Origin of the sequence: Streptococcus sp. CL5.50, from assembly GCF_049738015.1 — a bacterium.
In the GTDB taxonomy this organism is placed as follows: Bacteria; Bacillota; Bacilli; order Lactobacillales; family Streptococcaceae; genus Streptococcus; species Streptococcus mitis_CA.
The window spans coordinates 1-51148 of record NZ_JBKOTR010000012.1 but is presented as its reverse complement, the minus strand read 5'-3'; the positions used below and the strand labels follow the sequence as shown (position 1 = coordinate 51148).

The 51148-nt window shown below is 39.3% G+C and carries 54 protein-coding genes, 5 tRNA genes and 2 pseudogenes; 53 read left to right on the top strand and 8 right to left on the bottom strand.

All coding sequences use genetic code 11. The features are described 5' to 3' along the window. The first annotated feature begins 9 nt into the window (after positions 1-9). From ACLNCV_RS08145 to ACLNCV_RS08125, 5 genes are all read left to right on the top strand, one after another. Positions 10-90, top strand: a tRNA-Tyr gene (locus ACLNCV_RS08145). A 4-nt stretch (positions 91-94) separates the two neighbouring features. Then, positions 95-165, top strand: a tRNA-Trp gene (locus ACLNCV_RS08140). Between the two features lie 14 nt (positions 166-179). After that, positions 180-252 (top strand) — tRNA-His (locus tag ACLNCV_RS08135). Positions 253-265: 13 nt separating this feature from the next. After that, positions 266-337: transfer RNA gene (locus ACLNCV_RS08130), tRNA-Gln, on the top strand. Positions 338-346: 9 nt separating this feature from the next. Then, positions 347-430: transfer RNA gene (locus ACLNCV_RS08125), tRNA-Leu, on the top strand. Between the two features lie 85 nt (positions 431-515). Here the strand turns inward: ACLNCV_RS08125 and ACLNCV_RS08120 are convergent. The 5 genes and pseudogenes from ACLNCV_RS08120 to ACLNCV_RS08100 all read right to left on the bottom strand — a co-directional run bounded on the left by ACLNCV_RS08120 (position 516) and on the right by ACLNCV_RS08100 (position 4005). Then, positions 516-1648: pseudogene (locus ACLNCV_RS08120) on the bottom strand (tyrosine-type recombinase/integrase). Positions 1649-1651: 3 nt separating this feature from the next. Then, entirely contained in the window at positions 1652-1846 is a 195-nt protein-coding gene (locus tag ACLNCV_RS08115; RefSeq protein WP_000598356.1) for a DUF3173 domain-containing protein, read from the bottom strand. A 59-nt stretch (positions 1847-1905) separates the two neighbouring features. After that, the gene (locus ACLNCV_RS08110) at positions 1906-2292 is read right to left on the bottom strand and encodes a hypothetical protein (RefSeq protein ID WP_001096843.1); all 387 of its coding nucleotides are present in this window, start codon (positions 2290-2292) and stop codon (positions 1906-1908) included. 2 nt (positions 2293-2294) lie between these two features. After that, complete coding sequence (locus ACLNCV_RS08105; RefSeq protein WP_045616578.1) at positions 2295-3491, bottom strand: replication initiation factor domain-containing protein; 1197 nt, start codon at positions 3489-3491, stop codon at positions 2295-2297. A 40-nt stretch (positions 3492-3531) separates the two neighbouring features. Then, positions 3532-4005 carry a hypothetical protein gene (locus ACLNCV_RS08100; RefSeq protein ID WP_049502267.1) on the bottom strand — a complete coding sequence of 158 codons (474 nt, stop codon included), beginning with the start codon at positions 4003-4005 and terminating at the stop codon, positions 3532-3534. A gap of 319 nt (positions 4006-4324) precedes the next feature. Between ACLNCV_RS08100 and ACLNCV_RS08095 the strand changes: the two genes are divergently transcribed. Beyond that, complete coding sequence (locus ACLNCV_RS08095) at positions 4325-4771, top strand: helix-turn-helix transcriptional regulator (RefSeq protein WP_000287814.1); 447 nt, start codon at positions 4325-4327, stop codon at positions 4769-4771. A 163-nt stretch (positions 4772-4934) separates the two neighbouring features. Here ACLNCV_RS08095 and ACLNCV_RS08090 read toward each other — a convergent pair whose 3' ends face one another. After that, complete coding sequence (locus tag ACLNCV_RS08090; RefSeq protein WP_049518302.1) at positions 4935-5261, bottom strand: DMT family transporter; 327 nt, start codon at positions 5259-5261, stop codon at positions 4935-4937. Positions 5262-5556: 295 nt separating this feature from the next. Between ACLNCV_RS08090 and ACLNCV_RS08085 the strand changes: the two genes are divergently transcribed. The 9 genes from ACLNCV_RS08085 (at position 5557) to pcp (ending at position 14072) form a co-directional block, all read left to right on the top strand. Beyond that, positions 5557-5832 carry a hypothetical protein gene (locus ACLNCV_RS08085; RefSeq protein WP_219724175.1) on the top strand — a complete coding sequence of 92 codons (276 nt, stop codon included), beginning with the start codon at positions 5557-5559 and terminating at the stop codon, positions 5830-5832. 313 nt (positions 5833-6145) lie between these two features. Continuing rightward, positions 6146-7423, top strand: coding sequence for a gamma-glutamylcysteine synthetase (locus tag ACLNCV_RS08080; RefSeq protein WP_424845076.1), 1278 nt, complete (start codon positions 6146-6148; stop codon positions 7421-7423). Positions 7424-7498: 75 nt separating this feature from the next. Continuing rightward, positions 7499-8983 carry a threonine synthase gene (gene thrC / locus ACLNCV_RS08075; protein WP_424845075.1) on the top strand — a complete coding sequence of 495 codons (1485 nt, stop codon included), beginning with the start codon at positions 7499-7501 and terminating at the stop codon, positions 8981-8983. A 60-nt stretch (positions 8984-9043) separates the two neighbouring features. Continuing rightward, positions 9044-10324 carry an MATE family efflux transporter gene (locus ACLNCV_RS08070; RefSeq protein ID WP_000473976.1) on the top strand — a complete coding sequence of 427 codons (1281 nt, stop codon included), beginning with the start codon at positions 9044-9046 and terminating at the stop codon, positions 10322-10324. Positions 10325-10327: 3 nt separating this feature from the next. Beyond that, complete coding sequence (locus ACLNCV_RS08065) at positions 10328-10951, top strand: HAD family hydrolase (RefSeq protein WP_424845074.1); 624 nt, start codon at positions 10328-10330, stop codon at positions 10949-10951. A 162-nt stretch (positions 10952-11113) separates the two neighbouring features. After that, the gene (locus ACLNCV_RS08060) at positions 11114-12319 is read left to right on the top strand and encodes a LysM peptidoglycan-binding domain-containing protein (protein ID WP_424845073.1); all 1206 of its coding nucleotides are present in this window, start codon (positions 11114-11116) and stop codon (positions 12317-12319) included. 198 nt (positions 12320-12517) lie between these two features. Beyond that, positions 12518-12943, top strand: a complete 426-nt coding sequence (locus ACLNCV_RS08055; RefSeq protein WP_179211344.1) for a MarR family winged helix-turn-helix transcriptional regulator — start codon at positions 12518-12520, stop codon at positions 12941-12943. Positions 12944-12953: 10 nt separating this feature from the next. Then, the gene (locus ACLNCV_RS08050; protein ID WP_061864477.1) at positions 12954-13316 is read left to right on the top strand and encodes a DUF1304 domain-containing protein; all 363 of its coding nucleotides are present in this window, start codon (positions 12954-12956) and stop codon (positions 13314-13316) included. Between the two features lie 111 nt (positions 13317-13427). Then, positions 13428-14072 carry a pyroglutamyl-peptidase I gene (gene pcp, locus ACLNCV_RS08045; protein ID WP_153199942.1) on the top strand — a complete coding sequence of 215 codons (645 nt, stop codon included), beginning with the start codon at positions 13428-13430 and terminating at the stop codon, positions 14070-14072. A 25-nt stretch (positions 14073-14097) separates the two neighbouring features. Here pcp and ACLNCV_RS08040 read toward each other — a convergent pair whose 3' ends face one another. Next, positions 14098-14955 (bottom strand): DUF975 family protein, encoded by an 858-nt coding sequence (locus tag ACLNCV_RS08040; RefSeq protein WP_424845072.1) that lies wholly within the window; start codon positions 14953-14955, stop codon positions 14098-14100. Between the two features lie 116 nt (positions 14956-15071). Between ACLNCV_RS08040 and tgt the strand changes: the two genes are divergently transcribed. The 33 genes and pseudogenes from tgt (at position 15072) to gap (ending at position 46258) form a co-directional block, all read left to right on the top strand. Next, complete coding sequence (tgt, locus tag ACLNCV_RS08035) at positions 15072-16214, top strand: tRNA guanosine(34) transglycosylase Tgt (protein WP_001285237.1); 1143 nt, start codon at positions 15072-15074, stop codon at positions 16212-16214. 100 nt (positions 16215-16314) lie between these two features. Next, positions 16315-18132 carry an acyltransferase family protein gene (locus ACLNCV_RS08030; RefSeq protein ID WP_261266240.1) on the top strand — a complete coding sequence of 606 codons (1818 nt, stop codon included), beginning with the start codon at positions 16315-16317 and terminating at the stop codon, positions 18130-18132. Between the two features lie 151 nt (positions 18133-18283). Then, the gene (gene nagA, locus ACLNCV_RS08025; RefSeq protein ID WP_001134549.1) at positions 18284-19435 is read left to right on the top strand and encodes an N-acetylglucosamine-6-phosphate deacetylase; all 1152 of its coding nucleotides are present in this window, start codon (positions 18284-18286) and stop codon (positions 19433-19435) included. 162 nt (positions 19436-19597) lie between these two features. After that, positions 19598-20656, top strand: a complete 1059-nt coding sequence (locus tag ACLNCV_RS08020) for a zinc-dependent alcohol dehydrogenase family protein (protein WP_000649461.1) — start codon at positions 19598-19600, stop codon at positions 20654-20656. Positions 20657-20806: 150 nt separating this feature from the next. After that, positions 20807-21172, top strand: a complete 366-nt coding sequence (locus ACLNCV_RS08015) for a DUF1033 family protein (RefSeq protein WP_000286405.1) — start codon at positions 20807-20809, stop codon at positions 21170-21172. Positions 21173-21248: 76 nt separating this feature from the next. Further along, positions 21249-22190, top strand: a complete 942-nt coding sequence (comGA, locus tag ACLNCV_RS08010; RefSeq protein WP_084925458.1) for a competence type IV pilus ATPase ComGA — start codon at positions 21249-21251, stop codon at positions 22188-22190. Further along, positions 22111-23154, top strand: coding sequence for a competence type IV pilus assembly protein ComGB (comGB, locus tag ACLNCV_RS08005; protein WP_080890699.1), 1044 nt, complete (start codon positions 22111-22113; stop codon positions 23152-23154). Before comGA ends, comGB begins: the two co-directional genes overlap by 80 nt. Position 23155: 1 nt before the next feature. Next, positions 23156-23479 carry a competence type IV pilus major pilin ComGC gene (gene comGC, locus ACLNCV_RS08000; RefSeq protein ID WP_050223437.1) on the top strand — a complete coding sequence of 108 codons (324 nt, stop codon included), beginning with the start codon at positions 23156-23158 and terminating at the stop codon, positions 23477-23479. Beyond that, positions 23442-23876, top strand: coding sequence for a competence type IV pilus minor pilin ComGD (gene comGD / locus ACLNCV_RS07995; RefSeq protein ID WP_153210732.1), 435 nt, complete (start codon positions 23442-23444; stop codon positions 23874-23876). The genes comGC and comGD overlap by 38 nt, the downstream gene beginning before the upstream one ends. Next, positions 23839-24141, top strand: a complete 303-nt coding sequence (gene comGE, locus ACLNCV_RS07990; protein WP_071478895.1) for a competence type IV pilus minor pilin ComGE — start codon at positions 23839-23841, stop codon at positions 24139-24141. Before comGD ends, comGE begins: the two co-directional genes overlap by 38 nt. Then, the gene (comGF, locus tag ACLNCV_RS07985) at positions 24104-24565 is read left to right on the top strand and encodes a competence type IV pilus minor pilin ComGF (RefSeq protein WP_424845071.1); all 462 of its coding nucleotides are present in this window, start codon (positions 24104-24106) and stop codon (positions 24563-24565) included. The genes comGE and comGF overlap by 38 nt, the downstream gene beginning before the upstream one ends. Next, positions 24543-24957 (top strand): annotated as a pseudogene (gene comGG / locus ACLNCV_RS07980) (competence type IV pilus minor pilin ComGG). Before comGF ends, comGG begins: the two are co-directional and overlap by 23 nt. A gap of 32 nt (positions 24958-24989) precedes the next feature. Beyond that, a complete protein-coding gene (locus tag ACLNCV_RS07975; protein WP_424845070.1) occupies positions 24990-25577 on the top strand; it encodes a class I SAM-dependent methyltransferase in 588 nt (195 codons plus the stop codon). Positions 25578-25637: 60 nt separating this feature from the next. Continuing rightward, positions 25638-26591, top strand: a complete 954-nt coding sequence (locus ACLNCV_RS07970; protein ID WP_424845069.1) for a class I SAM-dependent methyltransferase — start codon at positions 25638-25640, stop codon at positions 26589-26591. A gap of 49 nt (positions 26592-26640) precedes the next feature. Further along, positions 26641-27831, top strand: coding sequence for an acetate kinase (locus ACLNCV_RS07965; protein ID WP_424845068.1), 1191 nt, complete (start codon positions 26641-26643; stop codon positions 27829-27831). 149 nt (positions 27832-27980) lie between these two features. After that, the gene (gene rnpA, locus ACLNCV_RS07960; RefSeq protein ID WP_000739245.1) at positions 27981-28352 is read left to right on the top strand and encodes a ribonuclease P protein component; all 372 of its coding nucleotides are present in this window, start codon (positions 27981-27983) and stop codon (positions 28350-28352) included. Beyond that, a complete protein-coding gene (locus tag ACLNCV_RS07955) occupies positions 28327-29151 on the top strand; it encodes a membrane protein insertase YidC (RefSeq protein ID WP_204372603.1) in 825 nt (274 codons plus the stop codon). The genes rnpA and ACLNCV_RS07955 overlap by 26 nt, the downstream gene beginning before the upstream one ends. Before the next feature lie 17 nt (positions 29152-29168). Further along, a complete protein-coding gene (gene jag / locus ACLNCV_RS07950) occupies positions 29169-30158 on the top strand; it encodes an RNA-binding cell elongation regulator Jag/EloR (RefSeq protein WP_049515763.1) in 990 nt (329 codons plus the stop codon). Between the two features lie 50 nt (positions 30159-30208). Beyond that, a complete protein-coding gene (locus tag ACLNCV_RS07945; protein ID WP_000932629.1) occupies positions 30209-30832 on the top strand; it encodes a hypothetical protein in 624 nt (207 codons plus the stop codon). 130 nt (positions 30833-30962) lie between these two features. Continuing rightward, the gene (locus ACLNCV_RS07940; protein WP_000452074.1) at positions 30963-32420 is read left to right on the top strand and encodes a PTS ascorbate transporter subunit IIC; all 1458 of its coding nucleotides are present in this window, start codon (positions 30963-30965) and stop codon (positions 32418-32420) included. A gap of 22 nt (positions 32421-32442) precedes the next feature. Then, complete coding sequence (locus tag ACLNCV_RS07935; RefSeq protein ID WP_000241466.1) at positions 32443-32724, top strand: PTS sugar transporter subunit IIB; 282 nt, start codon at positions 32443-32445, stop codon at positions 32722-32724. A 76-nt stretch (positions 32725-32800) separates the two neighbouring features. After that, positions 32801-33286 carry a PTS sugar transporter subunit IIA gene (locus ACLNCV_RS07930; protein ID WP_033679597.1) on the top strand — a complete coding sequence of 162 codons (486 nt, stop codon included), beginning with the start codon at positions 32801-32803 and terminating at the stop codon, positions 33284-33286. Positions 33287-33302: 16 nt separating this feature from the next. Continuing rightward, on the top strand, positions 33303-33968 hold the full coding sequence (locus ACLNCV_RS07925) for a 3-keto-L-gulonate-6-phosphate decarboxylase UlaD (protein ID WP_218764761.1): 666 nt from the start codon (positions 33303-33305) through the stop codon (positions 33966-33968). 3 nt (positions 33969-33971) lie between these two features. Next, positions 33972-34835 carry an L-ribulose-5-phosphate 3-epimerase gene (locus tag ACLNCV_RS07920; protein ID WP_218764760.1) on the top strand — a complete coding sequence of 288 codons (864 nt, stop codon included), beginning with the start codon at positions 33972-33974 and terminating at the stop codon, positions 34833-34835. A 1-nt stretch (position 34836) separates the two neighbouring features. Further along, positions 34837-35544 (top strand): L-ribulose-5-phosphate 4-epimerase, encoded by a 708-nt coding sequence (locus ACLNCV_RS07915; RefSeq protein WP_060806181.1) that lies wholly within the window; start codon positions 34837-34839, stop codon positions 35542-35544. A gap of 166 nt (positions 35545-35710) precedes the next feature. Then, on the top strand, positions 35711-37384 hold the full coding sequence (locus ACLNCV_RS07910) for a BglG family transcription antiterminator (RefSeq protein WP_424845067.1): 1674 nt from the start codon (positions 35711-35713) through the stop codon (positions 37382-37384). Between the two features lie 111 nt (positions 37385-37495). Continuing rightward, positions 37496-38587, top strand: coding sequence for an L-ascorbate 6-phosphate lactonase (gene ulaG / locus ACLNCV_RS07905; RefSeq protein WP_049544464.1), 1092 nt, complete (start codon positions 37496-37498; stop codon positions 38585-38587). 113 nt (positions 38588-38700) lie between these two features. Then, complete coding sequence (gene tkt / locus ACLNCV_RS07900; protein WP_424845066.1) at positions 38701-40677, top strand: transketolase; 1977 nt, start codon at positions 38701-38703, stop codon at positions 40675-40677. Positions 40678-40794: 117 nt separating this feature from the next. Next, complete coding sequence (yajC, locus tag ACLNCV_RS07895) at positions 40795-41094, top strand: preprotein translocase subunit YajC (protein WP_000445810.1); 300 nt, start codon at positions 40795-40797, stop codon at positions 41092-41094. 45 nt (positions 41095-41139) lie between these two features. After that, a complete protein-coding gene (locus ACLNCV_RS07890) occupies positions 41140-41583 on the top strand; it encodes a low molecular weight protein-tyrosine-phosphatase (protein ID WP_049499237.1) in 444 nt (147 codons plus the stop codon). Further along, positions 41570-41980 carry a hypothetical protein gene (locus tag ACLNCV_RS07885; protein WP_261011636.1) on the top strand — a complete coding sequence of 137 codons (411 nt, stop codon included), beginning with the start codon at positions 41570-41572 and terminating at the stop codon, positions 41978-41980. The genes ACLNCV_RS07890 and ACLNCV_RS07885 overlap by 14 nt, the downstream gene beginning before the upstream one ends. A gap of 297 nt (positions 41981-42277) precedes the next feature. Next, the gene (gene adhE, locus ACLNCV_RS07880; RefSeq protein ID WP_261016393.1) at positions 42278-44929 is read left to right on the top strand and encodes a bifunctional acetaldehyde-CoA/alcohol dehydrogenase; all 2652 of its coding nucleotides are present in this window, start codon (positions 42278-42280) and stop codon (positions 44927-44929) included. 318 nt (positions 44930-45247) lie between these two features. Next, positions 45248-46258 carry a type I glyceraldehyde-3-phosphate dehydrogenase gene (gene gap, locus ACLNCV_RS07875; protein ID WP_049492462.1) on the top strand — a complete coding sequence of 337 codons (1011 nt, stop codon included), beginning with the start codon at positions 45248-45250 and terminating at the stop codon, positions 46256-46258. Between the two features lie 68 nt (positions 46259-46326). Here the strand turns inward: gap and ACLNCV_RS07870 are convergent, their stop codons facing one another. Beyond that, the gene (locus ACLNCV_RS07870) at positions 46327-47202 is read right to left on the bottom strand and encodes an RluA family pseudouridine synthase (protein WP_084886523.1); all 876 of its coding nucleotides are present in this window, start codon (positions 47200-47202) and stop codon (positions 46327-46329) included. A gap of 86 nt (positions 47203-47288) precedes the next feature. On the opposite strand from ACLNCV_RS07870, the gene pbp2a reads away from it, so the two are divergent. The 5 genes from pbp2a (at position 47289) to ACLNCV_RS07845 (ending at position 51065) form a co-directional block, all read left to right on the top strand. Next, complete coding sequence (gene pbp2a / locus ACLNCV_RS07865) at positions 47289-49484, top strand: penicillin-binding protein PBP2A (RefSeq protein WP_227326152.1); 2196 nt, start codon at positions 47289-47291, stop codon at positions 49482-49484. 52 nt (positions 49485-49536) lie between these two features. Continuing rightward, the gene (gene rpmG / locus ACLNCV_RS07860; RefSeq protein ID WP_001809375.1) at positions 49537-49689 is read left to right on the top strand and encodes a 50S ribosomal protein L33; all 153 of its coding nucleotides are present in this window, start codon (positions 49537-49539) and stop codon (positions 49687-49689) included. Positions 49690-49698: 9 nt separating this feature from the next. Further along, positions 49699-49875, top strand: coding sequence for a preprotein translocase subunit SecE (gene secE, locus ACLNCV_RS07855; RefSeq protein ID WP_042900249.1), 177 nt, complete (start codon positions 49699-49701; stop codon positions 49873-49875). A gap of 53 nt (positions 49876-49928) precedes the next feature. Beyond that, on the top strand, positions 49929-50465 hold the full coding sequence (nusG, locus tag ACLNCV_RS07850; RefSeq protein WP_049499248.1) for a transcription termination/antitermination protein NusG: 537 nt from the start codon (positions 49929-49931) through the stop codon (positions 50463-50465). Between the two features lie 120 nt (positions 50466-50585). Next, a complete protein-coding gene (locus tag ACLNCV_RS07845) occupies positions 50586-51065 on the top strand; it encodes a transcriptional regulator (RefSeq protein ID WP_084925430.1) in 480 nt (159 codons plus the stop codon). Positions 51066-51148: the final 83 nt, after the last annotated feature.

Below are 51148 nucleotides of genomic sequence, written 5' to 3'. Positions count from 1 at the left end.
ATATATTTTGGAAGGGTAGCGAAGAGGCTAAACGCGGCGGACTGTAAATCCGCTCCTTCGGGTTCGGGGGTTCGAATCCCTCCCCTTCCATTTTACGGGCATAGTTTAAAGGTAGAACTAAGGTCTCCAAAACCTTCAGTGTGGGTTCAATTCCTACTGCCCGTGTTAATAGAATTATGGCGGGTGTGGTGAAGTGGTTAACACACCAGATTGTGGCTCTGGCATGCGTGGGTTCGATCCCCATCACTCGCCTATTTTATATTATTGGGGTATAGCCAAGCGGTAAGGCAAGGGACTTTGACTCCCTCATGCGTTGGTTCGAATCCAGCTACCCCAGTTACTATTTGCCGGCGTGGCGGAATTGGCAGACGCGCTGGACTCAAAATCCAGTGTCCGCAAGGACGTGCCGGTTCGACCCCGGCCGCCGGTATAGTATTAAAGACAAGGTTTTCGGACCTTGTCTTTTTCTTTTATTTGTTGAATTTGTAACGCTGAGTTACTTAAAATTACTAGTTTTATAACAAATCATCTAATTTATCCGCTAATTTTTGTTGCTTGCTTGGATACAAATGAGAGTATGTATCTATTGTTGTAGTTATAGAAGCATGTCCTAATCTTTCTTTTACGACAAGATAATCTTCTCCTTGGTTTATTAGTAGGGAAGCATGTGAATGCCTGAAGTCATGAATTCTTATTTTTTTAAAGAACTATCTCTTTGTAATATTTTTTTATATTGTTTTTCGATTGAATCCTTAGTTATCGTAATCGGGCTATTTTGAAATATCTGTAGATCATCTAGGTTGGTTGTAAATTCTTTTAATCTTTCATGCTGTGTTTGCCTCCATTCTTCTAGTGTCTCCACTAGTTTGGTGTTCATGATGATTCTTCGGGTTCCAGCTTTTGTCTTTGTACTACTAATGTGTTCTTCACCTTTTTTAACGTATATTGATTTACTTACATGGATTGTATTTGTAGAAAACTCTATGTCCTTCCACGTTAGAGCAAGAGCTTCTCCGAGTCTTAGACCAGTAAAAAATAGAACTGTGAATAGTAATTTTATATTGTATTCATCGTTGCTAAATAGTGTTAAGAAATGCTTAAATTCTTTTACTGTCCAGAAATTTAATTTTACTTTTTCTATGGGTAATTTTTTCAGTAATCCTACGGGATGTTCCTTGTAAAATCCCTTTCTTAATCCAACATCCAGAATTTTCTTTAGTAAAATTATAATTTTATTAATAGTGTTTGGACTTAGCTTCTTTTCTGAGTTTTGAGTATTTTTATCTCTTAGATGTTCTCTGAATTGATAGATATCTTCATAAGTTAATTTAGCTACATCATCAACTTTTTCAAAATAGTTTTTTATATGCCTGTTATAGTTGTTTTCTTGTGTATCTATATAGCTTTGTTTTCTGTTGTTTATTCTATCCTCTTCTTTTAAGAGATCATAAAGGATATCAATTGATATTTTTGAGTTGAAACTTTTTTCTTTAAGTTCGACACTTCGTAAGTATTGTTCGGCCTCCAATGCTTCTTTTTTAGTTTTGAATCCTTTTCTTACAATTCTACGTTGTTTTAGAGATATTGGATTTATACCATTGGAAACATCAACAATCCAAGTTCCGTCTCTACTTTTACGTAAAGCCATAAGCTACGCTTCTTTCTGGAGTTCAATTCCTAATAGTTCTTCTGCGACACTGGCTGGAATTGTACCAATCCTTTTGTTATCGTAGATGTTAAAACCACGATTCACTAATAGTAATTTGCCGGTATGGATAATCTTTCTTGCAGTTCCTGGAGCAAATCCAAGTTCGATAAGGTCATCTTTTGTTACAGTTTTAATCATGTGATCTCCTTTTCTAATTAGATTAACTAAGGGGAGGATTAACTCCCCTTGTATTTTACTTATTTTTGTTTTACATCTACTAAATGGATAGCATCAGCCTTGTAATACATTGTCGTGCTAATCATAGTAGCTTGTAAATTGTCAAATGTAACTGGTACTTCATCCATTGCTTGGATATAGTCATTATCAACCAAGGCATCTGGATTGTCTACTGAGACTTGGGTTGATTTCTTTTTGAATTGTCCATCCTTGATTGTTACATTGTATTTCCAACCAATGATTTTATCGGTATTAAAACGTCTTTCGCTACCATCTCGGTTTTTGATAATTTCTCCGTTTGCATCTGCTCGGACTTCCGTTTCAAATTTTGGAATGACTTCATCCAATTCAAATTTTGTTCCAATGTTATTAAAATTCCAGTCATTTTGTGAAAGCATTTTTGCCATAGTTAATTTCTCCTTTTAATATTTTCTTTGATTGTAGGGATCAAATCCTCTCGTTTAAAGAGTATTGCTCTTTCTATTAATCCACTTGCTAAATCTGGTGGATATTCCATATTGTTGAGTGCGAGATAGTTAGCTTTCTCATACTCATGCAGTAAGTTATTGTCGTATAGAAATTTATACGCTTTTAGAATAGCTCCTGAACCTTTATAGGTAAACCATTCTAATTTTTGTTCTAGTTCTGTTTTTGATTTTGAAATAATGATAGAGACGGGTTTTGAATGGCCTAAAAACTTTTCCCAAGATCTCAAAGGTTTTGAGAAATAGCTATCACTATAGAACCTCACTTTTTCTTTGAGATATCCCTTGGTAAAGTTGAGAAGATCTATTTCTGAATGCAACCATTCTTGAATGAAGTAGTGAGCTTTTTCTTTCCTAAGTTCTAACTCAGTTCTTATCCAATTTTCTATATACCGCTTGCTGATACCGAGCTTCTCAGCTCGTTCTAAGCGTTTATCGTAAATTCTAAGTCTTTCGTCATCATTGGGTTTTCTCAAATATAAGGTCTGGCCGATTGTTTCATCTCCGTAGGTATTGTAGTAGGTGCTTTTTCCATATATAAAGCGTTTCTTCTGACAAATCTTTAGAAGCTGATTAGGAGTGAAATAGGGTGTTTCATTAAAATCATCTATTGCAATATCAATTCGTCTTACTGAAAAATGATTGTAATTGTAGTAGAGGTTGTTCAAAAACTGTCTTTCGGACAGACTATTTGGATCTAATACCATATCTCTATAGAACTCGAGTGCCTGTCCTGACATGACAAGCATGTAGGACGACTCTTTCGCTCCATAGTAGATACGGATATTCCCATAATGAAGCTGGCTATCATAGTTATAGTATTTAAGGCTCCCTTTATTCTCAATAAATAGGTCATAGTCAAGAAATAGAATGTCTTCGATTATTTCTCTTGGCGAAAATTCAGTCTTATCAAACTGAATTTGAATCCAGTCAAATACAGAACGTAAATGTTCATTTTTTGCCATAGATTTTGATTCAACTTTTTGCTTAATTTTGCCACCCTTAAAATCTCCGAAACCCTTGGAAATACTGAATTCTTTCGATGGTACACCTAACTTGCAGAGGGTGGTGTTACTACACACCCTATCGGTCAAAAATGGTCCGTCCGCATCTACGCTCATTTTCGGCTTTCTGCCTCATGGCTCAGCCGAAAACTCGCTATTAGCCGAACCTATTTTTTGACCTCTTGTTAACAAACCCTAGTAGGCCGGTTTGCATCGACTCTTCAATATCTTGGATTTTCTTTTTTAGGTTGGAATTCTCAATTTTTATCAGTCGTATTTCTCGTTTAAATTCCTGTTTCAAGGCGCTCAGTTCATCGTAGAGCTCATCTATTACTTGGTTTAGGGATTCTTGCTCATTATCTGCTAGACTCCCAAATACGGCTTGTATAGCCTCTTTGAGACCTATTTCAAGTTTTAGGTTAGCTAACTTTTGAAATTGTCTAAGGTCTTCGTCTGTAAAGTCATAGGCAACTGTATAACTTAATTGATGAGTTCTTGGATTTCTACTGATAGGAATTTTAATTTTCTTAAATTCCTTGCCACTTATCTCTCTAATCAGTTGAATCCAATTTTTAAGAGTAGAGGTAGAGTTTAGGCCAGAAATTTGATTGACTAACTCTTTATTGGTCATCTTTTTGTGAAACCTCCGAAATTTTCTTGTGCAACTGAAGAGTTTTCTGTGGTATAATTGTTACATAATATGTTTTGATCTTGGAACGAACGGCACATTTGTTTCAAGATTTTTTATTTTGTCGAATCCTACCTCCTTTATTAAAATTTTTTAAATCGACTACTAGTTACATACGCTTTTACCTCCTTTTATGCTATAATATTCTCAATGGAATATTCAATCTCAAAATAAATATTCCTTATGGAATAATTCTATTTTATACCGTTTAGAATATTTTGTCAAGCTAAAATATACGAATAAGAATATCTATAGGAGAATTATGTATACAGAGGATTATAAATTTTCAGAGAGGTTAAAAACTCTCAGAAAATCAAAAAAGTTAACTCAAGTACAAATATCGGAATTAATTGGAGTTCAACAAGGGACATATTCTCGGTGGGAGAATGGAACGTTAGAACCAGGATTAGAATTCGTTGTGAAATTAGCAAATATCTTTGGGACTACTACAGATTATTTGCTGGGACAAAAACCTTATTCAATTATCAGTAGTTTACCTCTAGAACAATTAGATCTTACCAATATTGCAAACTTTTCAAAGGATGAGTTTGATATTTTGAAACATTCAATAGCAGTTTCGGTGGCAAGAAATAAAATAAAGGCAACAGAACTAAAAGATAGAGTTATAGAAAAAAATCAGTTGTCAGAAAAAGATGCAGAACTTTTGAATAAGATTTTTGAAGAAGTTAAAACTTATTGGGAAAATTAGGAGGACGCTAGTCTTCAAAATTCCCTCCCAAAATGTGTCCAAAATATTGACAGAATTCTAGCTTTTCATTATAGTTCTTATGGAACTTTTTTTCTACAACAAAATAGGCTCCATAATATCCATAGGGGATTTACCCACTACAAATAGTATAGAGCCGGTTTTATTAATGTCCTGCATTTCCTAATAAGTTAACCATGACAACACCAATGATAATCAAAATTAAACCGATAATGCTATAAACATTTAGTGTTTCTTTGAAAATCATTACTGCGATAGAGGCTATCAAAACTAAACCGACAGCTGACCATGTTGCATAAGCTATTCCTACAGGAATTTTTTGCATTGCTAGTGATAAGAAATAGAAACAAACGCCATAGCTAAGTAGAGCAGAAACGGTTGGAATAGGCTTTGTAAAACCGTCTGATAATTTCAAAAGGTTAGTTCCCAATATCTCTCCTACAATGGCGATAAAAAGATAAAAGTATGACATGTCTTTAACCTCCTATATGTCATGTTTTTGCTCTAAGAGCTATTATAGCTATCCGTTTTTTATAAATCTTGGCACAAGTCATGAGAATTTGTAGTAAAACTGTGGCAGACACTTTTTCAGAACCAATAGCTGATAAGTTTAGTATATCATAAGATAAATTTTAAAACAAGTCTTGATTTATTTCAATGTCTTGCGTGGTCTCGATTTTACTGGTAAAATTACTTTTAAGAACTTTAAAAAAGAGGTTTCTATATTTGACAAAACAATGACTTGTTGTCCCGAATGTGGGCATCCTTTGGAGAAAAAATTTTTAAAAGATGAGGGAGATATTCCTTATTGTTCACAATGTGCGAGTTTTCGTTTTCCAGTCTTTAATACAGCAATTAGTGCGATTTTATTTAATGAAAAACATGATAAGATTCTCTTGATTAAGCAATATGACATGGCTGAGCATATTTTGCTAGCTGGTTATGTGTCTAATGATATTCACAACCAATTTCTACAATCATTAAAGGCAATTAATTTAGCCTCTCTTATTACGGATATGGGTAATAAAATTGCACAAAACTAGTCCAAAACTCTTTTTAATAAGGAGTATACTTTCTAGCATTTTATAGTTACTAAAAAGTATCTAAACTTTGGAAGTGATACTAAGTTTTAAAAAATATTATGGAAAAAAAGCTTATAAAATCAATATTTCTGAGATTTAAAACTAATAATATTAGACTCAAAATCCAGTGTCCGCAAGGACGTGCCGGTTCGACCCCGGCCGCCGGTATAGTATAGCGATAAGGAACGTTGTAGATCTTCGTTCCTTTTTATATTATTTTTGGTATAATAATACTTATTCAAATTTTATTTAGATTATGAAAGTGTAGGGAAGTATGTCTCGTTCTATCGATTTATTAAAACATCGGTATTTGAAAAATATTAAAGAAAATCCTGAATTGTTTGTCGGGATTGAGCTGGAATATCCTGTTGTAAACTTGGAAGGGGATGCTACAGATATTGAAGTTATCAAGTACTTATTCCGATATTTAGTTTCATATTTTGATTTAACTGTAGAAAAGGTTGATGATTTTGGGACTCCTATTCAGTTAGTGGACCCAGTAAGTCAGGATACTATTTTATTTGAAGTTTCCTATACTACGATTGAGTTTGCATTTGGTAAGGCTGAAACGATACAAGAGGTTGAAGAACGTTTTAGTATTTATATGGCAGCAATCCAGAAGAAGTTAGCTGAATTAAATCATGCTATTGTTGGCTGTGGTATTCATCCCAACTGGGATAAAAATGATAATTGTCCAGTGGCTTCCCCACGCTATCAGATGTTGATGGACTATTTGAATTTGAATAGAAATGTGACTAAATCAGACTTACATCAATTCCCTGAATACGGAGCGTTTATCTGTGGGAGTCAGGTACAGTTGGATGTTTCAAAGTCTAACTACTTACGGGTGATTAATGCTTTTACTCAAATTGAAGCGGCTAAGGCTTATTTATTTCCAAACTCTGAGTTTTCGGGAGCAGATTGGGATACGAAAATTTCAAGGGACATTTTCTGGGAAGACTCGATGCATGGTATCTATCCAGAGAACGTCGGTGTCAATGCTAGGCTATTTAAAGATGAGGATGATTTTTTTGATTATCTAGATCATTCTTCAATTTTTACTGCGGAACGTGATGGACAAACCTATTATTTTTATCCCATTCAGGCTAGGGACTATTTAGCTACACCTGAAATCCAAGCATATGCACTTAATGGGGATGAGATTATTATTTATCCTCAAGAGAAAGATTTTGAAACTCATCGTAGTTATCAGTATCAAGACTTAACGACTCGAGGAACAGTTGAGTTTCGTAGTGTGTGTACTCAACCTCTAGATAGAACCTTCGCTTCAGCAGCTTTTCACTTAGGATTGTTGGTTAATTTAGATAAGTTAGAAGCTTACTTAAGTACAGCACCTTTTTTTACAGCATTTGGCCGAAATTATAAGTTTTTAAGACGACAATTTTCTAAGAAAAAGCTTACAGATGAGGAGAAAACTGCGATTATAGAGTTTTCAAAAGACTTACTCCTGCTAGCTGAGGAAGGACTAGAGATGAGAAATAAGCAAGAAATGACCTATTTACAGCCTTTGAGAGAAGAATTGAGCCTATAATTTCTCTTATAAAAGGAGAATTTTCTGAAAAATCATGATATAATGGATGAGACTATAGATAAAGGATAGAGAGTAATGACATTAGTTTATCAATCAACGCGTGATGCCAACAATACAGTAACTGCCAGCCAAGCTATTTTGCAAGGTTTAGCGACGGACGGTGGTTTGTTTACACCGCTTACTTATCCAAAGGTAGATTTAGACTTTGACAAATTGAAATATGCTTCTTATCAGGAAGTTGCTAAGATTGTTTTGTCAGCATTTTTAGATGACTTTACAGCTGAAGAGTTGGACTACTGTATCAACAATGCCTATGATAGCAAGTTTGATACTCCAGCTATCGCACCATTAGTGAAATTAGACGGGCAATATAACTTGGAACTTTTCCATGGTTCAACAATTGCTTTTAAGGATATGGCCTTGTCTATTTTGCCATACTTTATGACAACAGCTGCTAAGAAACATGATTTGGAGAATAAGATTGTCATCTTGACAGCGACATCTGGTGATACTGGGAAAGCTGCTATGGCAGGGTTTGCGGGTGTTCCTGGTACTGAGATTATCGTCTTTTATCCAAAGGATGGTGTCAGCAAAGTACAAGAGTTGCAAATGACCACTCAGACTGGCGACAATACTCATGTTATCGCTATTGATGGTAACTTTGACGATGCGCAAACCAACGTGAAGCATATGTTTAATGATGTGGCTCTCCGTGAAAAATTGGCTGCTAACAAGTTGCAATTTTCATCAGCTAACTCTATGAACATTGGTCGTTTGGTACCACAGATTGTTTATTATGTTTATGCCTACGCTCAATTGGTTAAGACTGGTGAAATTGTGGCTGGTGATAAGGTCAACTTCACAGTACCAACAGGAAACTTTGGAAATATCTTGGCTGCCTTTTATGCAAAACAAATTGGTCTTCCAGTTGGTAAATTAATTTGTGCTTCAAATGACAACAATGTTTTAACTGACTTCTTTAAAACACGTGTTTACGACAAGAAACGTGAGTTTAAAGTAACAACTAGTCCATCTATGGATATTTTGGTATCTTCAAACTTGGAGCGCTTGATTTTCCATCTTTTGGGTAATGATGCGGTTAAGACAGCTGAACTCATGAATGCCTTGAACACGCAAGGACAATATGAGTTGACAGATTTTGATGCAGAGATTCTTGATCTCTTTGCGGCTGAATATGCGACTGAGGAAGAAACGGCAGCAGAAATCAAACGTGTTTATGAGTCAGATTCTTATATCGAGGATCCACATACGGCGGTTGCCTCAGCAGTTTATAAAAAATACCAAGCTGCTACTGGGGATGCGACTAAGACAGTGATTGCTTCAACAGCTAGTCCATACAAGTTCCCAGTGGTTGCAGTAGAAGCTGTAACAGGTAAAGTAGGCTTGACTGACTTTGAAGCCTTGGCTCAATTACATGATATTTCAGGAGTGGCAGTGCCGCCAGCAGTTGATGGGCTTGAAACAGCTCCTGTTCGTCACAAGACAACAGTGGCAGCTACTGACATGCAAGCAGCGGTTGAGGCTTATCTAGGACTTTAAGACAGAGGGAGTAAACTCGGTTGGGAAACCAACTGAGTTTCTTTTCATCAGGAGGAAGGATTGTTTAAGAAAAATAAAGATATTCTTAATATTGCATTGCCAGCTATGGGTGAAAACTTTTTGCAGATGCTCATGGGGATGGTGGATAGTTACTTGGTAGCCCACTTGGGCTTGATAGCTATTTCGGGTGTATCAGTAGCTGGCAATATTATCACGATTTATCAGGCGATTTTCATAGCTCTGGGAGCTGCTATTTCCAGTGTTATTTCAAAGAGTTTAGGGGAGAAGAATCAGTCTAAGCTAGCCTACAATGTGACTGAGGCGTTGAAGATTACCTTACTATTAAGTTTCCTTTTAGGATTTTTGTCCATTTTCGCTGGGAAAGAGATGATAGGACTTTTGGGGACGGAGAGAGATGTAGCTGAGAGTGGTGGACTCTACCTATCCTTGGTGGGCGGATCGATTGTTCTTTTGGGCTTGATGACCAGTCTGGGTGCCTTGATTCGTGCAACGCATAATCCACGTTTGCCCCTCTATGTGAGTCTTTTATCCAATGCCTTGAATATTCTTTTTTCAAGTCTAGCTATTTTTGTTCTGGATATGGGGATAGCTGGTGTTGCTTGGGGGACAATTCTGTCTCGTTTGGTAGGTCTTGTGATTTTATGGTCGCAATTAAAGTTGCCTTTTGAGAAACCGACTTTTGGTTTAGATAAGGAACTATTGATCTTAGCTTTGCCAGCAGCTGGAGAGCGGCTTATGATGCGAGCTGGTGATGTTGTTATCATTGCCTTGGTCGTTTCTTTTGGAACGGAAGCAGTAGCTGGAAATGCAATCGGAGAAGTCTTGACCCAGTTTAACTATATGCCTGCTTTTGGAGTTGCTACAGCAACGGTCATGCTGGTAGCTCGAGCAGTTGGAGAGGATAATTGGAAAAGAGTAGCTAGTTTGAGCAAGCAAACCTTTTGGCTTTCTCTGGTCCTCATGTTACCCTTGACCTTCAGTATCTATGCTTTGGGTATACCACTGACTCATCTCTATACGACTGATTCTCTAGCGGTGGAGGCTAGTGTTCTAGTGACACTTTTTTCACTACTTGGTACTCCTATGACGATAGGAACAGTCATCTATACAGCAGTCTGGCAGGGTTTGGGCAATGCTCGGCTTCCCTTTTATGCGACAAGTATAGGAATGTGGTGTATCCGCATTGGAACAGGATATCTGATGGGGATTGTGCTTGGTTGGGGCTTGCCTGGTATTTGGGCCGGAACCCTTTTGGATAATGGTTTTCGTTGGTTATTTCTACGTTACCGTTACCAGCGTTATATGAGCTTGAAAGGATAGGAAATGCAAAAAACAGCTTTTATTTGGGATTTAGACGGGACTTTATTGGACTCTTATGAAGCGATTTTATCAGGGATTGAGGAAACTTTTGGTCAGTTTGCTATTCCTTATGATAAAGGGAAGGTGAGGGAGTTTATTCTCAAGTATTCTGTTCAGGATTTGCTTGTGCAGGTGGCGGAAGAGAGAAAGCTGGATGTGGAAATGCTAAATCAGGTGCGTGCACAGAGTCTGGCTGAGAAGAATGCTCAGGTAGTTTTGATGCCAGGTGCGCGTGATGTACTAGCTTGGGCAGAGGAATCAGGAATTCAGCAGTTTGTTTACACTCATAAGGGAGACAATGCTCTTACCATTCTCAGAGACTTGGGTCTGGAATCTTATTTTACAGAGATTTTAACCAGTCAGAGTGGCTTTGCGCGTAAACCTAGTTCAGAAGCGGCTACCTATCTGTTAGACAAGTATCAGTTGGATTCTGAGAAGACCTATTATATAGGGGATCGGGCTTTGGATGTGGAATTTGCCCAGAATAGTGGGATTCAAAGTATCAACTTTTTAGAGTCGACTTATGAAGGTAATCACAGAATTCAAGCGTTAGCAGACATTTCCCGTTTTTTTAAGGCTGAGCGATAAAAAGATTGTGTCAGTTTTGTGACAGAGACCTAACAAACTATTTCAAGTAACCGAGTTTGTTACAAGGAATGGACAGTTCTGTTAAATAGGCCCGAGAGGGCTTTTTTTCTGCATTTTTTGTGTTATCATAGACAGGTACTCATTTGAAAGGAATTTGAAAGAATGAAGAAAAGAATATTATTAGCCTCAACAGTAGCTCTGTCATTTGCCCCAGTATTGGCAACTCAAGCAGAAGAAGTTCTTTGGACTGCACGTAGTGTTGAGCAAATTCAAAATGATTTGACTAAAACGGACAACAAAACAAGTTATACCGTTCAGTATGGTGATACCTTGAGCACCATTGCAGAGGCCTTGGGTGTAGATGTCACAGTTCTTGCGAATTTGAATAAAATCACTAATATGGACTTGATTTTCCCAGAAACTGTTTTGACAACGACCGTCAATGAAGCAGAAGAAGTAACGGAAGTTGAAATCCAAACACCTCAAGCAGATTCTAGTGAAGAAGTGACAACTGCGACAGCAGATTTGACAACCAATCAAGTAACCGTAGATGATCAAACTGTTCAAGTTGCAGATCTTTCTCAACCGATTGCAGAAGCTCCAAAAGCGGTAGAAACTACAAGTACAAAAGAAGTAGCAACAAGTTCAGAAGTTACAGAGACAGTTGCTACTGCAGAAGAAGTGGCACCATCTACAAATACTTCAACGTCAGCGGAGCAAACAGCCGAAACAAGCAATGCAGTTGCAGAAGCAGCTCCTCAGGCAACAATTCCAGCTGAGAAAGATGAAACACAAGCAAGCACTCAAGCTGAATCAGCAGTGGAAGCAACTACAACGCCAGTAGAAGAAAAAGCACCTGAAACAACTGCAACAAGTTCAGAAGAAGCAAAAGAAGTAGCATCATCAAGTGAAGCTACAGCAGCAGTTTCTACTTATCAACCAGAAGAGGCGAAAACAGTTTCAACAACTTACGCGGCTCCAGCTGCGCCCGATTATGCTGGACTGGCAGTAGCGAAATCTGAAAATACTGGCCTTCAACCACAAACAGCTGCCTTTAAAGAAGAAATTGCTAACTTGTTTGGCATCACATCCTTTAGTGGTTACCGTCCAGGAGACAGTGGAGATCACGGAAAAGGTTTGGCTATCGACTTTATGGTACCAGAAAGCTCAGAATTAGGGGATAAGATTGCGGAATATGCAATCAAAAATATGGCTAGTCGTGGAATTAGTTACATTATTTGGAAACAACGTTTCTATGCTCCATTCGATAGCAAATATGGACCAGCTAATACTTGGAACCCAATGCCAGACCGTGGTAGCGTGACAGAAAACCACTATGACCACGTTCACGTTTCAATGAATGGATAAACCAGACTCTGTCACATAATTTTTACGAATGAGAACTAGCTTTCATGATAGGAAGCGAGTCTCGTTCGTTTTTTCTTTGTCAATTTGAATGGAAAATTACAATCTTACAATGCCTTAAGCAACATTCTTGCAATCTATTTTACTTTGTATTATAATTGATTAGTCAATTATTGATAAATCAATAAAAGGAAAGAAAAAATGATAGAGATTCAAGATTTACTTTATCAACTCCGCTTGTCTGAGCAAGCGAGCACGCAATTGTTTGAAAAAAAGCTTGGGATTAGTTTGACACGGTATCAGATTTTATTATTTTTGCTGAAGCATTCCCCTTGTAATCAAATAGCAGTTCAGGAGCGTTTGAAAATTGATCAAGCTGCTTTAACCCGGCATTTTAAGATTTTAGAAAAGGAAGGTTTGGTCGAGCGTCATCGCAATTCTGAAAATCAGCGGGAAGTGTTGGTAGAGGCTACGAAGTATGCCAAGGAGCAGTTAGTGGTGAATCCCCCTCTGACGCATATCAAGGTTAAGGAGGCGATGGAAAGTATCTTAACAGATTCTGAGAGAACAGAACTCAGCCGTTTATTAAATAAATTGGTTTTGGGTATTGAGAATATAGAGATTTAAGGAGAAAAATATGTCAATTATGACAATCATTCTAGCAACGATCGTTGCTTTGGAGCATTTTTACATTTTTTATTTGGAAAGTATTGCAACGCAATCAGATGCAACCAGTCGAGTCTTTAACATGGAAAAGGAAGAACTAGCTCGTCCGTCTGTAAGTTCACTGTTTAAAAATCAAGGGATTTATAATGCTCTACTAGGAGTCTTTCTCTTGTATGGAATTTATTTCTCACAGAATTTAGAAATTGTGACTATTTTTGTTTTATTTGTGATTGGGGCTGCGGCTTATGGCTCTCTGACAGCAGATAAGAAAATTATTTTGAAGCAAGGTGGACCAGCTATTTTGGCCTTGATTAGTATTTTCCTCTTTAAATAAGCTCAAAGGTCTATCAAAGTCTCGCTAGTCCTTTTCACTCCAGAATAAGGGAAATATGTTATACTTGTTTTTAAGAAAAAGTCTCATTGAATTGGTTTTGAGGAGTTAGAAATGAAAGTATTAGTGACAGGTTTTGAGCCCTTTGGAGGGGAAAAGGTCAATCCAGCTTTGGAGGCCATTAAAGGTTTACCAGCTGAAATCCATGGTGCTGAGGTCCGTTGGTTAGAAGTGCCAACAGTCTTTCACAAATCGGCTCAAGTATTGGAAGAAGAGATGAACCACTATCAACCGGACTTTGTCCTTTGTATCGGTCAAGCTGGTGGAAGAACTAGCTTGACGCCTGAACGAGTGGCCATTAACCAAGATGATGCACGCATTCCTGATAATGAGGGTAATCAACCGATTGACCTTCCCATTCGCCCAGACGGTGCTCCGGCCTACTTTAGTAGTCTGCCGATTAAAGCGATGGTTCAAGCTATAAAAAAAGAGGGATTGCCGGCCTCTGTTTCCAATACTGCAGGGACTTTTGTCTGCAATCATTTGATGTATCAAGTCCTCTATTTGGTAGAAAAGAAATTTCCACATGTTAGGGCAGGGTTTATGCATATTCCTTATATGATGGAACAGGTGGTGAATCGACCGACCGCTCCAGCTATGAGTTTAGTGGACATTATGCGAGGGATAGAAGCAGCAATCGGGGCTATTATAGAACATGGAGATCAGGATCTCAAGTTGGTAGGCGGAGAAACTCATTGATAGAAAAAAGCTTGAGGGAAAACCTTCAAGCTTTTGGACGTTTTCGAGCCAATACTGCTCGGTAAAAAATCATTTTATTGATTTGAATGTAGGGTAGGAGTGAGAAACTAGCAATCCCAAAGGTAATCCAATTGAGGAAATACCAAGGAAGGAGTTGTAAGTCTAGGACAAAGCGCTGAAATTTGTAACCTTTCATTAAGAAACGGCTGGTTTTAAGGATTTGTCCTGGTTTGGCTTGTCCTAAATCTAGGGTGTCACAGAGGAGAAATTCTACCTGAGAATAGGCATAGTATTGTGGAATATAGAGACTATTTCCGACAACCATCAAGAGGATACTTGCTAGAAAGTAAAGACCAAAGGTCATGAGGAAACGCTCGGTTTCAATTGACGTGAGATCCAGATTAGGAAATTCAGGATGGATTGCAACGAATTTCTTTGCAAGAAAGCTACTGTAAAAGAGGAAGTAAATCCCAAGCAAGCTAGGAATGCTCCATAAAAGGAGATAGAAACGTTTGAGAAGGAGAGTCAAAAAGGTTTGTGAAAAGTGCTCTTCGTTAAAGAGAGTGAGACTATTTTTGACGGATAGTTCTGTATCGGGATTCTTGATGAGTTTCAGCGTTGTATAAACTGAACTGGTCAGGAGAATCGTTCCGATAAAGGAGACTAATAGTGGAAAAATGTAGGCTTGGAATACATGACCAAGAACGCTTAAAAAGGATTGCTCTAAAATAGACTCGTTGATGCGCTCTAAGGGATTGAGAAAGCCAGACAGGATGACCAGCATGCTAGGTAAGAGATAGACGAGAAAGAGGCGGGGATTTTCAGCTTGAAATTGTCTAGCCTGCAGACGAATGGTTTTTAAATCAATTTTTGGGTATTTCATTCTCTCATTATATCATAGTTCGTGACAGTTCCAGCTTTTTTTGATAAAATCATACAGTATGCCCTTGGGTACAAAGTATGAACTGGGACTGTCTTTCCCAGCTTCGGAGGTAAAAAATGTCAGATTCACCAATCAAATATCGTTTGATTAAGAAAGAAAAACACACGGGAGCTCGTCTGGGAGAAATCATCACTCCCCACGGTACCTTCCCGACACCTATGTTTATGCCAGTTGGGACACAAGCCACTGTCAAAACTCAGTCTCCAGAAGAGTTAAAGGAGATGGGTTCAGGGATTATCCTATCAAACACTTATCATCTCTGGCTGCGTCCTGGAGATGAACTCATTGCACGCGCAGGTGGTCTCCACAAGTTCATGAATTGGGATCAGCCGATTTTGACAGATAGCGGTGGTTTCCAGGTTTATTCCCTAGCTGATAGCCGTAATATTACTGAAGAAGGGGTAACCTTTAAAAACCATCTCAATGGTTCTAAGATGTTCCTATCGCCAGAGAAGGCTATTTCTATTCAGAATAATCTGGGTTCAGACATCATGATGTCCTTTGATGAATGTCCTCAGTTTTATCAACCTTATGACTACGTTAAGAAATCCATCGAGCGTACTAGCCGTTGGGCTGAGCGTGGTTTGAAGGCTCACCGTCGTCCGCATGACCAAGGTTTGTTTGGGATTGTACAGGGGGCAGGATTTGAAGATCTTCGTCGTCAGTCAGCTCACGACCTTGTCAGCATGGATTTCCCAGGCTACTCTATCGGTGGTTTGGCAGTGGGAGAAACCCACGAAGAGATGAATGCGGTCTTGGATTTCACAACTCAACTGCTACCTGAAAATAAACCTCGCTATTTGATGGGTGTGGGAGCGCCAGATAGCTTGATTGATGGGGTGATTCGTGGTGTAGATATGTTTGACTGTGTCTTGCCGACTCGAATCGCTCGTAATGGGACTTGTATGACCAGTCAGGGACGTTTGGTTGTCAAAAATGCCCAGTTTGCTGAGGACTTTACGCCACTGGATCCTGAGTGTGATTGCTACACATGTAAGAACTATACACGCGCTTATCTTCGTCACCTGCTCAAAGCTGATGAAACCTTTGGTATCCGCTTGACTAGCTATCACAATCTTTACTTCTTGCTTAATCTGATGAAGCAAGTACGACAAGCTATTATGGATGACAATCTCTTGGAGTTCCGTGAGTACTTTGTGGAAAAATATGGCTATAATAAGTCAGGACGCAATTTCTAAAACGAAATTGATATAAGCTAAAAATCCTAAGTTTTCTCTTGGGATTTTTCTTCTTTTTTTGATAGAATAAAGTGTATGATGAAAGGGAGAATAAACTCGTATGCGTATTAAATGGTTTTCCTTGATTAGGATTACAGGTTTACTTTTGGTACTCTTGTATCATTTCTTTCAGACGATCTTTCCTGGAGGATTTTTCGGGGTAGATGTCTTTTTTACATTTTCAGGTTTCCTGATTACAGCTCTACTCATCGAAGAATTTTCTAAAAAGCATGAGATTGATTTGATAGGATTTTTTAGAAGACGCTTTTATCGGATTGTGCCACCTGTGGTTTTGATGGTCTTGGTAACCATGCCCTTTACCTTTCTAGTTCGGCAAGATTATGTGGCTGGAATTGGGGGTCAGATTGCGGGTGTCTTAGGCTTCATGACCAACTTCTATGAACTCCTAACAGGTGGGAGTTATGAATCTCAGTTCATTCCTCATTTGTTTGTTCATAATTGGAGCTTGGCTGTTGAGGTTCACTACTATATCCTCTGGGGATTGGCAGTTTGGTTCTTATCTAAACAGTCCAGATCAAATGGTCAGTTGAGAGGAATGGTCTTTCTCTTATCTGCTGTTGCCTTCTTGATCAGCTTCTTCTCCATGTTTATTGGTAGTTTTCTAGTAACCTCTTATTCCTCTGTTTACTTCTCCAGTTTAACTCATGTCTATCCATTCTTTTTGGGAAGTGTGTTAGCAACTATCGTAGGCGTTCGTCAGACGACTTCCCTAGTTAAGCAATTGGATAAAATCTGGGATTTACGCAAGACCCTTTTAGTTTTTGGGGGAGGTTTTGGCTTCTTACTCATTTTGACCTTCTTTGTCAAATTTACCTATCTCTTTGCCTATCTTATGGGCTTCTTGCTTGCCAGCCTTGCAGCCATTGCTATGATTCTGGCGGCGCGTGTCTTACATGAAAAGACTCCTCATATACAGGAACCAAAGATTATTAGCTTTTTAGCAGATACTAGCTATGCAGTTTATCTCTTCCATTGGCCTTTCTATATCATTTTTTCACAGTTGACATCAAATCTTCTTGCTGTGTTATTAACTTTGATTTTTTCTTATGGATTCGCCAGCCTATCATTTTATGTGTTGGAACCTTGGATTGCAGGAAAGAACACACCTGTTTTACAAACCCTTCGTCCTCTTCCTCATATTCACACAATCCTTGCAGCAAGTACAGGAATCTTGGCCTTCATTGTCTTCTTAGTAACTCTGTTGGCACCACAAGTGGGAGCTTTTGAGACAGACTTAACTGTCAATGGCTTGAAGCAAGCTGCAACAAATATTAACCAGACCAAGGTAATGACAGAACGAGCAGAAGCTGATAGTTTAGGAATTGCTGATGGCACTATGTTAATTGGTGATTCGGTAGCACTAAGAGCTAATACAGCGTTGCAGACAGCCCTTCCAGGGGCACAGATTAATGCACAAGTCAGCAGAACAACCAAGACCGCCAACGAAATCATGCTCAACAATAGCCAGAATAAATTTCTACCAAAGATGGTGGTTATTGCAACTGGGGTAAATAATCCTGAAAATTACAAGGAAGATTGGGATAGTATCGTGAAAAATCTTCCTAAGGGGCACCATATGGTTTTGGTGACTCCTTATGAAGGAGATAAGACAAAAGAGACCTATGCAATCGTTGAGAAGGAGGCTGCCTATATGAGAGAATTGGCAGAGAAGACTCCTTACATCACGATAGCAGATTGGAATCAAGCTGCTAAGGAACATCCAGAAATTTGGACTGGGACAGACCAAGTCCATTTTGGAAGTGACAATAGTAAAATTGAAGCAGGAGCTAAATTGTATGCAGATACCATTGCTGCAGCCTTGCAAACAGCTCAAGACAAGCCGGTCAAATCAAAATAACTTGTATTAAAAAGAGAAGAGTTGGAGAAATCCGGCTCTTTTAAAATATCTCTAGAAAATAGGTCTATACCATTTACAAATAAAAAAGAAAGGTTTATAATGTAATTGACATAATAAATTGTAGAATCAATCTTTTAAGGAGGTCATTATTATGCCTAATTACGTTAAAGCGGATCAGTTTTTCTATCCATTTGGCATTCGTCGCGGTGGGTACTTAGAACTTGTTGATGGCAAATTTGGGAAACATGTGGATCAAATTCCTGAAGGAGCAGAGGTTCTTGACTATACTGGTTATAGCATTGCACCAGGTCTTGTGGATACTCATATTCATGGATATGCAGGTGTAGATGTGATGGACAACAACATTGAAGGTACATTGCATACTATGAGTGAAGGACTTCTTAGTACCGGTGTTACCAGTTTCTTGCCCACAACTTTAACAGCCACTTATGAGCAATTGCTTGCAGTCACTGAAAATCTTGGAAACCATTATAAAGAAGCAACAGGTGCTAAGATTCGTGGGATTTATTATGAAGGTCCATATTTCACAGAAACTTTTAAAGGGGCACAAAATCCAACTTATATGAGAGACCCGGGTGTTGAGGAGTTTCATTCTTGGCAGGATGCTGCAAAAGGGATGCTAAATAAAATCGCTATTGCACCAGAACGTGATGGGGTGGAAGATTTTGTACGTACTATTACAGGTGAAGGTGTGACAGTTGCACTTGGACACTCAGATGCGACATTTGAACAAGCTAAGAAGGCAGTTGATGCTGGAGCTAGTGTATGGGTACATGCCTATAATGGGATGCGTGGTTTAACACACCGCGAACTAGGTATGGTAGGAGCTATGTATGAGCTCCCACATACTTACGCAGAATTGATTTGTGATGGTTATCACGTAGATCCAAAAGCTTGTGAGATTTTACTTAAGCAAAAGGGGACAGAAAACATCGCTCTTATTACGGACTGTATGACAGCTGGTGGGCTTGAAGACGGTGACTATATGTTGGGAGAATTCCCTGTTGTAGTAGCAAATGGAACTGCACGTCTCAAATCTACTGGTAATTTGGCAGGTTCTATCCTCAAACTTAAAGATGGTATGAGAAATGTAGTCGAGTGGGGTATTGCAAATCCACACGAAGCGGTCATGATGGCTAGCCTTAACCCAGCTAAATCTGTTCACATTGATGATGTCTGTGGTCAAATCCGTGAAGGCTACGACGCAGACTTTATCGTATTAGATAAAGATTTGGAATTGGTAGCAACCTATCTAGATGGTGTGAAACGTTATCAAGCATAAGAGAGAAAGCAGAAGTTAGAGATTAGCTTCTGCTTTTTTATCTATATTGCTTTACCAGTAAATAAAAAAGTTAAAAAAATCACAAGAAAACTTGAAGAAACGAATGAAAAGGCTTATAATTATATTGTGAATAGTACAAATAAAAAAACGGAGGAGTGCTTTATGAAAGCCTATACTTATGTTAAACCAGGACTTGCTTCTTTTGTTGATGTAGACAAACCAGTTATTCGCAAGCCAACAGACGCTATTGTGCGTATCGTAAAAACCACTATTTGTGGAACAGACCTCCATATTATCAAAGGGGATGTCCCTGCTTGCCAAAGTGGTACCATTCTTGGTCATGAAGGGATTGGGATTGTTGAAGAAGTTGGAGAAGGAGTTTCTAATTTCAAAAAAGGCGACAAGGTCTTGATTTCTTGTGTTTGTGCCTGTGGTAAATGCTACTACTGTAAAAAAGGAATTTATGCCCATTGTGAAGACGAAGGGGGCTGGATTTTCGGTCACTTGATTGACGGTATGCAGGCTGAATATTTACGTGTCCCTCATGCAGATAACACTCTTTACCACACTCCAGAAGACTTGTCAGATGAAGCCTTGGTTATGCTATCAGACATTCTACCTACTGGATATGAAATTGGTGTCTTGAAAGGGAAAGTAGAACCTGGTTGCAGCGTAGCCATTATTGGTTCAGGTCCAGTTGGTTTAGCAGCTCTTTTGACAGCTCAATTCTATTCACCAGCTAAATTGATTATGGTGGACTTAGACGATAACCGCTTGGAAACTGCTGTATCATTTGGTGCGACTCATAAGGTTAATTCTTCAGACCCTGAAAAAGCCATTAAAGAAATTTATGATTTGACAGATGGTCGTGGTGTGGATGTTGCTATCGAAGCTGTTGGTATTCCTGCAACATTTGATTTCTGTCAAAAGATTATCGGTGTAGATGGAACGGTTGCCAACTGTGGTGTGCATGGTAAACCAGTTGAATTCGATTTAGATAAACTTTGGATTCGCAACATCAATGTAACAACTGGTTTGGTATCTACAAATACCACTCCACAATTGTTGAAAGCTCTTGAAAGTCATAAGATTGAACCAGAAAAATTGGTAACCCATTATTTCAAACTCAGTGAAATTGAAAAAGCTTATGAAGTATTCAGTAAGGCAGCAGACCACCATGCAATCAAGGTCATTATTGAAAACGATATTTCTGAAGCCTAGGTAGTAACAAGATTTTGGAACATAAGCAAATAGAAATTCAGTCATCATAGTATGGCTGGATTTTTTATCAAAAAAATTAAGAAATGAGCATATTTCTTTCCTTGTTTAGCGGAATTGGTTATAATATACGGTACAAAGGAATGAATGAATATGTATCGTGTTATAGAAATGTACGGAGATTTTGAACCGTGGTGGTTCTTAGAAGGTTGGGAAGAAGATATTGTAGCAAGTAAGAAATTTGACCAGTATTATGATGCTCTCAAATACTACAAAACTTGCTGGTTTAGATTGGAACAAGAATCCCCTCTTTATAAAAGTAGAAGTGACTTGATGACTATTTTTTGGGATCCAGAAGACCAACGCTGGTGTGATGAATGTGATGAGTATTTACAACAATACCATTCTTTGGCTCTTTTGCAGGATGAGCAGGTTATCCCAGATGAAAAACTACGTCCAGGCTATGAAAAACAAACAGGAAAGGAAAGGCACCGTTCTTGCCGTATGAAATTAAAATAGAGAAAAAGTAACTTTTTTGGAGTTGCTTTTTTTATTTTTCCAAATCTTTGCGAATAGTATAGGTGAGGAGGTAAGTATGGTTCAAGAAATTGCACAAGAAATCATTCGTTCGGCCCGGAAAAAAGGGGCGCAGGATATTTATTTTGTCCCTAAGCTAGACGCCTATGAGCTTCATATGAGAATAGGAGACGAGCGCTGTAAAATTGGTAGCTATGATTTTGAAAAGTTTGCAGCCGTCATCAGTCACTTTAAGTTTGTGGCAGGTATGAATGTTGGAGAAAAGCGACGTAGTCAACTTGGTTCCTGTGATTATGTCTATGACGATAAGATGGCGTCCCTACGTCTATCTACCGTAGGCGATTATCGAGGACATGAGAGTTTAGTAATTCGCTTGTTGCATGATGAGGAACAGGATTTGCATTTTTGGTTTCAGGATATTGAAGAACTGGGCAAGCAGTACAGGCAACGGGGACTCTATCTTTTTGCTGGTCCAGTCGGCAGCGGTAAGACAACATTAATGCACGAATTGGCTAAATCTCTCTTTAAAGGACAGCAAGTTATGTCCATTGAAGATCCAGTTGAGATCAAGCAGGACGACATGCTCCAATTGCAGTTGAACGAAGCAATCGGACTGACCTATGAAAATCTGATTAAGCTTTCCCTACGGCATCGTCCTGATCTCTTGATTATCGGAGAAATTCGGGACAGCGAAACGGCGCGTGCAGTAGTTAGAGCTAGTTTGACAGGTGCGACAGTCTTTTCAACCATTCATGCCAAGAGTATTCGAGGTGTTTATGAGCGCCTGTTGGAGTTGGGTGTGAGTGAGGAGGAATTGGCAGTCGTTCTGCAGGGAGTCTGCTATCAGAGATTAATCGGGGGAGGAGGAATCGTTGACTTTGCAAACAAAGACTATCAAGAACACCAGCCAACTAGCTGGAATGAACAGATTGACCAACTTCTTAAAGACGGACATATCACAAGTCTTCAGGCTGAAACGGAAAAAATTAGCTACAGCTAAGCAAAAAAATATCATCACCTTGTTTAACAATCTCTTTTCCAGCGGTTTTCATCTGGTGGAGACCATCTCCTTTTTAGATAGGAGTGCATTATTGGACAAGCAGTGTGTGACCCAGATGCGCACGGGCTTGTCTCAGGGGAAATCATTCTCAGAAATGATGGAAAGTTTAGGTTTTTCAAGTGCCATTGTCACTCAGTTATCCCTAGCTGAAGTCCATGGGAATCTTCACCTGAGTTTGGGAAAGATAGAAGAGTATCTAGATAATCTGGCCAAGGTCAAGAAAAAACTAATTGAGGTAGCGACCTATCCCTTGATTTTGCTGGGTTTTCTTCTTTTAATCATGCTGGGGCTACGGAACTACCTACTACCACAACTGGATAGTAGCAATATTGCCACTCAAATCATTGGCAATCTACCACAAATTTTTCTAGTAATGGTAGGGTTTGTTTCAGTAGGTGTCCTTTTAGCACTAACTTTTTATAAAAGAAGTTCTAAGATGCGCGTCTTTTCTATCTTAGCACGCCTTCCCTTTCTTGGAATCTTTGTGCAGACCTATTTGACAGCCTATTATGCGCGTGAGTGGGGGAATATGATTTCGCAGGGAATGGAGCTGACGCAGATTTTTCAGATCATGCAGGAACAAGGTTCCCAACTCTTTAAAGAAATCGGTCGAGACCTAGCTCAATCCTTACAAAATGGTTGCGAATTTTCTCAAACCATAGAAACCTATCCTTTCTTTAAAAAGGAGTTGAGTCTCATTATCGAGTATGGGGAAGTCAAGTCCAAGCTGGGTAGTGAGTTGGAAATCTATGCTGAAAAAACTTGGGAAGCTTTTTTTACCCGAGTCAACCGCACCATGAATCTGGTGCAGCCACTGGTTTTTATCTTTGTGGCTCTGATTATTGTTTTACTTTATGCGGCAATGCTCATGCCCATGTATCAAAATATGGAGGTAAATTTCTAAAATGAAAAAAATGATGACATTCTTGAAAAAAGCGAAGGTTAAAGCTTTTACACTTGTGGAGATGTTGGTGGTCTTGCTCATTATCAGTGTGCTTCTCTTACTCTTTGTACCTAATTTGACCAAGCAAAAAGAAGCAGTCAATGACAAAGGAAAAGCAGCTGTTGTTAAGGTGGTGGAAAGTCAGGCAGAACTTTATAGTTTGAATAAAAATGAAGAGGCTACTCTAAGCAAATTACAAGCAGATAATCGCATCACAGAAGAGCAAGCTAAAGCTTATAAAGAATATCATGCAAAACAAAATAAGACTCAAACGGTCGCGGATTAAGGCCTTTACCATGCTGGAAAGCCTCTTGGTTTTGGGCCTTGTGAGTATCCTTGCCTTGGGCTTGTCCGGCTCTGTTCAGTCCACTTTTGCGGCGGTAGAGGAGCAGATTTTCTTTATGGAGTTTGAAGAACTCTATCGGGAAACTCAAAAACGCAGTGTAGCTAGTCAGCAAAAGACTAGTCTAAACTTAGATGGGCAGACGATCAGTAATGGCAGTCAAAAGCTGACAGTTCCTAAAGGAATTCAGGCACCATCGGGACAAAGTATCACATTTGACCGAGCTGGGGGCAATTCGTCCTTGGATAAGGTTGAATTTCAGACCAGTAAAGGAAAGATTCGCTATCAGTTATATATAGGAAATGGAAAAATTAAACGCATTAAGGAAACAAAAAATTAGGGCAGTGATTTTACTGGAAGCAGTAGTTGCTTTAGCTATCTTTGCTAGCATTGCTACCCTTCTTTTGGGTCAAATTCAGAAAAATAGGCAGGAAGAAGCAAAAATCCTGCAAAAGGAAGAAGTTGTGCGTGTAGCTAAGATGGCCCTGCAGACAGGTCAAAATCAGGTAAACATCAACGGAGTTGAGATTCAGGTGTTTTCTAGTGAAAAGGGATTGGAGGTTTATCATGGTTCAGAACAGTTGTTGGCTATCAAAGAGCCATAAGGTTAAGGCTTTTACCTTGTTAGAATCCCTGATTGCCCTTATTGTCATCAGTGGAAGCTTACTTCTCTTTCAAGCCATGAGTCAGCTCCTCATTTCAGAAGTTCGCTACCAGCAACAAAGCGAGCAAAAAGAGTGGCTCTTGTTTGTGGATCAGCTAGAGTCAGAATTAGACCGTTCGCAGTTTGAAAAAGTGGAAGGCAACCGCATTTATATGAAGCAGGATGGTAAGGAAATTGCGATAGGCAAGTCTAAATCGGACGATTTTCGGAAAACCGATGCCGGTGGACGAGGTTATCAGCCCATGGTTTATGGCCTCAAATCAGCTCAGATTACAGAGGATAAGCAATTGGTTCGTTTTCGTTTCCAGTTTCAGAAAGGCTTAGAAAGGGAGTTCATCTATCGTGTGGAAAAAGAAAAAAGTTAAGGCAGGAGTTCTCCTCTATGCAGTCACCATTGCAGCCATTTTCAGCCTTTTATTGCAGTTCTATTTGAACCGACAAGTCGCCCACTATCAAGACTATGCTGTAAATAAAGAAAAGTTAATCGCTTTTGCCATGGCCAAGCGAACCAAAGATAAGGTTGAGCAAGAAAGTGGGGAACAGGTCTTTAATATAGGTCAGGTAAGCTATCAAAACAAGAAAACTGGCTTGGTGACGACGGTTCGTACGCCTAAGAGCCAATATGAGTTCTTATTTCCTTCAGTCAAAATCAAAGAAGAGAAAACGGATAAAAAGGAAAAGGTAGTGACTGATTCAAGTAATCAAGCAGAAAAAGAAAAAATCAGAAGAGAAGGTTGAAAAGAAAGAGAATTCCTAGCTAATCAAGCTACTTTGTGCTAAACTAAAAGCATGAAACATGATTTTAACCACAAAGCAGAAACTTTCGATTCACCTAAAAATATCTTCCTTGCAAACTTGGTTTGTCAAGCAGTCGAGAAACAGATTGCTCTTCTATCAGACAAAGAAATTTTGGATTTCGGTGGAGGGACGGGTCTGTTAACCTTACCCCTAGCCAAGCAGGCTAAGTCTGTCACTCTTGTAGACATTTCTGAGAAAATGCTGGAGCAAGCTCGTTTGAAAGCGGAGCAGCAAGACATCAAGAATATCCAGTTTTTGGAGCAAGATTTACTGAAAAATCCCTTGGAGCAAGAGTTTGACCTCATTGTTGTTTGTCGGGTTCTTCATCATATGCCTGATGTGGATGTGGCTCTCTCACTGTTTCATCAACATTTGAGGAAAGATGGACAACTCCTCATTGCTGATTTTACCAAGTCGGAAGCTAACCATCACGGCTTTGAATTGACTGAACTGGAAAAACAGCTAATTGAGAACCGTTTTTCATCTGTGCATAGTCAGATCCTCTATAGCGCTGAAGACTTGTTTCAAGGAAATTACTCAGAACTCTTTTTAACAGTAGCACAAAAATCACTCGCCTAGTCAGGGAGTGATTTTTCTATAAGGATGGAAAAAAGAAGGGAAATTTGATAAGATAGGAATATGGATTTTGAAAAAATTGAACAAGCTTATACGTATTTACTAGAGAATGTCCAAGTCATCCAAAGTGATTTGGCGACCAACTTTTATGACGCCTTGGTGGAGCAAAACAGCATCTATTTGGATGGTGAAACTGAGCTAAATCAGGTCAAGGAGAACAATCAAGCTCTTAAGCGTTTAGCACTTCGCAAAGAAGAGTGGCTCAAGACCTACCAGTTTCTCTTGATGAAGGCTGGGCAAACAGAACCCTTGCAGGCTAATCACCAGTTTACACCAGATGCTATTGCTTTACTTTTGGTGTTTATCGTGGAGGAGTTGTTTAAAGAGGAGGAAATTACTATCCTCGAAATGGGGTCTGGGATGGGAATTCTGGGAGCTACTTTCTTGACTTCGCTTGATAAAAAAGTGGATTACCTGGGAATAGAAGTAGATGATTTGCTGATTGATTTGGCAGCTAGCATGGCAGATGTGATTGGTTTGCAGGCTGGCTTTGTCCAAGGAGATGCCGTTCGTCCACAAATGCTCAAAGAAAGCGATGTGGTCATCAGCGACTTGCCCGTTGGCTATTATCCTGATGATGCCGTTGCTTCGCGTCATCAAGTTGCTTCTAGCCAAGAACATACCTACGCTCATCACTTGCTCATGGAACAAGGGCTTAAGTATCTCAAGTCAGATGGATATGCTATTTTTCTAGCTCCGAGTGATTTGTTGACCAGTCCTCAAAGTGATTTGTTGAAAGGGTGGTTGAAAGAGGAGGCAAGTCTAGTTGCCATGATTAGTCTGCCTGAAAATCTCTTTGCCAGTGCTAAACAATCCAAGACGATTTTTATCTTACAAAAGAAAACTGATATTACAGTAGAACCCTTTGTTTATCCACTTTCTAGCCTGCAAGATGCAAGTGTTTTAATGAAATTTAAAGAAAATTTTCAAAAATGGACTCAAGGTACTGAAATATAAAATAGATTTTGTTATAATAGATGAAAACGCTTAAAAGAGGAGTCTTGCTATGACAAAAACAATTGCAATCAATGCCGGAAGTTCAAGTTTGAAATGGCAATTATACTTAATGCCAGAAGAAAAAGTGTTAGCCAAAGGCTTGATTGAACGTATCGGTTTGAAAGATTCAATTTCAACTGTAAAATTTGATGGCCGTTCTGAACAACAAATTTTGGATATCGAAAATCACACACAAGCTGTTAAAATTTTATTGGATGACTTGATTCGTTTCGATATTATCAAGGCTTACGATGAGATTACAGGTGTTGGCCACCGTGTTGTGGCAGGTGGAGAATATTTCAAAGAATCAACAGTTGTTGAAGGGGATGTTTTAGAAAAAGTTGAAGAGTTGAGCTTGTTGGCTCCTCTCCACAATCCAGCTAATGCAGCAGGTGTTCGCGCCTTCAAAGAATTGTTGCCAGACATTACCAGTGTAGTTGTTTTTGATACTTCATTCCATACAAGTATGCCAGAGAAAGCTTATCGCTACCCTCTACCAACAAAATATTACACAGAAAACAAGGTTCGTAAATACGGTGCCCACGGTACAAGTCACCAGTTTGTAGCAGGAGAAGCAGCAAAACTCTTGGGCCGTCCATTAGAGGACTTGAAATTGATTACTTGCCACATCGGTAATGGTGCTTCTATTACAGCTGTTAAGGGTGGTCAATCTGTTGATACTTCAATGGGATTCACTCCACTTGGTGGTGTGATGATGGGAACACGTACAGGAGATATTGACCCAGCTATCATTCCTTACTTAATGCAATATACAGAGGACTTTAACACGCCTGAAGACATTAGTCACGTTCTTAATCGTGAATCAGGACTGATGGGGGTTTCAGGTAAATCTAGTGATATGCGTGATGTGATTGCTGCTATGGAAGAAGGGGACCACGATGCCACTTTGGCTTATGAAATGTATGTTGACCGTATCCAAAAACATATCGGGCAATACCTTGCAGTCTTAAATGGAGCAGATGCTATTATCTTTACTGCAGGTATCGGTGAAAATGCTGCAAACGTACGTGAAGATGTTATCTCAGGTATCTCTTGGTTTGGCTGTGATGTTGATCCAGAAAAGAACGTCTTTGGCGTGACAGGAGACATCTCAACAGATGCAGCGAAGATTCGTGTCTTGGTTATTCCAACAGATGAAGAATTAGTCATTGCCCGTGACGTTGAACGTTTGAAAAAATAACTAAAATCAGAAAAAATATTCCGTACAAGGAGTTGGGAAAGAGATTTTTCCAGCTTCTTTTTCTGATGGAAATGTCCAAAACCTTGCTATGATTGGCTTTTTTGAAAAATATGGTATAATAGTAGTAATTTAATAGATGGAGTTGAGTTTTGAAGAAAAACTTTCGTGTAAAAAGAGAGAAAGATTTTAAGGCGATTTTCAAGGAGGGGACAAGTTTTGCCAATCGCAAATTTGTTGTCTACCAATTAGAAAACCAGAAAAACCATTTTCGAGTAGGTCTATCAGTTAGCAAAAAACTGGGGAATGCGGTCACTAGAAATCAAATTAAGCGACGGATTCGGCATATTATCCAGAATGCCAAAGGGAGTCTGGTAGAAGATGTCGACTTTGTTGTCATTGCTCGAAAAGGAGTCGAAACCTTGGGATACGCAGAGATGGAGAAAAATCTACTCCACGTATTAAAATTATCAAAGATTTACCAGGAAGGAAATGGGAGTGAAAAAGAAACTACAGTTGACTAGTTTGCTAGGACTGTCCCTATTGATCATGACAGCCTGTGCAACTAATGGGACAACTAGCGATATTACAGCCGATTCGGCTGATTTTTGGAGTAAATTTGTTTACTTCTTTGCGGAAATCATTCGCTTTTTGTCGTTTGATATCAGTATCGGAGTGGGAATTATCCTCTTTACGGTCTTGATTCGTACAGTTCTCTTGCCAGTCTTCCAAGTGCAAATGGTGGCTTCTAGAAAAATGCAGGAAGCTCAACCACGTATTAAGGCGCTTCGAGAACAATATCCAGGTCGAGATATAGAAAGCAGAACCAAGCTAGACCAGGAAATGCGTAAAGTCTTTAAAGAAATGGGTGTCAGACAGTCAGATTCTCTTTGGCCGATTTTGATTCAGATGCCGGTTATCTTGGCCTTGTTCCAAGCTCTATCAAGAGTTGACTTTTTAAAGACAGGTCATTTCTTATGGATTAACCTTGGTGGTGTGGATACAACTCTTGTTCTTCCGATTTTAGCAGCTGTATTTACCTTTTTAAGTACCTGGTTGTCCAACAAAGCCTTGTCTGAGCGTAATGGCGCTACGACTGCGATGATGTATGGGATTCCAGTCTTGATTTTTATCTTTGCAGTTTATGCACCAGGTGGAGTCGCCCTCTACTGGACAGTGTCCAATGCTTATCAAGTCTTGCAAACCTATTTCTTGAACAATCCATTCAAGATTATTGCAGAGCGCGAGGCTGTAGTACAGGCACAGAAAGATTTGGAAAATAGAAAAAGAAAAGCCAAGAAAAAGGCTCAGAAAACGAAATAATAAGGAGGAATCTGGTAATGGTAGTATTTACAGGTTCAACTGTTGAAGAAGCAATCCAGAAAGGATTGAAAGAATTAGATATCCCAAGACTGAAGGCTCATATCAAAGTCATTTCTCGTGAGAAAAAAGGATTTCTTGGTTTATTTGGTAAAAAACCAGCCCAAGTGGATATTGATGCTATTAGTGAAACGACAGTTGTAAAAGCAAACCAACAAGCTGTAAAGGGAGTTCCGAAGCAAATTAATGATTTGAATGAGCCTGTTAAAACAGTCAGTGAAGCAACTGTTGATTTGGGTCATGTTGTAGAGGCAATTAAAAAGATTGAGGAAGAAGGCCAAGGTATTTCTGATGAAGTCAAGGCTGAAATCTTAAAACATGAAAGACATGCCAGCACTATCTTAGAAGAAACTGGTCACATTGAGATTTTAAATGAATTACAACTTGAAGAAACTGCTCTCGAAGAAGAAGTAGAAACTCCTATTATTGAAAACCAAGCTGAGCAAACTGAAAGTCAAGAACTAGAAGACTTGGGCTTAAAAGTTGAACCGAGCTTTGATATTGAACAAGTAGCTACGGAAGTAACGACTTATGTTCAAACAATTATTGATGACATGGATGTTGAAGCTACACTTTCAAATGACTATAACCGTCGTAGCATCAATTTGCAAATTGATACTAACGAACCAGGTCGTATTATCGGCTACCATGGTAAAGTCTTGAAGGCCTTGCAACTATTGGCTCAAAATTATCTTTACAACCGCTATTCAAGAACCTTCTACATTACTATTAATGTCAATGATTATGTTGAACACCGTGCAGAAGTCTTGCAGACCTATGCGCAAAAATTGGCGACTCGTGTTTTAGAAGAAGGACGCAGTCATCAGACAGATCCAATGTCAAATAGCGAACGCAAGATTATTCATCGTATTATTTCACGTATGGATGGCGTGACCAGTTACTCTGAAGGTGATGAGCCAAATCGTTATGTTGTCGTAGATACAGAATAAGTAAAATCAGGGTTATCCTGATTTTTTGCTAGCTGGAGGAGATTAAATTAATGTTGAATAAGATAAGAGACTATTTAGACTTTGCTGATTTGCAGTACCGTAATCCTGATAAGGCGGGAGCAGAGCGAGAGAAAATGCTGGAATTGCGCCACAAAGGCCAAGAGGCTCGAAAGGCTTTTACAGAACTGGCTAAAGCCTTTCAAGCAAGTCATCCAGAATGGCAACTCCAACAGACTAGCCAGTGGATGAATCAGGCGCAACGTTTACGACCACATTTTTGGGTTTATCTACAGAGAGACGGACAAGTAACAGAACCTATGTTGGCTCTTCGTTTGTATGGGACATCTACTGACTTTGGAATTTCCTTAGAGGTCAGTTTCATCGAGCGTAAGAAAGATGAGCGAACTCTAGGCAAGCAGGCCAAAGTTTTAAAAGTTCCAACCGTTGAAGGTGTTTATTATCTAGTCTACTCTGATGGTCAAAGTCAACGGTGGGAGGCGAACGAAGAAAATCGTCAAATTTTAAGAAATAAACTATCCAATCAGGAAGTCCGAAAAGTGTTAGTTAAAATAGATGTCCCTATAACAGAGAATTCATCTGAAGAAGAAATCGTAGAAGCCCTACTGAAATCTTATGATAAAATTCTTCCATTTTATCTAGCTACGAGAAACTAAGCTAATCATTAAAATATCATAAATCATACAGTCCAAGAGTGAACAGTCCGCTGTGTAATTCTTGGTCTTTTTGTTTACGCTTTCAAATTATATAATAAACCTACAAAAACAATTCAAAAGGAGAACAATTATGGAAGTCATTTCAAGTGTTCTAAATTGGTTTTCTAGCAATATTTTGCAGAATCCCGCATTTTTCGTAGGTTTATTGGTGTTGATAGGATACGCACTTTTGAAAAAACCTGCCCACGACGTTTTCTCAGGGTTTGTTAAAGCAACAGTAGGGTATATGTTGCTCAATGTGGGTGCAGGTGGTTTGGTTACAACCTTCCGTCCGATCTTAGCAGCCCTTAACTACAAATTCCAAATTGGTGCAGCGGTTATCGACCCTTACTTTGGACTTGCTGCAGCAAACAACAAAATTGCAGCAGAGTTTCCAGATTTTGTTGGAACTGCAACTACAGCTCTATTGATTGGTTTCGGAATAAATATCTTGCTCGTAGCTCTTCGCAAGATCACGAAGGTAAGAACCCTCTTTATTACTGGTCACATCATGGTACAACAAGCTGCAACAGTATCTCTTATGGTTCTATTCTTAGTACCACAATTGCGCAATGCTTACGGTACAGCAGCGATTGGTATCATCTGTGGACTTTACTGGGCAGTTAGTTCAAATATGACTGTTGAGGCAACTCAACGCTTGACTGGTGGTGGCGGATTTGCGATTGGTCACCAACAGCAATTTGCAATCTGGTTTGTAGATAAAGTAGCAGGACGCTTTGGTAAGAAAGAAGAAAGTTTAGACAATCTTAAATTACCTAAGTTCCTCTCAATCTTCCACGATACAGTTGTTGCATCTGCTACCTTGATGCTCGTATTCTTCGGAGCCATTCTTTTAATCTTGGGTCCAGACATTATGTCTAATAAAGAAGTCATCACTTCAGGAACTCTATTCAATCCTGCTAAACAAGATTTCTTTATGTACATTATTCAAACAGCCTTTACCTTCTCAGTTTACTTGTTCGTTTTGATGCAAGGTGTCCGCATGTTCGTATCTGAGTTGACAAACGCCTTCCAAGGTATTTCAAACAAATTGTTGCCAGGCTCATTCCCAGCGGTTGACGTTGCAGCTTCTTATGGATTTGGTTCTCCAAACGCTGTCTTGTCAGGATTTGCCTTTGGTTTGATTGGTCAATTGATCACAATTGTCTTGCTCATCGTCTTTAAAAATCCGATTCTTATTATTACAGGATTTGTACCAGTGTTCTTTGACAATGCAGCCATTGCGGTCTACGCTGATAAACGCGGTGGATGGAAAGCGGCTGTTATCCTATCCTTCATCTCAGGTGTTCTCCAAGTTGCTTTAGGAGCTCTCTGTGTAGCTCTTCTTGATTTAGCATCTTATGGTGGTTACCATGGAAATATCGACTTTGAATTCCCATGGCTTGGATTTGGATATATCTTCAAATACCTTGGTATTGTTGGTTATGTACTTGTGTGTCTCTTCTTGCTTGTTATTCCTCAACTTCAATTTGCCAAAGCAAAAGATAAAGAGAAATATTACAACGGTGCAGTTCAAGAAGAAGCTTAGTATCTAGAAAAGGAGAAATAAAATGGTTAAAGTATTAGCAGCGTGCGGAAATGGAATGGGTTCATCAATGGTTATCAAGATGAAGGTTGAAAATGCTCTCCGTAAGCTTAATCAAACAGATTTTACAGTCAATTCATGCAGTGTCGGTGAAGCTAAAGGTTTAGCAGCAGGATATGACATCGTAATCGCTTCTCTTCATTTGATCCAAGAATTGGAAGGGCGAACTAATGGGAAGTTAATTGGGCTTGACAACTTGATGGATGATAAAGAAATCACTGAAAAACTCAGTCAAGCACTACAGTAAAAGGTTGGAGGGGGCTGGATAGAAACTGAGAGTCATCGTTTCTGTCCTTCTCCCTCTTTAAATAAAGGAGGCAGATATGAATTTAAAACAAGCTTTAATTGACAATGACTCGATCCGACTAGGTTTAGAAGCTAAAGACTGGAAAGAAGCAGTCAAGGTAGCAGTAGATCCCTTGATTGAAAGTGGAGCAATTTTGCCAGAGTATTACGATGCTATCATTGAATCGACTGAAGAGTATGGCCCATACTATATCTTAATGCCAGGTATGGCTATGCCCCATGCTAGACCTGAAGCTGGAGTGCAAAGAGATGCCTTTTCATTGATCACCTTACAAAATCCTGTTGTATTTTCAGATGGGAAAGAAGTTTCAGTTTTGTTGGCACTAGCAGCAACAAGCTCAAAAATTCACACAAGTGTAGCCATTCCACAGATTATTGCCTTGTTTGAATTAGAAGATTCTATCGCACGTTTACAGGTTTGCCAGACTAAGGAAGATGTCTTGACGATGATTGAAGAATCTAAGGATAGCCCTTATCTCGAGGGATTGGATTTGGAAAGTTAGAAAGAGGAATAAAGAGATGACAAAAAGAATACCTAATTTACAAGTTGCATTAGATCATTCAGACTTGCAAGGAGCGATTAAAGCAGCTGTTTCTGTTGGTCAGGAAGTAGATATTATCGAAGCTGGAACTGTTTGCTTATTACAAGTTGGAAGTGAACTGGTTGAAGTCTTGCGAAGCCTTTTTCCAGATAAGATTATTGTGGCAGACACAAAATGTGCCGATGCTGGTGGAACAGTTGCCAAAAATAATGCCGTTCGTGGTGCCGATTGGATGACTTGTATCTGTTGTGCAACCATCCCTACTATGGAAGCAGCTCTAAAGGCTATTAAGGCTGAACGAGGAGAACGAGGCGAAATCCAGATCGAGCTTTATGGCGATTGGACTTTTGAACAAGCTCAGCTTTGGCTAGATGCAGGTATCTCACAAGCTATCTATCACCAATCTCGTGATGCCCTTCTTGCTGGTGAAACTTGGGGTGAAAAAGACCTTAATAAGGTTAAAAAACTCATTGACATGGGCTTCCGTGTATCTGTAACAGGTGGTCTAGATGTAGATACTCTCAAACTCTTTGAAGGTGTTGATGTCTTTACCTTTATCGCAGGTCGTGGAATTACAGAGGCTGCGGATCCAGCAGGAGCAGCGCGTGCCTTCAAGGATGAAATCAAACGAATTTGGGGGTAAACCATGGTACGTCCAATTGGAATTTATGAAAAGGCAACCCCGATACACTTTACTTGGCCAGAACGTTTAAATTTTGCAAAGGAGTTAGGCTTTGATTTTGTCGAGATGTCTATTGATGAACGTGACGAGCGTTTAGCCAGACTTGACTGGAGCAAGGAAGAGCGCTTGGAAGTTGTCAAAGCGATTTATGAAACTGGTGTTCGTATTCCTTCTATCTGTTTTTCAGGACATCGTCGTTACCCATTGGGATCAAATGATCCAGTTCTAGAGGAAAAATCTCTGGAACTCATGAAAAAATGTATCGAATTAGCTCAGGATTTGGGAGTTCGTACGATTCAATTAGCTGGTTACGACGTTTACTATGAGGAAAAGTCACCCCAGACACGCCAACGTTTTATCAAAAATTTGAGAAAAGCTTGTGACTGGGCTGAAGAAGCTCAGGTGGTACTTGCCATCGAAATTATGGATGATCCTTTCATCAATAGCATCGAAAAATACTTGGCTGTAGAAAAAGAGATTGACTCTCCCTACCTCTTTGTCTATCCAGATATTGGGAATGTGTCTGCATGGCATAATGATGTCTACAGTGAATTTTATCTTGGCCATCATGCTATTGCAGCTCTCCACCTCAAGGATACTTATGCAGTGACAGAAAGTTCAAAGGGCCAATTCCGAGATGTACCTTTTGGGCAAGGTTGTGTCAAATGGGAAGAAGCTTTCGATATTTTAAAGCAAACCAATTATAATGGTCCTTTCCTAATCGAAATGTGGTCTGAAAATTGTGAAACTGTAGAAGAAACACGCGCAGCCATTCAAGAGGCCCAAGCCTTTCTCTACCCACTAATTAAGAAAGCAGGTTTGATGTAAGATGAATCAAGTAATCAATGCTATGCGTAAACGAGTCTGTGATGCCAATCAATCATTACCGAAACATGGACTTGTCAAATTTACCTGGGGTAATGTATCTGAAGTCAATCGCGAACTAGGTGTCATTGTTATCAAACCATCAGGCGTAGATTATGACGAATTGACACCTGAAAACATGGTAGTGACTGATCTAGATGGTAATGTCCTAGAAGGGGATTTAAGACCATCTTCTGATCTTCCAACTCATGTGCAGTTATATAAGGCTTGGTCAGAAATTGGTAGTGTGGTCCACACTCATTCGACAGAAGCTGTTGGTTGGGCTCAGGCAGGTCGTGATATTCCTTTCTACGGAACAACCCATGCAGATTATTTCTACGGTTCAATCCCTTGCGCCCGTAGTTTGACCAAGGACGAAGTAGAAGTGGCCTATGAAAAAGATACTGGCCTGGTTATCGTAGAAGAGTTTGAACGTCGAGGACTTAACCCGGTTGAAGTACCAGGAATTGTTGTACGCAATCACGGTCCATTCACCTGGGGCAAAAATCCAGAGAATGCTGTTTATCACTCTGTCGTACTAGAGGAAGTATCAAAGATGAATCGCTTTACAGAACAAATCAATCCAAGAGTTGAACCTGCTCCCCAGTACATTCTAGAAAAACACTACCAACGTAAGCATGGACCAAATGCTTATTACGGTCAAAAGAAATAAGAAATTGAATTGAAAAGAGGCTAGGACCTTTCGATCCAAGCCTCGCTTTTGTAATTGTAAGTATTCGTTATTAAGAGACTACTGTTGATAATTGAAATGCGTTAGTGAATGTGATACTATTATAAAGTTGTTTTCAAGGCAGTTGATTGATAGAGGAGTATGAAATATGGTACTGGATAAGGCAAGTTGTGATTTGCTTCAATATTTGATGGATCAAGAAACGTCCAAAACGATTATGGCGATTTCGAAAGATTTGAAAGAGTCAAGAAGGAAAATTTATTATCACATTGACAAAATCAATGCTGCTTTGGGTGATGAGGCACTTCACATTATTAGTATTCCACGAATTGGTATTCACTTAACGGAAGAGCAGAAAGATGCTTGTTGTGAACTATTATCGGAAGTAGATTCGTACGATTATATCATGAGTGCGCATGAACGTATGATGATAATGTTACTATGGATAGGTATTTCTAAAGAACGTATTACGATTGAAAAATTGATGGAGTTAACAGAGGTGTCTAGGAATACTGTTCTCAATGATTTGAATAGTATTCGTTATCAACTAACTTTGGAACAATATCAGGTGACCTTGCAAGTGAGCAAGTCACAGGGATATCATCTTCATGCCCACCCTCTTAATAAAATTCAGTATCTTCAATCGCTTCTATATCATATTTTTATGGAAGAAAATGCCACTTTTGTATCTATTTTAGAAGATAAGATGAAAGAGAGGTTAGATGGTGAGTGTTTGCTTTCTGTTGAAATGAACCAATTTTTTAAGGAACAGGTTCCTTTAGTTGAACAAGATTTAGGGAAGAAAATAAACCATCATGAAGTAACTTTTATGTTGCAGGTTCTACCTTATTTGCTGTTAAGCTGTCATAATGTTGAACAGTATCAAGAAAGACATCAGGATATAGAGAAAGAATTTTCTTTGATAAGAAAAAGAATAGAGTATCAGGTATCTAAGAAATTAGGAGAGCGGTTGTTTCAAAAGTTTAAAATTTCTTTGTCAGAACTTGAAGTTTCTCTTGTAGCTGTTCTTCTCCTCTCCTATCGTAAAGATTTGGATATTCATGCAGAAAGTGATGATTTTCGGCAATTAAAACTTGCTTTAGAAGAATTTATCTGGTATTTTGAATCACAAATCCGAATGGAGATTGAGAACAAGGATGATTTATTACGAAATTTGATGATCCACTGTAAAGCCTTGTTATTTAGAAAGACTTACGGTATTTTTTCTAAAAATCCTCTAACAAAACAAATTCGATCCAAGTATGGAGAATTATTTTTAGTCACTAGAAAATCTGCGGAAATTTTAGAAGGAGCATGGTTTATTCGGCTAACAGACGATGATATTGCCTATTTGACGATTCATATTGGAGGATTTTTAAAGTATACACCATCGTCTCAAAAAAATATGAAAAAAGTTTATCTCGTTTGTGATGAAGGTGTTGCGGTTTCGAGACTTTTGCTGAAACAATGCAAACTTTATTTTCCAAATGAGCAAATTGGCACTGTATTTACAACAGAACAATTTAAGAGTGTGGAAGATATTGCACAAGTTGATGTAGTGATTACTACTAATGATGATTTGGATAGCAGATTTCCGATTTTAAGGGTTAATCCTATCCTTGAAGCAGAAGATATTTTGAAAATGCTCGACTATCTTAAACACAATATATTTCGTAATGAGAGCAAAAGTTTCAGTGAAAATCTTTCTAGTCTTATTTCGTCTTATATTGTAGACAGCAAGTTGGCTAGTAAGTTCCAAGAAGAGGTTCAAACACTTATAAATCAAGAAATAGTAGTTCAAGCTTTTTTGGAAGATATTTGAAGGACAGTCCAATGATGAACACAAACCTGTGTTTTTCTTGGTCTTTTTTAGTGTTTTGAAGGGTGGTATACTAGTTTCAAAGATAACAATTATATCCAAAGGAGGCAACATATGCCAAACGTCAAAGAAATTACAAGAGAGTCATGGATTTTAGCTACTTTCCCAGAGTGGGGAACATGGTTGAACGAAGAAATCGAAGAAGAAGTCGTACCTGAAGGCAACTTTGCCATGTGGTGGCTAGGCAACTGTGGTACTTGGATTAAGACACCAGGTGGTGCTAACGTTGTCATGGACCTTTGGTCAAACCGTGGAAAATCAACCAAAAAAGTGAAAGATATGGTTCGTGGGCACCAAATGGCAAATATGGCAGGTGTTCGTAAGTTGCAACCAAACTTGCGTGTTCAGCCAATGGTTATCGATCCATTTGCTATCAACGAACTAGACTATTACTTAGTTTCACACTTCCATAGTGATCATATCGACCAATACACAGCTGCAGCAATTCTCAACAATCCTAAGTTAGAGCATGTTAAGTTTATCGGTCCTTACCACTGTGGACGAATCTGGGAAGGATGGGGTGTTCCAAAAGAACGTATCATCGTTGTTAAACCAGGTGACACTATCGAATTAAAAGATATGAAGATTCATGCAGTAGAATCATTTGACCGTACTTGCTTGGTAACTCTCCCAGTGAACGGTGCTGATGAGACAGGCGGTGAACTTGCTGGCTTAGCTGTTACAGATGAAGAAATGGCTCAAAAGGCTGTTAACTATATCTTTGAAACACCAGGTGGAACCATCTATCATGGTGCAGATTCTCACTTCTCAAACTATTTTGCAAAACATGGTAAAGACTTTAAAATTGATGTTGCTTTGAATAACTATGGTGAAAATCCGGTAGGTATCCAAGATAAAATGACATCTATCGACCTTCTTCGTATGGCAGAAAATCTGCGTACCAAAGTCATTATCCCAGTTCACTATGATATCTGGTCTAACTTCATGGCTTCTACTAATGAGATTCTAGAACTTTGGAAAATGAGAAAAGATCGCTTGCAATACGATTTCCATCCATTTATCTGGGAAGTTGGCGGTAAGTACACTTATCCTCAAGATCAACACTTAGTAGAATACCATCATCCACGTGGTTTTGATGATTGTTTTGAACAAGACTCTAACATTCAATTTAAAGCTTTGCTATAATATAAAAATATTCTTTGGAGGTTATCCGTATGTTGCATGATACGGATAATTTTCATATAATAGTAAAATAGAATGTGTGATTCAATAATCACCTCAAATAGAAAGGAAATTCTATGTCAAATCTATCTGTTAATGCAATTCGTTTCCTAGGTATTGACGCTATCAACAAAGCCAACTCAGGTCACCCAGGTGTGGTTATGGGAGCGGCTCCGATGGCTTACAGCCTCTTTACAAAACAACTTCGTATCAATCCAGCTCAACCAAACTGGATTAACCGCGACCGTTTTATTCTTTCAGCAGGACATGGTTCAATGCTCCTTTATGCCCTTCTTCACCTTTCTGGTTTTGAAGATGTTAGTATGGATGAGATCAAGAGCTTCCGTCAATGGGGTTCAAAAACACCAGGTCACCCAGAATTTGGCCATACGGCAGGGATTGATGCTACGACAGGTCCTCTAGGTCAAGGGATTTCAACTGCTACTGGTTTTGCCCAGGCAGAACGTTTCTTGGCAGCCAAATATAACCGCGAAGGCTACAATATCTTTGACCACTATACTTATGTTATCTGTGGAGACGGAGACTTGATGGAAGGTGTCTCAAGCGAGGCGGCTTCATACGCAGGTCTGCAAAAACTAGACAAGTTGGTTGTTCTTTATGATTCAAATGATATCAACTTGGATGGTGAGACAAAGGATTCCTTTACAGAAAGTGTTCGTGACCGTTACAATGCCTACGGTTGGCATACTGCCTTGGTTGAAGATGGAACAGACTTGGAAGCTATTCATGCTGCTATCGAAACAGCTAAAGCTTCAGGCAAGCCATCTTTGATTGAAGTGAAGACTGTTATTGGATACGGTTCTCCAAACAAACAAGGAACTAATGCTGTACACGGTGCTCCTCTTGGAGCAGATGAAACTGCAGCAACTCGTCAAGCCCTTGGTTGGGAATACGAACCATTTGAAATCCCAGAACAAGTATATGCTGATTTCAAAGAACATGTTGCAGACCGTGGTGCATCAGCTTATGAAGCATGGGCAAAACTAGTCGCAGATTACAAAGAAGCGCATCCAGAATTGGCTGCAGAAGTAGAAGCCATCATCGATGGACGTGATCCAGTTGAAGTGACTCCAGCAGACTTCCCAGCATTAGAAAATGGCTTCTCTCAAGCAACTCGTAACTCGAGTCAGGATGCTTTGAACGTTGTGGCAGCTAAGTTACCAACCTTCTTAGGTGGATCAGCTGACCTAGCTCACTCAAACATGACTTATATCAAGACTGACGGACTTCAAGACGATACTAATCGCTTGAACCGTAACATTCAGTTTGGTGTTCGTGAATTTGCAATGGGAACTATCTTGAACGGGATGGCCCTTCACGGTGGACTTCGTGTATACGGTGGAACTTTCTTCGTCTTCTCTGACTATGTGAAGGCAGCTGTTCGCTTGTCAGCCTTACAAGGACTTCCTGTGACTTATGTCTTTACCCACGATTCTATTGCGGTTGGGGAAGACGGTCCGACTCACGAACCAGTTGAGCACTTAGCAGGTCTTCGTGCTATGCCAAATCTAAATGTTTTCCGTCCAGCAGATGCGCGTGAAACGCAAGCGGCTTGGTACCTTGCAGTGACAAGTGAAAAAACACCAACTGCCCTTGTCTTGACACGTCAAAACTTGACTGTTGAAGAAGGAACAGACTTCGACAAGGTTGCAAAAGGTGCCTATGTTGTCTATGAAAATGCATCAGACTTTGATACCATCTTGATTGCGACAGGTTCAGAGGTTAATCTTGCTGTCTCAGCTGCTAAAGAATTGGCTAGTCAAGGTGCAAAAGTCCGCGTAGTCAGCATGCCATCTACAGATGTCTTTGATAAACAAGATGCAGCATACAAGGAAGAAATTCTTCCAAATGCAGTTCGCCGTCGTGTTGCAGTTGAAATGGGTGCAACTCAAAACTGGTACAAATACGTTGGTCTTGATGGCGCCGTTCTCGGTATTGATACCTTCGGAGCCTCTGCACCAGCACCAAAAGTATTGGCAGAATATGGCTTTACAGTTGAAAATCTTGTAAAAGTCGTTCAAAACTTGAAATAATTCTAAAAATCAGGGCGCAAGCTCTGGTTTTTTCTTACTAGAAAAGCAAGGTACAATCTTGTAAAAGTAGCTGAAATTTGATATAGTAGTCCTATGTAAAAGACAAAGGAGAATATAATGGAATCACAATATACATTTTTAATCATTCTTGTGGCTATGGTGGGCTTGATGTTCTTTACGCAACGCTCTCAAAAGAAACAAGCACAAAAACGTATGGAAAGCTTGAATAAATTACAAAAAGGCTATGAAGTTATTACAATCGGTGGACTTTATGGAACAGTCGATGAAGTAGATACAGAAAAGAAAACAATTGTTCTTGATGTAGATGGGGTTTACTTGACTTTTGAACTAGCTGCTATCAAGACCGTATTACCACTTAAAGAAACAGCTTCACTCGAAGGTGCGATTGAAAAATAAGACGGGATCACGAACTCCCGTTTTTCTATAAAAGAAAGGAATGGGATGAAAAAACTAGTTTTTGTCTGTCTGGGAAATATTTGCCGTAGTCCTATGGCCGAGTTTGTTATGAAATCAATGACAGATAATTATGAAATCCAAAGTCGAGCGACTTCCTCTTGGGAACATGGCAATCCGATTCATAAGGGAACTCAAGGGATTTTTCAACAGTATGAGATTCCTTATGAAAAAGGCAAGACATCGCTTCAGATTAGTAAGGAAGATTTTGAAGCCTTTGATTATATTATCGGCATGGATGCTTCAAATGTTTCTGACTTACGTCAGATGTGTCCAGCAGACTGTCAAGATAAGATTTACTCATTCGCATCTGAAAGTGTTCCAGATCCTTGGTATACAGGAGATTTTGAGGAAACCTATCGACGTGTTCAAGAGGGTTGTCAAGCTTGGTTAGAACGTTTAGAAAAGGAGAGTGAAGGTGGAAAATCTTAAGAATTTTTACGAAAAGTATCGTGTCTATCTGACTCGTCCACGTTTAGAGCTTTTGGCAGTAGTTACGATTGTTTTTTGTGCTGTGCTCGTCTTTTTTCTAAATATTCCCGGAAAAGGTGTTCTAAAGCTTGATAATGGAACCATTGTTTACGACGGTAGTCTTGTCCGTGGTAAAATGAATGGCCAAGGAACCATCACCTTCCAAAATGGAGACCAATATACAGGTGGTTTCAACAATGGAGCTTTCAACGGAAAAGGTACCTTTCAATCTAAAGAAGGCTGGACCTACGAAGGTGATTTTGTAAATGGTCAGGCTGAAGGACAAGGAAAACTAACAACAGAACAAGAAGTCGTTTATGAGGGGACTTTTAAACAAGGCGTTTTTCAACAAAAATAAGGCCTCCTTATCAAAGGAGGTATTGTTAGTATCAAAAAGTAAGCGCTTACCTGCAAATTCCTTTCTTTCCAAGCCCCCTTCCAAGTAAGTTTGTGAAATAAAAAAATTTGAAATAAATTTCACAAACTTTAAAGAAAAAACTTGATAAGTAAAGAAAACAATAAAAAATTCACAAACAATAAAAAATTCTTTGTGAAATGTCTATGAAACTGTTTACAAAGTTAAAATAATACGTTATAATTAACTTGTGAAAAAATTAACAAAGGATATCGATCCTTGAAAGCTATGGAGGAAAATATGGCTGATAAAAAAACTGTGACACCAGAAGAAAAGAAACTCGCTGCTGAAAAGCATGTCGACGGCTTGGTGCAAAAAGCTTTAGTTGCTCTTGAGGAAATGCGTAAACTCGACCAAGAACAGGTCGACTACATCGTAGCTAAAGCGTCAGTGGCAGCTTTGGATGCCCACGGAGAATTGGCTATACATGCCTATGAAGAAACAGGACGTGGTGTATTTGAAGACAAAGCAACTAAGAACTTGTTTGCTTGTGAACACGTAGTAAACAACATGCGCCACACTAAAACAGTTGGCGTTATCGAAGAAGACGATGTAACAGGTTTGACTCTTATTGCTGAACCAGTTGGCGTTGTTTGTGGTATCACTCCAACAACAAACCCAACATCAACAGCAATCTTTAAGGCTTTGATTTCATTGAAGACACGTAATCCAATTGTCTTTGCCTTCCACCCATCAGCTCAAGAATCATCAGCTCATGCAGCTCAAATCGTTCGTGATGCTGCGATTAAAGCAGGAGCTCCTGAAAACTGTGTACAGTGGATTACTGAACCATCTATGGAAGCAACTAGTGCGCTTATGAACCACGAAGGTATTGCAACAATCCTTGCAACAGGTGGTAATGCCATGGTTAAAGCGGCTTACTCATGTGGTAAACCAGCTCTTGGGGTAGGTGCCGGAAACGTTCCAGCTTATGTTGAAAAATCAGCTAACATCCGCCAGGCTGCACACGATATCGTCATGTCTAAATCATTTGACAACGGTATGGTCTGTGCCTCTGAACAAGCGGTTATCATTGATAAAGAAATTTACGATGAATTTGTAGCAGAGTTCAAATCATATCACACTTACTTTGTAAACAAAAAAGAAAAAGCACTTCTTGAAGAATTCTGCTTCGGCGTGAAAGCAAACAGCAAAAACTGTGCTGGTGCAAAATTGAACGCTGACATAGTTGGTAAACCAGCAACTTGGATTGCAGAGCAAGCAGGATTTACAGTTCCAGAAGGAACAAACATTCTTGCTGCAGAATGTAAAGAAGTTGGTGAAAACGAGCCATTGACTCGTGAAAAATTGTCACCAGTTATCGCAGTTTTGAAATCTGAAAGCCGTGAAGATGGTATTACTAAGGCTCGTCAAATGGTTGAATTTAACGGTCTTGGACACTCAGCAGCCATCCACACAGCTGATGAAGAATTGACTAAAGAATTTGGTAAAGCTGTTAAAGCTATTCGTGTTATCTGTAACTCACCTTCTACTTTCGGTGGTATCGGGGACGTTTACAATGCCTTCTTGCCATCATTGACACTCGGATGTGGTTCTTACGGACGCAACTCAGTTGGGGATAACGTTAGTGCCATTAACCTCTTGAATATCAAAAAAGTCGGAAGACGGAGAAATAACATGCAATGGATGAAACTTCCTTCAAAAACATACTTTGAACGTGATTCAATTCAATACCTTCAAAAATGTCGTGACGTTGAACGTGTCATGATCGTTACTGACCATGCCATGGTAGAGCTTGGTTTCCTTGATCGTATCATCGAACAACTTGATCTTCGTCGCAATAAGGTTGTTTACCAAATCTTTGCTGATGTAGAACCAGATCCAGATATCACTACAGTTGAACGTGGTACTGAAATCATGCGTGCTTTCAAACCAGATACAATCATCGCTCTTGGTGGTGGATCTCCAATGGATGCTGCTAAAGTAATGTGGCTCTTCTATGAACAACCAGAAGTGGACTTCCGTGACCTTGTTCAAAAATTCATGGATATCCGTAAACGTGCCTTCAAATTCCCATTGCTTGGTAAGAAGACTAAATTCATCGCGATCCCAACTACATCTGGTACAGGATCTGAAGTAACGCCATTTGCCGTTATCTCTGATAAAGCAAACAACCGTAAATACCCAATCGCTGACTACTCATTGACACCAACTGTGGCAATCGTAGACCCTGCCTTAGTATTGACAGTTCCTGGATTTGTAGCTGCTGATACTGGTATGGACGTATTGACTCACGCAACTGAAGCTTACGTATCACAAATGGCTAGCGACTACACTGACGGTCTTGCGCTTCAAGCTATCAAACTTGTATTCGAAAACCTTGAAAGCTCAGTTAAGAATGCAGATTTCCATTCACGTGAGAAAATGCATAACGCTTCAACAATCGCTGGTATGGCCTTTGCCAATGCCTTCTTAGGTATTTCTCACTCAATGGCCCATAAGATTGGTGCGCAATTCCACACAATCCACGGTCGTACAAATGCAATCTTGCTCCCATACGTTATCCGCTACAACGGTACACGTCCAGCTAAGACAGCAACATGGCCTAAGTACAACTACTACCGTGCAGATGAGAAGTACCAAGACATCGCTCGTATGCTTGGACTTCCAGCTTCTACTCCAGAAGAAGGTGTGGAATCTTACGCAAAAGCTGTCTACGAACTTGGTGAGCGCGTAGGTATCCAGATGAACTTCAAAGCACAAGGTATCGACGAAAAAGAATGGAAAGAACATTCACGTGAATTGGCCTTCCTTGCTTACGAAGACCAATGTTCACCTGCTAACCCACGCCTTCCAATGGTTGACCATATGCAAGAAATCATCGAAGATTCTTACTATGGCTACAAAGAAAGACCAGGACGCCGTAAATAATTGTTATCAGCCTAGAGGCAGGAATTTCCTGTCTCTTTTTTGTAAAATTGGAAGATTGAAAATAATTTTTAGCTTTTCTATTTTCACTTTTCATTTTAAAAGGAAACCGGTAAATGACTAGGTAGACAAAGAAAGACAGCAGTATAGGCTTTCAAAGGAGAAAGAAAAATAAGTGAGGTGTAGACAAAAAACAACGCCCGTACTTGCAATTCAACTCAAATAGTTATATAATAGGTTTGTTGAAAGGTGATTTGTAGTGATTCAAGTTACTCTTTTCACAATAAAAATTTCATGATTTTCATAAGGAGGAAATCACTAATGGTAGTTAAAGTTGGTATTAACGGTTTCGGACGTATCGGTCGTCTTGCTTTCCGCCGTATCCAAAACGTAGAAGGTGTTGAAGTTACTCGCATCAACGACCTTACAGATCCAGTTATGCTTGCACACTTGTTGAAATATGACACAACTCAAGGTCGTTTCGACGGAACTGTGGAAGTTAGAGAAGGTGGATTTGAAGTTAACGGTAAATTCATCCGTGTTTCTGCTGAACGTGATCCAGAACAAATCGACTGGGCTAACGACGGTGTAGAAATCGTTCTTGAAGCTACTGGTTTCTTTGCTAAGAAAGCAGCTGCTGAAAAACACTTGCACCCAGGTGGAGCTAAGAAAGTTGTTATTACTGCTCCTGGTGGAAACGACGTTAAAACAGTTGTATTCAACACTAACCACGATGTTCTTGACGGTACTGAAACAGTTATCTCAGGTGCTTCATGTACTACAAACTGCTTGGCTCCTATGGCTAAAGCTCTTCAAGACAACTTTGGTGTTGTTGAAGGATTGATGACTACTATCCACGCTTACACTGGTGACCAAATGATCCTTGACGGACCACACCGTGGTGGTGACCTTCGCCGTGCTCGCGCTGGTGCTGCAAACATCGTTCCTAACTCAACTGGTGCTGCAAAAGCTATCGGTCTTGTAATTCCAGAATTGAACGGTAAACTTGACGGATCTGCACAACGCGTTCCAACTCCAACTGGATCAGTTACTGAATTGGTAGCTGTTCTTGAAAAGAACGTTACTGTTGATGAAGTGAACGCAGCTATGAAAGCAGCTTCAAACGAATCATACGGTTACACAGAAGATCCAATCGTATCTTCAGATATCGTAGGTATGTCTTACGGTTCATTGTTTGACGCAACTCAAACTAAAGTTCTTGACGTTGACGGTAAACAATTGGTTAAAGTTGTTTCATGGTACGACAACGAAATGTCATACACTGCACAACTTGTTCGTACTCTTGAATACTTCGCAAAAATCGCTAAATAATTCTTGAGTCGATAGAAAAGCAAGGCCTCTGGTCTTGCTTTTCTTATATGGAAAAATGGATGACACAATCATCCATTCTTTTTTAATTCTTTTTCAAAAGTATTTGAAAGGGTAGTGAAAGTTAGCTTCTCTAAAGTAAGTGGATGGGTAAAGGAAAGTCGAAAGGCGTGGAGCATAAGACGACTTGTCTTTGATTTACTATTATAGAGAGGATCACCCAGGATAGGAAGATCATGATGGGAAAGGTGGACACGAATCTGATGGGTTCGCCCTGTCTTTAGTTTGCAACGAACTAAGGAAGTTTTGTTTGGGAATTGCTTTAATCTGCTTACATGCGTTTCAGCATATTGCCCATTTTTTGTATCAACTATTCGTTTTCTGCGGTCATGGCGATCACGCCCAATTTTGTCCCTGAAAACAAGCTCTTTGCTGTTGATATTTCCATCAACTAGTGCCCAGTATTCCCTAGAAATCTCTTTTTTCTCCAGTAAGCGATTGAGAATAGGCAGGATAAAAGGATTTTTAGCAAAGAGAACCAAACCACTGGTTTCCATGTCCAGACGATGAACGACATAGCAGGTTTGGCCAACATAGGCACTGACATGGTTAAGAAGGGCGGTTTCGTTTGGCTGATTACCATGCGTTTTCATCCCCTCTGGTTTGTTCACAATAACTAAGTGTTGATCTTGATAAACTTCCTGAATGAGGTTTGGGTTGCCCCAAGGAATTTCTTTTTCGGGATAATCTTCCTCGTCAAAAGCCAATTGGCAAACATCTCCAGGATTTACCGTCTCGTTCCAATGAACTTCTCGCTGATTAATCAAAATGTGTTTCTTGATTCTCAAAAAATGACGGATTTTTCTAGGGATGAGGAGTTGTTCCTCAAGTAATTGCTTTACCGTCATTTGAGGTAGAGAGTCTGGTAATGTAAATGTGAATTTCATACAGATATTGTAACAAAAAAAGCCCTATTTGGATAGAAAATAGCTAAATTCTTGTCTTCCCATGATGAAGATGATAAAATAAACGCATGAAATTAGATAAATTATTTGAGAAATTTCTTTCTCTTTTTAAAAAAGAAACAAGTGAATCAGAGGATTCTGATTCTACTAGCTTACGTCGCTCTCGTAGTGATCGAAAAAAATTAGCCCAAGTAGGTCCGATTCGAAAATTCTGGCGTCGCTATCATCTAACAAAGATTGTCCTTATACTAGGTTTGAGTGCAGGTTTGCTAGTTGGAACCTATTTGTTTGCTGTAGCCAAGTCAACCAATGTCAATGATTTACAAAATGCCTTGAAAACTCGGACTATCATTTTTGACCGTGAAGAAAAAGAGGCCGGTGCCTTGTCTGGTCAAAAAGGAACTTATGTTGAATTGACTGATATCAGTAAAAATTTGCAGAATGCCGTTATTGCGACAGAAGACCGTTCTTTTTATAAAAATGACGGGATTAACTATGGTCGTTTCTTCTTGGCTATTGTAACTGCTGGTCGTTCAGGTGGTGGTTCTACTATTACCCAACAGCTGGCTAAAAACGCCTATCTGTCGCAGGATCAAACTGTTGAGAGAAAAGCGAAAGAATTTTTCCTTGCCTTAGAATTAACAAAAAAATATAGTAAGGATCAAATTCTAACCATGTACCTTAACAACGCTTATTTTGGAAATGGTGTGTGGGGTGTAGAAGATGCGAGTAAGAAATACTTTGGAGTTTCTGCATCAGAAGTGAGTTTGGATCAAGCTGCGACTCTGGCAGGGATGCTCAAGGGGCCGGAACTGTATAATCCCTTGAATTCCGTAGAAGATTCTACCAATCGGCGCGATACTGTCTTGCAGAATATGGTTGCAGCGGGTTACATTGATAAAAACCAAGAAACCGAAGCTGTTGAAGTTGATATGACTTCGCAATTGCACGATAAGTATGAAGGGAAAATTTCAGATTACCGCTATCCTTCTTATTTTGATGCGGTGGTTAATGAAGCCGTTTCCAAGTATAATCTAACAGAGGAAGAAATTGTCAATAATGGCTACCGCATTTACACAGAGTTGGACCAAAACTACCAAGCAAATATGCAGGTTGTCTATGAAAATACAGCTCTATTTCCTAGGGCAGAGGATGGAACATTTGCTCAATCAGGAAGTGTAGCTCTCGAACCAAAAACAGGGGGAGTTCGTGGAGTTGTCGGTCAAGTTGCTGATAATGATAAAACTGGATTCCGGAATTTCAACTATGCAACTCAATCAAAACGTAGTCCTGGTTCTACAATTAAGCCTTTAGTTGTTTATACGCCAGCAGTTGAAGCAGGCTGGGCTTTGAATAAGCAGTTGGATAACCATACCATGCAGTATGATAGCTATAAGGTTGATAACTATGCAGGGATCAAAACGAGTCGAGAAGTTCCTATGTATCAAGCCTTGGCAGAATCGCTTAATCTGCCTGCTGTTGCCACTGTTAATGATTTGGGCGTCGACAAGGCTTTTGAGGCGGGCGAAAAATTCGGACTCAACATGGAAAAGGTCGATCGTGTTCTTGGCGTCGCCTTGGGAAGTGGTGTTGAAACCAACCCTCTGCAAATGGCTCAAGCATATGCTGCCTTTGCAAATGAAGGTTTAATGCCGGAAGCTCATTTTATTAGTAGAATTGAAAATGCTAGTGGTCAGGTCATTGCGAGCCATAAAAATTCACAAAAACGGGTGATTGATAAGTCTGTAGCTGATAAGATGACCAGTATGATGTTGGGGACATTTACCAACGGTACCGGTATTAGTTCATCTCCTGCAGATTATGTCATGGCAGGAAAAACTGGAACAACTGAAGCTGTTTTCAATCCTGAATACACAAGTGACCAGTGGGTGATTGGTTATACTCCGGATGTAGTGATTAGTCACTGGCTTGGTTTCCCTACCACTGATGAAAGCCACTATCTAGCAGGATCTACTTCAAACGGTGCAGCCCATGTCTTTAGAAACATTGCAAATACCATTTTACCTTATACGCCAGGAAGTACCTTTACGGTTGAAAATGCTTATAAGCAAAATGGAATTGCACCAGCCAATACAAGAAATCAAGTACAGAGTAATGAAGAAAATCAGGCGGATAATAGCCTTTCTGATATTAGAAGTCGTGCACAAAATCTGGTAGATGAGGCTAGTCGGGCTATCTCGGATGCTAAGATTAAGGAAAAGGCTCAAACAATATGGGATTCGGTAGTCAATCTATTTCGCTAAGATGCTTGTCAAAGCCTAGCTTTCTTGTTATAATAGACAAGATGGAGGCGTTATGGCACTAAAAAAAGCAAGTCTAGCTTGTGCGGTTTGTGGTTCAAGAAACTATTCAATTAAGATCAGCGGAAACCCCAAGCCAACACGACTAGAAGTAAATAAATTTTGTAAACATTGTGGTAAGTACACTACACACAGAGAAACGAGATAGGAGAGAGCGATGCGTTTTATTGGAGATATTTTTAGACTTCTTAAAGACACAACATGGCCAACTCGCAAGGAAAGCTGGAGAGATTTTCGTTCTATCATGGAATACACAGCTTTCTTTGTAATAATTATTTACATTTTTGACCAGTTGATTGTTTCAGGTTTGATTCGATTTATTAACATTTTTTAGAAGGCTAGTGGAGTTATTTACACTAGAGATCTTCTATTATGAAAGGAAATATCATGGATAGTTTTGATAAAGGGTGGTTTGTTTTACAAACTTATTCTGGTTATGAAAATAAGGTAAAAGAAAATCTATTACAGCGTGCACAAACCTACAACATGTTGGATAATATTCTACGCGTTGAAATTCCAACACAAACAGTGCAAGTTGAAAAGAATGGAAAGAGAAAAGAAGTGGAAGAAAATCGCTTTCCAGGTTATGTTCTTGTAGAAATGGTCATGACAGATGAAGCTTGGTTTGTTGTTCGAAACACACCAAACGTTACAGGATTCGTTGGATCTCACGGGAATAGATCTAAACCAACTCCATTATTGGAACAAGAAATTCGTGATATCTTGATTTCTATGGGACAAACCGTACAGGAGTTTGATATCGATGTTGAAGTTGGTCAAACTGTACGTATTATTGATGGCGCTTTTGCAGACTATACTGGTAAGATTACAGAGATTGATAACAATAAAGTGAAGATGATTATCTCTATGTTTGGTAATGACACAGTTGCAGAAGTAAACCTAAATCAAATTGCAGAATTATAACCCTGAGAGAGGCTTGTCCTCTCTTTTTTGTGCAGTTGAGACGATGTAAGAAACAGAATGGATGAAATGAATCAAATTATCTTCTTTATTTGTTAAACTGTATCTAGAAAGGGGAACATTATGATTAAAGTATTATATGAAGAAGTCCAGGGGATTGTATATAAGTGTAGAAATGAATATTACCTTCATTTATGGGAGCTATCGGATTGGGACCAAGAGGGCATGATTTGCTTACATGAATTGATTAGCAGAGAAGAAGAGCTGGCAGAAGATATTCCTCGTTTAAGAAAATATTTCAAAACCAAGTTTCGGAATCGAATCCTAGACTATATCCGTAAGCAGGAAAGTCAAAAACGAAGATATGATAAAGAACCGTATGAAGAAGTAGGTGAGATTAGTCATCGTATCAGTGAGGGAGGTCTGTGGCTAGATGAGTATTATCTCTTTCATGAGACATTAAGAGATTATAGAAGCAAACAAAGTAAAGACAAACAAGAAGAGTTAGAGCGCGTCTTAAGACATGAACGCTTCCGAGGGCGTCAAAGAGTGCTAAATGACTTACGTATTGTGTTTAAAGAGTTTGACATCCGTACTCGGTAAGAAGCTATGCAAAAAAAGAAAAAAACAGAAAAAGTTGTTGACAAGTCTGAAAAAGTCTGTATAATAGTAAGAGTTGAAAACAA

Coding starts and splice junctions, on each gene's coding strand:
- ACLNCV_RS08115 (WP_000598356.1), bottom strand. CDS start 1,846: ATGATTAAAACTGTAACAAAAGATGACCTTATCGAACTTGGATTTGCT.
- ACLNCV_RS08110 (WP_001096843.1), bottom strand. CDS start 2,292: ATGGCAAAAATGCTTTCACAAAATGACTGGAATTTTAATAACATTGGA.
- ACLNCV_RS08105 (WP_045616578.1), bottom strand. CDS start 3,491: ATGAGCGTAGATGCGGACGGACCATTTTTGACCGATAGGGTGTGTAGT.
- ACLNCV_RS08100 (WP_049502267.1), bottom strand. CDS start 4,005: ATGACCAATAAAGAGTTAGTCAATCAAATTTCTGGCCTAAACTCTACC.
- ACLNCV_RS08095 (WP_000287814.1), top strand. CDS start 4,325: ATGTATACAGAGGATTATAAATTTTCAGAGAGGTTAAAAACTCTCAGA.
- ACLNCV_RS08090 (WP_049518302.1), bottom strand. CDS start 5,261: ATGTCATACTTTTATCTTTTTATCGCCATTGTAGGAGAGATATTGGGA.
- ACLNCV_RS08080 (WP_424845076.1), top strand. CDS start 6,146: ATGTCTCGTTCTATCGATTTATTAAAACATCGGTATTTGAAAAATATT.
- thrC (WP_424845075.1), top strand. CDS start 7,499: ATGACATTAGTTTATCAATCAACGCGTGATGCCAACAATACAGTAACT.
- ACLNCV_RS08065 (WP_424845074.1), top strand. CDS start 10,328: ATGCAAAAAACAGCTTTTATTTGGGATTTAGACGGGACTTTATTGGAC.
- ACLNCV_RS08060 (WP_424845073.1), top strand. CDS start 11,114: ATGAAGAAAAGAATATTATTAGCCTCAACAGTAGCTCTGTCATTTGCC.
- ACLNCV_RS08055 (WP_179211344.1), top strand. CDS start 12,518: ATGATAGAGATTCAAGATTTACTTTATCAACTCCGCTTGTCTGAGCAA.
- ACLNCV_RS08050 (WP_061864477.1), top strand. CDS start 12,954: ATGTCAATTATGACAATCATTCTAGCAACGATCGTTGCTTTGGAGCAT.
- pcp (WP_153199942.1), top strand. CDS start 13,428: ATGAAAGTATTAGTGACAGGTTTTGAGCCCTTTGGAGGGGAAAAGGTC.
- ACLNCV_RS08040 (WP_424845072.1), bottom strand. CDS start 14,955: ATGAAATACCCAAAAATTGATTTAAAAACCATTCGTCTGCAGGCTAGA.
- tgt (WP_001285237.1), top strand. CDS start 15,072: ATGTCAGATTCACCAATCAAATATCGTTTGATTAAGAAAGAAAAACAC.
- ACLNCV_RS08030 (WP_261266240.1), top strand. CDS start 16,315: ATGCGTATTAAATGGTTTTCCTTGATTAGGATTACAGGTTTACTTTTG.
- nagA (WP_001134549.1), top strand. CDS start 18,284: ATGCCTAATTACGTTAAAGCGGATCAGTTTTTCTATCCATTTGGCATT.
- ACLNCV_RS08020 (WP_000649461.1), top strand. CDS start 19,598: ATGAAAGCCTATACTTATGTTAAACCAGGACTTGCTTCTTTTGTTGAT.
- ACLNCV_RS08015 (WP_000286405.1), top strand. CDS start 20,807: ATGTATCGTGTTATAGAAATGTACGGAGATTTTGAACCGTGGTGGTTC.
- comGA (WP_084925458.1), top strand. CDS start 21,249: ATGGTTCAAGAAATTGCACAAGAAATCATTCGTTCGGCCCGGAAAAAA.
- comGB (WP_080890699.1), top strand. CDS start 22,111: ATGAACAGATTGACCAACTTCTTAAAGACGGACATATCACAAGTCTTC.
- comGC (WP_050223437.1), top strand. CDS start 23,156: ATGAAAAAAATGATGACATTCTTGAAAAAAGCGAAGGTTAAAGCTTTT.
- comGD (WP_153210732.1), top strand. CDS start 23,442: ATGCAAAACAAAATAAGACTCAAACGGTCGCGGATTAAGGCCTTTACC.
- comGE (WP_071478895.1), top strand. CDS start 23,839: ATGGAAAAATTAAACGCATTAAGGAAACAAAAAATTAGGGCAGTGATT.
- comGF (WP_424845071.1), top strand. CDS start 24,104: ATGGTTCAGAACAGTTGTTGGCTATCAAAGAGCCATAAGGTTAAGGCT.
- ACLNCV_RS07975 (WP_424845070.1), top strand. CDS start 24,990: ATGAAACATGATTTTAACCACAAAGCAGAAACTTTCGATTCACCTAAA.
- ACLNCV_RS07970 (WP_424845069.1), top strand. CDS start 25,638: ATGGATTTTGAAAAAATTGAACAAGCTTATACGTATTTACTAGAGAAT.
- ACLNCV_RS07965 (WP_424845068.1), top strand. CDS start 26,641: ATGACAAAAACAATTGCAATCAATGCCGGAAGTTCAAGTTTGAAATGG.
- jag (WP_049515763.1), top strand. CDS start 29,169: ATGGTAGTATTTACAGGTTCAACTGTTGAAGAAGCAATCCAGAAAGGA.
- ACLNCV_RS07945 (WP_000932629.1), top strand. CDS start 30,209: ATGTTGAATAAGATAAGAGACTATTTAGACTTTGCTGATTTGCAGTAC.
- ACLNCV_RS07940 (WP_000452074.1), top strand. CDS start 30,963: ATGGAAGTCATTTCAAGTGTTCTAAATTGGTTTTCTAGCAATATTTTG.
- ACLNCV_RS07935 (WP_000241466.1), top strand. CDS start 32,443: ATGGTTAAAGTATTAGCAGCGTGCGGAAATGGAATGGGTTCATCAATG.
- ACLNCV_RS07930 (WP_033679597.1), top strand. CDS start 32,801: ATGAATTTAAAACAAGCTTTAATTGACAATGACTCGATCCGACTAGGT.
- ACLNCV_RS07925 (WP_218764761.1), top strand. CDS start 33,303: ATGACAAAAAGAATACCTAATTTACAAGTTGCATTAGATCATTCAGAC.
- ACLNCV_RS07920 (WP_218764760.1), top strand. CDS start 33,972: ATGGTACGTCCAATTGGAATTTATGAAAAGGCAACCCCGATACACTTT.
- ACLNCV_RS07915 (WP_060806181.1), top strand. CDS start 34,837: ATGAATCAAGTAATCAATGCTATGCGTAAACGAGTCTGTGATGCCAAT.
- ACLNCV_RS07910 (WP_424845067.1), top strand. CDS start 35,711: ATGGTACTGGATAAGGCAAGTTGTGATTTGCTTCAATATTTGATGGAT.
- ulaG (WP_049544464.1), top strand. CDS start 37,496: ATGCCAAACGTCAAAGAAATTACAAGAGAGTCATGGATTTTAGCTACT.
- tkt (WP_424845066.1), top strand. CDS start 38,701: ATGTCAAATCTATCTGTTAATGCAATTCGTTTCCTAGGTATTGACGCT.
- yajC (WP_000445810.1), top strand. CDS start 40,795: ATGGAATCACAATATACATTTTTAATCATTCTTGTGGCTATGGTGGGC.
- ACLNCV_RS07890 (WP_049499237.1), top strand. CDS start 41,140: ATGAAAAAACTAGTTTTTGTCTGTCTGGGAAATATTTGCCGTAGTCCT.
- adhE (WP_261016393.1), top strand. CDS start 42,278: ATGGCTGATAAAAAAACTGTGACACCAGAAGAAAAGAAACTCGCTGCT.
- gap (WP_049492462.1), top strand. CDS start 45,248: ATGGTAGTTAAAGTTGGTATTAACGGTTTCGGACGTATCGGTCGTCTT.
- ACLNCV_RS07870 (WP_084886523.1), bottom strand. CDS start 47,202: ATGAAATTCACATTTACATTACCAGACTCTCTACCTCAAATGACGGTA.
- pbp2a (WP_227326152.1), top strand. CDS start 47,289: ATGAAATTAGATAAATTATTTGAGAAATTTCTTTCTCTTTTTAAAAAA.
- rpmG (WP_001809375.1), top strand. CDS start 49,537: ATGGCACTAAAAAAAGCAAGTCTAGCTTGTGCGGTTTGTGGTTCAAGA.
- secE (WP_042900249.1), top strand. CDS start 49,699: ATGCGTTTTATTGGAGATATTTTTAGACTTCTTAAAGACACAACATGG.
- nusG (WP_049499248.1), top strand. CDS start 49,929: ATGGATAGTTTTGATAAAGGGTGGTTTGTTTTACAAACTTATTCTGGT.
- ACLNCV_RS07845 (WP_084925430.1), top strand. CDS start 50,586: ATGATTAAAGTATTATATGAAGAAGTCCAGGGGATTGTATATAAGTGT.